General features: G+C 72.4%; 52 protein-coding genes (2 of these 52 cut by a window edge). 11 read left to right on the top strand and 41 right to left on the bottom strand.

The annotated features are described in order from the left end of the window. The 12 genes from ACH5AO_RS22350 to infC form a co-directional block, all read right to left on the bottom strand. Positions 1-925, bottom strand: partial view of a DUF6571 family protein gene (locus tag ACH5AO_RS22350; protein ID WP_398927239.1) — the start only. It extends 1,388 nt beyond the left edge of the window; the window shows 925 of its 2,313 coding nt (coding positions 1-925); it begins with the start codon at positions 923-925; its stop codon lies off the left edge, out of view. A 22-nt stretch (positions 926-947) separates the two neighbouring features. Next, positions 948-1,460: a hypothetical protein gene (locus ACH5AO_RS22345; RefSeq protein ID WP_398927315.1), complete on the bottom strand. Its 513-nt coding sequence runs from the start codon at positions 1,458-1,460 to the stop codon at positions 948-950. A gap of 505 nt (positions 1,461-1,965) precedes the next feature. Continuing rightward, the gene (locus ACH5AO_RS22340) at positions 1,966-2,511 is read right to left on the bottom strand and encodes an NUDIX hydrolase (RefSeq protein WP_398927237.1); all 546 of its coding nucleotides are present in this window, start codon (positions 2,509-2,511) and stop codon (positions 1,966-1,968) included. A 145-nt stretch (positions 2,512-2,656) separates the two neighbouring features. After that, the gene (locus ACH5AO_RS22335) at positions 2,657-3,997 is read right to left on the bottom strand and encodes a transcriptional regulator (protein ID WP_398927235.1); all 1,341 of its coding nucleotides are present in this window, start codon (positions 3,995-3,997) and stop codon (positions 2,657-2,659) included. A 254-nt stretch (positions 3,998-4,251) separates the two neighbouring features. Then, positions 4,252-5,352 (bottom strand): PP2C family protein-serine/threonine phosphatase, encoded by a 1,101-nt coding sequence (locus tag ACH5AO_RS22330; protein WP_398927233.1) that lies wholly within the window; start codon positions 5,350-5,352, stop codon positions 4,252-4,254. 388 nt (positions 5,353-5,740) lie between these two features. Beyond that, positions 5,741-8,254, bottom strand: a complete 2,514-nt coding sequence (gene pheT, locus ACH5AO_RS22325) for a phenylalanine--tRNA ligase subunit beta (protein ID WP_398927231.1) — start codon at positions 8,252-8,254, stop codon at positions 5,741-5,743. Continuing rightward, entirely contained in the window at positions 8,254-9,375 is a 1,122-nt protein-coding gene (gene pheS / locus ACH5AO_RS22320; protein ID WP_398927229.1) for a phenylalanine--tRNA ligase subunit alpha, read from the bottom strand. The genes pheT and pheS overlap by 1 nt, the downstream gene beginning before the upstream one ends. A 146-nt stretch (positions 9,376-9,521) precedes the next feature. Next, entirely contained in the window at positions 9,522-10,658 is a 1,137-nt protein-coding gene (locus ACH5AO_RS22315) for an ATP-binding protein (protein ID WP_398927227.1), read from the bottom strand. 92 nt (positions 10,659-10,750) lie between these two features. Continuing rightward, positions 10,751-11,611 carry a TrmH family RNA methyltransferase gene (locus tag ACH5AO_RS22310; RefSeq protein WP_398927225.1) on the bottom strand — a complete coding sequence of 287 codons (861 nt, stop codon included), beginning with the start codon at positions 11,609-11,611 and terminating at the stop codon, positions 10,751-10,753. 282 nt (positions 11,612-11,893) lie between these two features. Further along, positions 11,894-12,277, bottom strand: coding sequence for a 50S ribosomal protein L20 (gene rplT / locus ACH5AO_RS22305; protein ID WP_398927223.1), 384 nt, complete (start codon positions 12,275-12,277; stop codon positions 11,894-11,896). A 97-nt stretch (positions 12,278-12,374) separates the two neighbouring features. Beyond that, complete coding sequence (gene rpmI / locus ACH5AO_RS22300; protein ID WP_004933563.1) at positions 12,375-12,569, bottom strand: 50S ribosomal protein L35; 195 nt, start codon at positions 12,567-12,569, stop codon at positions 12,375-12,377. 111 nt (positions 12,570-12,680) lie between these two features. Continuing rightward, entirely contained in the window at positions 12,681-13,322 is a 642-nt protein-coding gene (gene infC / locus ACH5AO_RS22295; protein WP_073933682.1) for a translation initiation factor IF-3, read from the bottom strand. A 394-nt stretch (positions 13,323-13,716) separates the two neighbouring features. Here infC and ACH5AO_RS22290 point away from each other — a divergent pair, with 394 nt between their 5' ends. After that, entirely contained in the window at positions 13,717-14,094 is a 378-nt protein-coding gene (locus tag ACH5AO_RS22290; RefSeq protein WP_398927221.1) for a DUF1844 domain-containing protein, read from the top strand. A 4-nt stretch (positions 14,095-14,098) separates the two neighbouring features. Here ACH5AO_RS22290 and ACH5AO_RS22285 read toward each other — a convergent pair whose 3' ends face one another. Beyond that, positions 14,099-14,830, bottom strand: coding sequence for an SseB family protein (locus ACH5AO_RS22285; RefSeq protein WP_398927219.1), 732 nt, complete (start codon positions 14,828-14,830; stop codon positions 14,099-14,101). A gap of 118 nt (positions 14,831-14,948) precedes the next feature. Between ACH5AO_RS22285 and ACH5AO_RS22280 the strand changes: the two genes are divergently transcribed. Then, complete coding sequence (locus ACH5AO_RS22280) at positions 14,949-15,971, top strand: serine hydrolase (protein WP_398927217.1); 1,023 nt, start codon at positions 14,949-14,951, stop codon at positions 15,969-15,971. Here ACH5AO_RS22280 and mycP read toward each other — a convergent pair. After that, positions 15,956-17,140 (bottom strand): type VII secretion-associated serine protease mycosin, encoded by a 1,185-nt coding sequence (gene mycP, locus ACH5AO_RS22275; RefSeq protein ID WP_398927215.1) that lies wholly within the window; start codon positions 17,138-17,140, stop codon positions 15,956-15,958. The genes ACH5AO_RS22280 and mycP overlap by 16 nt on opposite strands. Beyond that, a complete protein-coding gene (locus ACH5AO_RS22270) occupies positions 17,137-18,732 on the bottom strand; it encodes a hypothetical protein (protein WP_398927213.1) in 1,596 nt (531 codons plus the stop codon). The genes mycP and ACH5AO_RS22270 overlap by 4 nt, the downstream gene beginning before the upstream one ends. A 226-nt stretch (positions 18,733-18,958) precedes the next feature. Here ACH5AO_RS22270 and ACH5AO_RS22265 point away from each other — a divergent pair, with 226 nt between their 5' ends. After that, a complete protein-coding gene (locus ACH5AO_RS22265; protein WP_398927211.1) occupies positions 18,959-20,161 on the top strand; it encodes an amino acid deaminase/aldolase in 1,203 nt (400 codons plus the stop codon). A gap of 23 nt (positions 20,162-20,184) precedes the next feature. Here the strand turns inward: ACH5AO_RS22265 and ACH5AO_RS22260 are convergent, their stop codons facing one another. The 4 genes from ACH5AO_RS22260 to ACH5AO_RS22245 are packed head-to-tail and all read right to left on the bottom strand — an operon-like array spanning position 20,185 to position 24,635. Continuing rightward, entirely contained in the window at positions 20,185-21,066 is an 882-nt protein-coding gene (locus ACH5AO_RS22260; protein WP_398927313.1) for a DUF2510 domain-containing protein, read from the bottom strand. A gap of 27 nt (positions 21,067-21,093) precedes the next feature. Further along, a complete protein-coding gene (locus tag ACH5AO_RS22255; protein WP_398927209.1) occupies positions 21,094-21,876 on the bottom strand; it encodes a 3-oxoacyl-ACP reductase in 783 nt (260 codons plus the stop codon). A 6-nt stretch (positions 21,877-21,882) separates the two neighbouring features. Next, positions 21,883-23,256: an aldehyde dehydrogenase family protein gene (locus ACH5AO_RS22250; protein WP_398927207.1), complete on the bottom strand. Its 1,374-nt coding sequence runs from the start codon at positions 23,254-23,256 to the stop codon at positions 21,883-21,885. An 8-nt stretch (positions 23,257-23,264) separates the two neighbouring features. Beyond that, positions 23,265-24,635, bottom strand: a complete 1,371-nt coding sequence (locus tag ACH5AO_RS22245) for a glutamine synthetase family protein (RefSeq protein ID WP_398927205.1) — start codon at positions 24,633-24,635, stop codon at positions 23,265-23,267. Between the two features lie 95 nt (positions 24,636-24,730). Here ACH5AO_RS22245 and ACH5AO_RS22240 point away from each other — a divergent pair, with 95 nt between their 5' ends. The 3 genes from ACH5AO_RS22240 to ACH5AO_RS22230 all read left to right on the top strand — a co-directional run bounded on the left by ACH5AO_RS22240 (position 24,731) and on the right by ACH5AO_RS22230 (position 27,779). Beyond that, complete coding sequence (locus ACH5AO_RS22240) at positions 24,731-25,474, top strand: FadR/GntR family transcriptional regulator (protein WP_398927203.1); 744 nt, start codon at positions 24,731-24,733, stop codon at positions 25,472-25,474. Positions 25,475-25,619: 145 nt separating this feature from the next. After that, entirely contained in the window at positions 25,620-27,065 is a 1,446-nt protein-coding gene (eat, locus tag ACH5AO_RS22235) for an ethanolamine permease (protein WP_398927201.1), read from the top strand. A gap of 21 nt (positions 27,066-27,086) precedes the next feature. Further along, entirely contained in the window at positions 27,087-27,779 is a 693-nt protein-coding gene (locus ACH5AO_RS22230) for a gamma-glutamyl-gamma-aminobutyrate hydrolase family protein (protein WP_398927199.1), read from the top strand. Positions 27,780-27,961: 182 nt separating this feature from the next. Here the strand turns inward: ACH5AO_RS22230 and ACH5AO_RS22225 are convergent, their stop codons facing one another. Further along, positions 27,962-28,903 carry a LysR family transcriptional regulator gene (locus tag ACH5AO_RS22225; protein ID WP_398927197.1) on the bottom strand — a complete coding sequence of 314 codons (942 nt, stop codon included), beginning with the start codon at positions 28,901-28,903 and terminating at the stop codon, positions 27,962-27,964. 70 nt (positions 28,904-28,973) lie between these two features. Here ACH5AO_RS22225 and ACH5AO_RS22220 point away from each other — a divergent pair, with 70 nt between their 5' ends. Beyond that, positions 28,974-30,140 carry a TDT family transporter gene (locus ACH5AO_RS22220; protein WP_398927195.1) on the top strand — a complete coding sequence of 389 codons (1,167 nt, stop codon included), beginning with the start codon at positions 28,974-28,976 and terminating at the stop codon, positions 30,138-30,140. Here ACH5AO_RS22220 and ACH5AO_RS22215 read toward each other — a convergent pair. The 4 genes from ACH5AO_RS22215 to ACH5AO_RS22200 form a co-directional block, all read right to left on the bottom strand. Next, on the bottom strand, positions 30,067-30,795 hold the full coding sequence (locus ACH5AO_RS22215) for a helical backbone metal receptor (RefSeq protein ID WP_398927193.1): 729 nt from the start codon (positions 30,793-30,795) through the stop codon (positions 30,067-30,069). The genes ACH5AO_RS22220 and ACH5AO_RS22215 overlap by 74 nt on opposite strands. Then, positions 30,792-31,361 carry a helix-turn-helix domain-containing protein gene (locus tag ACH5AO_RS22210; RefSeq protein ID WP_398927190.1) on the bottom strand — a complete coding sequence of 190 codons (570 nt, stop codon included), beginning with the start codon at positions 31,359-31,361 and terminating at the stop codon, positions 30,792-30,794. Before ACH5AO_RS22210 ends, ACH5AO_RS22215 begins: the two co-directional genes overlap by 4 nt. Before the next feature lie 428 nt (positions 31,362-31,789). Continuing rightward, positions 31,790-34,405: an ABC transporter permease/substrate binding protein gene (locus ACH5AO_RS22205; RefSeq protein WP_398927188.1), complete on the bottom strand. Its 2,616-nt coding sequence runs from the start codon at positions 34,403-34,405 to the stop codon at positions 31,790-31,792. Next, positions 34,398-35,489, bottom strand: coding sequence for a glycine betaine/L-proline ABC transporter ATP-binding protein (locus tag ACH5AO_RS22200; protein ID WP_398927186.1), 1,092 nt, complete (start codon positions 35,487-35,489; stop codon positions 34,398-34,400). Before ACH5AO_RS22200 ends, ACH5AO_RS22205 begins: the two co-directional genes overlap by 8 nt. A 253-nt stretch (positions 35,490-35,742) precedes the next feature. Between ACH5AO_RS22200 and ACH5AO_RS22195 the strand changes: the two genes are divergently transcribed. The 4 genes from ACH5AO_RS22195 (at position 35,743) to ACH5AO_RS22180 (ending at position 39,124) form a co-directional block, all read left to right on the top strand. Next, the gene (locus ACH5AO_RS22195; protein ID WP_398927310.1) at positions 35,743-36,648 is read left to right on the top strand and encodes a 5'-3' exonuclease H3TH domain-containing protein; all 906 of its coding nucleotides are present in this window, start codon (positions 35,743-35,745) and stop codon (positions 36,646-36,648) included. A 105-nt stretch (positions 36,649-36,753) separates the two neighbouring features. After that, entirely contained in the window at positions 36,754-37,599 is an 846-nt protein-coding gene (locus ACH5AO_RS22190) for a siderophore-interacting protein (RefSeq protein ID WP_398927184.1), read from the top strand. 278 nt (positions 37,600-37,877) lie between these two features. After that, entirely contained in the window at positions 37,878-38,147 is a 270-nt protein-coding gene (locus ACH5AO_RS22185) for a hypothetical protein (RefSeq protein WP_398927182.1), read from the top strand. Positions 38,148-38,170: 23 nt separating this feature from the next. Further along, positions 38,171-39,124 carry an RluA family pseudouridine synthase gene (locus ACH5AO_RS22180; protein ID WP_398927180.1) on the top strand — a complete coding sequence of 318 codons (954 nt, stop codon included), beginning with the start codon at positions 38,171-38,173 and terminating at the stop codon, positions 39,122-39,124. Here ACH5AO_RS22180 and ACH5AO_RS22175 read toward each other — a convergent pair. The 17 genes from ACH5AO_RS22175 to ACH5AO_RS22095 all read right to left on the bottom strand — a co-directional run. Then, complete coding sequence (locus ACH5AO_RS22175; protein ID WP_398927178.1) at positions 39,118-40,629, bottom strand: cytochrome P450; 1,512 nt, start codon at positions 40,627-40,629, stop codon at positions 39,118-39,120. The genes ACH5AO_RS22180 and ACH5AO_RS22175 overlap by 7 nt on opposite strands. Positions 40,630-40,678: 49 nt before the next feature. Then, positions 40,679-41,299, bottom strand: a complete 621-nt coding sequence (locus tag ACH5AO_RS22170) for a GTP-binding protein (RefSeq protein WP_398789439.1) — start codon at positions 41,297-41,299, stop codon at positions 40,679-40,681. Continuing rightward, on the bottom strand, positions 41,280-41,690 hold the full coding sequence (locus ACH5AO_RS22165) for a DUF742 domain-containing protein (protein WP_398927175.1): 411 nt from the start codon (positions 41,688-41,690) through the stop codon (positions 41,280-41,282). The genes ACH5AO_RS22170 and ACH5AO_RS22165 overlap by 20 nt, the downstream gene beginning before the upstream one ends. Beyond that, positions 41,687-42,094 carry a roadblock/LC7 domain-containing protein gene (locus tag ACH5AO_RS22160; RefSeq protein ID WP_398927173.1) on the bottom strand — a complete coding sequence of 136 codons (408 nt, stop codon included), beginning with the start codon at positions 42,092-42,094 and terminating at the stop codon, positions 41,687-41,689. The genes ACH5AO_RS22165 and ACH5AO_RS22160 overlap by 4 nt, the downstream gene beginning before the upstream one ends. Beyond that, complete coding sequence (locus ACH5AO_RS22155) at positions 42,091-43,647, bottom strand: sensor histidine kinase (protein ID WP_398927308.1); 1,557 nt, start codon at positions 43,645-43,647, stop codon at positions 42,091-42,093. Before ACH5AO_RS22155 ends, ACH5AO_RS22160 begins: the two co-directional genes overlap by 4 nt. A gap of 439 nt (positions 43,648-44,086) precedes the next feature. Beyond that, the gene (locus tag ACH5AO_RS22150; RefSeq protein ID WP_398927171.1) at positions 44,087-46,945 is read right to left on the bottom strand and encodes a DEAD/DEAH box helicase; all 2,859 of its coding nucleotides are present in this window, start codon (positions 46,943-46,945) and stop codon (positions 44,087-44,089) included. 7 nt (positions 46,946-46,952) lie between these two features. Next, a complete protein-coding gene (locus tag ACH5AO_RS22145) occupies positions 46,953-47,843 on the bottom strand; it encodes a diacylglycerol kinase (RefSeq protein ID WP_398927169.1) in 891 nt (296 codons plus the stop codon). A 31-nt stretch (positions 47,844-47,874) separates the two neighbouring features. Beyond that, a complete protein-coding gene (gene tatC, locus ACH5AO_RS22140) occupies positions 47,875-48,816 on the bottom strand; it encodes a twin-arginine translocase subunit TatC (protein WP_398927167.1) in 942 nt (313 codons plus the stop codon). Positions 48,817-48,863: 47 nt separating this feature from the next. Then, positions 48,864-49,148 carry a Sec-independent protein translocase subunit TatA gene (gene tatA, locus ACH5AO_RS22135; protein WP_398927165.1) on the bottom strand — a complete coding sequence of 95 codons (285 nt, stop codon included), beginning with the start codon at positions 49,146-49,148 and terminating at the stop codon, positions 48,864-48,866. A 448-nt stretch (positions 49,149-49,596) separates the two neighbouring features. Next, positions 49,597-49,791: a hypothetical protein gene (locus ACH5AO_RS22130; RefSeq protein WP_361748125.1), complete on the bottom strand. Its 195-nt coding sequence runs from the start codon at positions 49,789-49,791 to the stop codon at positions 49,597-49,599. 10 nt (positions 49,792-49,801) lie between these two features. Continuing rightward, positions 49,802-50,062, bottom strand: a complete 261-nt coding sequence (locus tag ACH5AO_RS22125) for a hypothetical protein (protein ID WP_398927306.1) — start codon at positions 50,060-50,062, stop codon at positions 49,802-49,804. 29 nt (positions 50,063-50,091) lie between these two features. Beyond that, the gene (locus ACH5AO_RS22120) at positions 50,092-51,132 is read right to left on the bottom strand and encodes a helix-turn-helix transcriptional regulator (protein ID WP_398927163.1); all 1,041 of its coding nucleotides are present in this window, start codon (positions 51,130-51,132) and stop codon (positions 50,092-50,094) included. Positions 51,133-51,150: 18 nt separating this feature from the next. Then, positions 51,151-52,104 (bottom strand): YafY family protein, encoded by a 954-nt coding sequence (locus tag ACH5AO_RS22115; RefSeq protein ID WP_217130291.1) that lies wholly within the window; start codon positions 52,102-52,104, stop codon positions 51,151-51,153. A 123-nt stretch (positions 52,105-52,227) separates the two neighbouring features. Beyond that, a complete protein-coding gene (locus ACH5AO_RS22110; protein WP_193456733.1) occupies positions 52,228-52,599 on the bottom strand; it encodes an FKBP-type peptidyl-prolyl cis-trans isomerase in 372 nt (123 codons plus the stop codon). Between the two features lie 61 nt (positions 52,600-52,660). Beyond that, positions 52,661-53,662, bottom strand: coding sequence for an FKBP-type peptidyl-prolyl cis-trans isomerase (locus ACH5AO_RS22105; RefSeq protein WP_398927160.1), 1,002 nt, complete (start codon positions 53,660-53,662; stop codon positions 52,661-52,663). Positions 53,663-53,799: 137 nt separating this feature from the next. Continuing rightward, on the bottom strand, positions 53,800-55,161 hold the full coding sequence (pafA, locus tag ACH5AO_RS22100) for a Pup--protein ligase (RefSeq protein WP_142196373.1): 1,362 nt from the start codon (positions 55,159-55,161) through the stop codon (positions 53,800-53,802). A 9-nt stretch (positions 55,162-55,170) separates the two neighbouring features. Then, positions 55,171-56,336, bottom strand: the 3' portion of a protein-coding gene (locus ACH5AO_RS22095) for an MFS transporter (RefSeq protein ID WP_398927158.1). Its footprint extends 94 nt past the window's final position; 1,166 of the gene's 1,260 nt are visible here — the last part of the coding sequence; its start codon lies off the right edge, out of view; its stop codon occupies positions 55,171-55,173.

The following is a 56,336-nucleotide window of genomic DNA, read 5'->3' as shown; positions in this document are numbered from 1 at the left end:
CGCCGGGGCCCACGGGCTGGTCGACCAGGGCCACCATGTTGCCCTTCCAGGAGGTCATCGCGGCGCTGTCGCTCTGGGTGGCGGTGGCGAGGGTGAGGCTCAGGTGCTTCTGGAGGTCGTCGAACTGCTCCCCGCGGTCATGGCGCAGCTCCCACCCCCCGTTCTGGCCGGTGAGGCCGGCCCAGAAGTCCAGTGTCTTCCGCGGTCCGAGCGTGGTGGCGAAGCGTTCGGCGAACAGCGGGTCGGCGGAGTACTTCTTCAGCCCCGCGTTGAGCCGGTCGAATTCGGCGGTGGAGAGCTTGTCCGGGTCCTTCTTGACGAGTGCCGCCAGCTCGTCGGCCGTCTTGAGCGCTTCGGCGGCCTTGTCCCGGTCCTGGTAACTGGCTTCACCGAAACCGTAGTTGGTCTGGTCGGCCAGCGCCTTGAGGACTTTGCTGGCGGAGTTGTCGCTCTCGGTGGCCTTGCCGAGGATGCCCTGGATCTCGTCACGCAGGGCGTTGACGTCGCTCTGGGTGTGGGAGGGCGGGGTGTAGCCCTCCGCCGCGCGGTCCGGGTGGACGTTCATGGTGACGGTGAAACCGCCGTCACCGGTGTCCATCACGGTGAGGTTCTTCTTCAGGCCGCGGTCGATGGCGTCCTTCAGCTGGGTGCGGTAGCCCTTCAACTCCCCCGCGGTGTCCTTGAGGACGTCGTGGATGGACTTGGCCTGGGTGTGGGCGTCCCTGATCTCGCCGGCCGTCTTGCCGATGAACTCCTTGGTGACCCGTGAGTTCTCACCGGCCCAGTTCGCCTTGTTGGCCGCCTGGCGCAGGCCCTTCTCGGCGTCCTCGGCGAGGGTGTTCAGGTTGCGGGCGATGATCGACCAGTCCTCGACGGCGTCGTCGAGGAGCTTGAGGTTGGCGTGGCGCAGAGTGTCGAGATCCATGAGTGGTGCCCCCGTTGTGCGGTTACTTCTTCTTCTCGCCGTAGATCGGGTTCTTCTCCCCGGCCGGTCCCACCCGCTCGTCGAAACCGGCGTCGAGGGTGGCGATGCTGCTCATCTGGCGTTGGATGTAGGCCTCGTCACCGCTGTGGATCTTCTTGGTGACCTGCATGTGGTTGGAGATGTGCGCGCAGGCGTCGAGGACGGTGTTCAGCTGCGTGGACCAGCGGTTCGACACGTGCTGGAGTCCGGAGCCGAGCGCGAACCCCTGTGAGGTCAGGTCGCTCGCCGCCTCGTCGACGCTCGTGTTGTCCAGGCGGGCCTGGTCCCAGAGCCGGTCGTAGAGCTCGTGCGCGTGGCTGCCGATCTTGGAGAGATCCTGCTGGTCGACGCTGAGGTCACCCGTCTTGTCGGGCGTCGTCGGGGCCGAGCCCGGGCCGGAGTCGCCGGGGTACTGGTTGAGCTGCATCTGTGTCGCGCCGCCCTGCCGGCGTTCCAGCGCCTCGGCCTTCAGTTGGTCCCACTCGTCCCACGCCACCGACCTGCTCCTCCACCCCTCGAAGTCCCTCGCCGGCAGCCCGCTGAACGGCCCCGGGGCGGCCAGCGTAGTCAATTCGTCCTGGAGTTCGGGACTGCGGCCCCGAGTCTCCACAGAACGTGCTCCGGAGACGGTGTCGTCGGTCAGGCGGATGTGCGCCCGCAGGGGCTGGGCGGAGCCTTCTTCCACCCGGACCCGGATGATCATCGCGCCGGTGCCCGATGCGGCCACGCCCCTCATCGTCCGGGCGGCCGTCACCGTGGCATGACCGGGCGAGGCCGGCGACCGGCCGGCGCAGTCGCCCGGTCGGCTCCAGCCCGAGTTCGTCGTGCAGGCGCCGCGCATGGCGGACATGGACGTGAATACCTCGGGAGGAACGTTCCGTCCGGCGCCCCGGGCACCGGCGTACGTGACAGGTGGTCGCGGGCCCGGAACCGGCCGACCGTGTCCGGGCAGCGGTTCCGGGCCCGCGGTGGTCGTCCGTCGTGCGGGCGCCGGGGCCGGCTCAGGGCGTGGTGTCCTGGCCGAGCCGGAGGTGGTGCAGCAGGAGTAACGCCGCCGCCATGCCGGCGGCCGGGACCTCGCCGGCGGCGATCAGGTCGGGGACCACTTTCAGGGGCACCCACTCCCGGCGGTCCGACTCGAAGTCGTCCACGGGGTGTCCGACGTACTCGCCCTCGTCGGACCAGTAGACGTGGTGCCGGGCGTCGGTGAGGCCGTTGGACGGCTCCACGGTCATCAGGTGGTGCAGCGGCCCCGGCCGCCAGCCGGTCTCCTCCTCCAGTTCCCGTGCGGCGGCCCCGGCGACGTCCTCGCCGTCCTCGACCACGCCGGCCGCGAGCTCCCACCCCCAGCTGTCGGTGATGAAGCGGTGGCGCCACAGCAGGAGGACCTCGTTGGCCTCGTTCACCACCGTGGCCACGGCGACGGGCCGCAGCCGGATGAGGAAGTGGTCGAGATGCCGGCCGTCCGGCAGTTCGACATCCGCGAGATTGACACTGAACCAGCGATTTGAGTACACGGTCTGTTCGTTCCGCTTCGCCCACTGCATGGTTCTGCCACCTTCCGACGAGTAAGGGGCAATATCGCAGCAGCGGTGGTCCGGCGGGCAGGCGCACGGGAGGCCGCCCGCGGTGCAGCGACAGGCGCGGCGGAGGCGCACGGCCGGGCACGGGTGTCCCCGGCCCGCGCCCGCGCTACAGCGGTACGCGCAGTGCCCCGTCGATGAGTTCGGCCGCCTCGGCGGTGCCCGCGCAGCCGCTGCGGACGAGGTGTTCGCGCACCTCGCGCAGTCTGTCCCGCAGCCGCCGCGACTCCATCCCCCGGGCCTGCTCGGCCATCCGCACCGCGACGGCCACCGCCTTGTCGGCGTTGCCCTGGCGCAGTTCGATGGTGCTCAGCATGGCCAGCCGGTGCACCCGGCCCCGGTCGTGGGCGGGGGTGTCCACGGCCGCCGCCGCGTGTTCCCCGGCCGCCGCCAGCTCGCCGAGGCTGAGCAGCGCCTCCGCCACCTGGACGTTGACCAGGCCGGGCTGGACGTAGCCGGTCTCGTCGGGTTCGGTTCCGCGCCGGATCCGCTCGGCGGCCCGCTCGGCCCGCCGGATGCCGGACAGCGCGGCGGTGCCGTCGCCGAGGTGCGCGTACGCCTTGGCCTGCATCGCGTACAGGTCGGAGGCGAGGGCGGGGGTGATATGGGTGCCGGCGGCGCGCAGCGCCGCCTCCGCGAAGGCGACGGCCTGCCGGTACTCCCGCAGGTACAGCGACTGGTTGACGAGCAGCGCGATCACATAGGCGCCGAGTCCCCGGTCCCCGCTGGCCTTCGCCAGCCGCAGCGCCTGGTGGAAGTAGCGCTGGGCGAGGCCGTGCGCGTCGGAGTCGTACGCGCAGATACCGGCGACCGCCACCAGGCCGCCGGTGGCCCGGTGCAGTTGGCGGCCGGTGGCGTCGGTGTAGCCGCCGCGCAGCAGCGGGGCGGCCTCGGCGTTGAGGAAGCCGACGATCCGGGCGCGGGTCGCGATGCCGCCCGCCTTGCGGTACATCTGCTCGTAGTGGGTGCGGGCGGCGCGCAGCATGTCGAGGTCGCCGGGTGTGACCCGGTGCCGGCCGCCGCGGGAGACGTCCACGTCCTCGGGCGGGTTCTCCCACTCCCACACGGGCATGACGGCGGGCGTGCCGGTGACGGCGGGGGCGCCGAGTATGTGCGGGCGCCGCTGCTGGTCGGAGCGCCACAGCGCGGTGGCCCGCTCGACGAACCCGCGGAGCGAGCCGGTGTGCGGGACGGGCGGCCCGCCGGGCACGCCGAGGCCGATGTCGTCGAGGGTGACCTGGCGGTGCAGGCGGGTGGCGAGCACCTCGCAGATCAGGTCGGGCACCTGGCCCCGGGGCCGCTGTCCCTTCAGCCAGCGCGCCACGGCGGTGTGTTCGTAGCGGAGCGACAGACCGCGCGCCCGGCCGGCCTGGTTGACGTGCGCGGCCAGGCCCGCGTGCGAGATCCCGGCCTCGTCCAGGATCGCGTCGAGCAGGGTGTTGGGCTGCATTCCAGGCCCCCCGGGTGGTTCGGTGCCGGACAGAGTAGTGGCCGCGCGTTCACACGGGGTGTGAACGGAGTGCCCGAATCCGCAGTGTGCGCGCGCTGTCGCCGAACGTGTCCGGCCGGTTGACTGAAATACCTCGAAAGAGGCCGGCCGGGCCGCCGGCTCCCCCTCGTACAGTGCGGCGGCCCGTTCCCACGCCGTCCGCCCTGCTGCCTGCCCGACATTCCGTGGCGGGACGGACGGCGTGGCACCGCCGGTCATGCCGGGGACCGGAGGTGACCTGTCGGGGGCTGGTGCGGGTGCGCGGTGGCGCGCACCCCGGTGGGGGTGCTCCCCACGTGCCGCTCGTTCCTCAGGATCAGCAGGGCCACGTCGTCCTTGGGCGGGCCGACGGTGTGCCGCAGCAGTGCCGTGCGGACCGTGTGCAGCACGGACCGGGCGGTGACCGGGTGCTCGCGCGCCGCCCCGGTGAGGACGTCCCGCAGGGGGAAGAACCGGCCCTCGGCGTCCCGTGCCTCCTCGGCCCCGTCCGTGTGCAGGACGAGTGCGTCACCGGGCAGCAGAGCTCCGCAGGGGACGGCGGGGAGTTCGGGCGGCAGGGGGAACGGGCCGAGCGGCGGGAGCGGATCGGCGCGGGCGAGCGGTTCGGCCCGTGCGCCGGTCAGCAGGTACGGCCAGGGGTGGCCGCAGTTCAGGGCCCGTACTCCCCCGTCCGGGAGGATCTCCAGCAGCACGACGGTGACGAACTCCTCGCCGGGCGGGCCGTCCTGGGCGGCGCCCGCCGGGTCGTGCCCGCCGTGGGCCCGCTCCCTCAGGTGCCGGGCCATCGCCCGCTCCAGCCGGCGCAGCACACCGGCGAGTTCGGCCTCGTCGTGGGCGGCCTCGCGGAAGCTGCCGAGGACGGCGGCGGCGGTCCGTGCGGCTCCGATTCCGTGCCCGCGCACGTCGCCGATGACGGCCCGTACGCCGTGCTCGGTGGCGACCACCTCGTACAGGTCGCCGCCGATCCGGGCCTCCGGGTCGGCGGAGAAGTGGACCGCGGCGGCGGCCAGGCCGTCGATCCACGGGGGCGGGGGCCGCAGCAGCGCGCTCTGCGCCTCCTCCGCGATCCGGCGGGCCCGCCGCAGTTCGCGCAGCAGCCGGCGCCGCACGTGCATCACCAGGCCGGTGGCGATCGCGCACATCACGGCACTGCTGACGAGGCGTGCGCCGAGGGCGGCGTCGTGGGCGAGCGGGCAGGTCAGCCGGTAGGCGACCGCGGTGGCGCCCAGGACCGTGGGTACCGCGAAGGTGGGTACCCGTGAGGACAGGAACCGGGGTGGCACCCTGTGGGGAGCCCCGGACTTGAAGCGGATCATGCCGATGGCCCCCCATATAGGCCCGGACAGCGCAGACCGGCCTCGAGAGGCCGGTCTGAATTCTGTCGGCCGCATGGCTTGATCCGGACGTATCACTTCGAATAGTCACCCGAACGAGTGAGGTGACCGGCAGGATGAGGGGAACGGGGGGCGTGGGAGGCGCATGTCACGCCCCCCGCACCCCGGAAGCCGTCGATTACCGGCCTCCGCGGACCGGCTTCGGTGCGCTTGGCGCGCGGGCGAAGGCGGGGGTGGGGCAGGGGGTTTCGCCCCCGCCGCCCCTTCCCGTCCCGTCCCCGGGGGCTGCGCCCCCAGACCCCCTTTGTCCTCAAACGCCGGACGGGCTGATCGTGCTGGACGGGAAGTGGCGGACCGGCTGGGACGGGCGCTAGCCCCTCAGGACCGCCCCGGTGCGGTCGCCCGCGAGGGTGACCGCCGATTCACGGGCCGCCGAGGCCTCGTCGACGGTCAGCGTGCGGTCGGTCGCGCGGAACCGCAGCGCGTACGCCAGGGACTTGCGGCCCTCGCCCAGCTGCTCGGCGTTCTCGTACACGTCGAACAGGCGGATGGACTCCAGCAGTTCACCGGCGCCCTCGCGCAGCGCCGCCTCGACGTCCGCGGCGGGCACGAACGCGTCGACGACCAGCGCGACGTCCTGCGTGGCGACCGGGAAGGTGGAGATGCCCGGCGCCTGCGGGACGCCGTCGCCGGCCTGCTCCAGGGCGTCCAGGTCCAGCTCCATCGCGCAGGCGCGCGCGGGCAGGCCCAGGGCCTTCAGGACGCGCGGGTGCAGCTCACCGGCGTGGCCGATGACGCGCTCGGCGCCGTCGACGGTGACGGTCAGCTCGGCGCAGCGACCCGGGTGCCACGGCCCGTACTGGCCCTTGCGGACGCCCAGTTCGGCACCGGCCTCACGGGCGACGGTCCGGGCGGCCTCGACCGCGTCGGCCCAGTCGGCGGGGCGACCCCTGCCCCACCAGCCGGCCTGCTCGCGGGCGCCCGCCAGGACGACGGCGACGTGCCGCGGCTGGTGGGGCAGCGCGGCGTTCAGCGCGGCGATGTCGTCCTCGCTGGGGCGCCGGTCGACGGACAGGTTCGCGGCGACCCGCTGCTCCTCGCGCGGCCGGAAGACCAGGCCGGTCTCGAACAGCGCGAGGTCGTGCGAGCCCCGGCCGTCGTTGCGGCGCAGCGCGCCGAGCAGGCCCGGCAGCAGCGAGGTGCGCAGCGCGGGCTCCTCGTCGCTGAGCGGGTTGACCAGCTTGACGACACGGCGGGCCGGGTCATCGGCGTCCAGGCCGAGCTGGTCGAAGACCTGCTCGCTGACGAACGGGTAGTTCGGCGCCTCGACGTAACCGGCCCCGGCCAGGGCGCGGCCGACCCGGCGGTGCAGGCGCTGGCGGGCGGTCAGACCGCGGCCGGCCGGCGGCCGGGGCAGCGTGGAGGGCAGGTTCTCGTAGCCCTCCAGCCGGATGACCTCCTCCGCCAGGTCGTTGGCGTCGGTGAGGTCGGGCCGCCAGGACGGCACCGTGACGATCAGCTCGTCCTGCCCGTACACGTCGCAGCCGACCTCCTGAAGGCGGCGTACGACGGTCTCCCGGCCGTACGTCACACCGGCGACCTTGTCCGGGTGGTCGGCGGGGACGGTGATGGTGTGCGGCGCGGTCGGGGCGATGACCTCGGTGACACCGGCCTCGGCGGTGCCGCCCGCGAGCAGCACCAGCAGGTCGACGGTGCGCTGCGCGGCAGCGGCGGCGGCCTGCGGGTCGACTCCGCGCTCGAAGCGGCGGGACGCCTCGGAGGACAGCTTGTGGCGGCGGGCGGTGCGCGCGATGGACACCTGGTCGAAGTGGGCGGCCTCGATCACCACGTCGCCGGTCGCGTTCTCGGTGTCGTCGTGGTCGGCGATCTCGGTGTCGGCGCCGCCCATGACACCGGCGAGCCCGATGGGGCCGCGGTCGTCGGTGATGACGAGGTCCTCGGCGTGCAGCTTCCGCTCGACGCCGTCGAGGGTGACGATCTTCTCGCCCTCCTCGGCCCGGCGCACGCCGATGGTGCCCCGGACCCGGGAGCGGTCGTAGGCGTGCAGCGGCTGGCCGAGCTCCATCATCACGTAGTTGGTGACGTCGACGGCGAGCGAGATCGGGCGCATGCCGACCTTCTGCAGCCGGCGCTTCAGCCAGATCGGGGAGCGCGCCTCGGGGCTGAGGCCGGTCACCGTGCGGGCGGTGAAGCGGTCGCAGCCGATCGGGTCGGAGACCTTCACCGGGTAGCCGAAGGCGTTCGGTCCCGGCACGTCGAGGAGGGCCGGGTCGCGCAGCGGCAGGCCGTAGGCGATGGCGGTCTCGCGGGCGACGCCGCGGATGGACAGGCAGTCGCCGCGGTTGGCGGTGACGGCGATGTCCAGGACCTCGTCGACCAGTTCCAGGAGCTCGATGGCGTCCTTGCCGACCTCGGTCTCCGGCGGCAGCACGATGATGCCGTGCGTGCCGTCGTCGCCCATGCCCAGCTCGTCGCTGGAGCAGATCATGCCGTGGGAGGTCTTGCCGTAGGTCTTGCGGGCGCTGATCGAGAAGCCGCCGGGCAGGGTGGCGCCGGGCAGGACGACGACGACCTTGTCGCCGACGGCGAAGTTGCGGGCGCCGCAGACGATCTCCTGGGGCTCGCCGGTGCCGTTGGCCCGGCCGACGTCGACGGTGCAGAAGCGGATCGGCTTCTTGAAGCCCTCCAGCTCCTCGATGGTCAGCACCTGGCCGACGACGAGGGGGCCCTTGAGGTCGGCGCCGAGGTGCTCGACGGTCTCGACCTCGAGCCCGGCCGAAATGAGCTTGGCCTGTACGTCACGGCCGGTCTCCGTCGCCGGCAGGTCGACGTACTCCCGCAGCCAAGAAAGCGGGATCCGCATCAGATCTCCATCCCGAACGGCCGGGTGAACCGGACGTCACCCTCGACCATGTCTCGCATGTCCTCGACGTTGTGGCGGAACATCAGCATCCGCTCGATGCCGAACCCGAAGGCGAAGCCGCTGTACTTCTCGGGGTCGACGCCGCAGGCGGTGAGCACCCGCGGGTTGACCATGCCGCAGCCGCCCAGCTCGATCCAGCCCTCGGACGAGCAGGTGCGGCAGGGGCGGTCGGGGTTGCCGACGGACGCGCCCTTGCAGACGTAGCAGAGCATGTCCATCTCGGCGCTCGGCTCGGTGAAGGGGAAGAAGTTCGGCCGCAGCCGGGTCTTCATCTCCGCGCCGAACAGCGACTGGACCATGTGGTCCAGGGTGCCCTTGAGGTCCGCCATGGTCAGGCCCTCGTCGATCGCGAGCAGCTCGACCTGGTGGAAGACGGGGGTGTGCGTGGCGTCCAGCTCGTCGGTGCGGTACACGCGGCCGGGGCAGATCACGTAGACCGGCGGCTCGCGGTCGAGCGCGGAGCGGATCTGCACGGGCGAGGTGTGGGTGCGCAGCACCACGCCGGACTCGCCGCCGCCCTCCGGGCCCCGCACGAAGAAGGTGTCGGCCTCGCCGCGGGCCGGGTGGTCCGGGCCGATGTTCAGGGCGTCGAAGTTGAACCACTCGGCCTCGGCCTCGGGGCCCTCGGCGACCTCGTAGCCCATGGCCACGAAGATGTCCTCGATGCGCTCCGACAGCGTGGTGAGCGGGTGGCGGGCGCCGGCCCGGACACGGTCGTAGGGCAGCGTGACGTCCACCGCCTCCTCGACCAGGACGCGCGCGTCGCGCTCGGCCTCGAGTTCGGCCTGGCGAGCGGCGAGGCCCTTGTTCACGGCACCGCGCGCCTGTCCCACCCGCTTGCCGGCCTCGGCCTTGGCGTGCGGAGGCAGGGCGCCGATCTCGCGGTTGGCGAGCGCCAGCGGGGAGGTGCCGCCGGTGTGGGCGACCTTGGCCTCCTGGAGGGCGTCGAGGGAGTCCGCGGCGGCGAAGGCGGCGAGCGCCTCGTCCCGCATGCGCTCGATCTCTTCCGGTTTCAACGTCTCGACCTCTACAGGGTCGTACGACTTATTGGGTGCCGACATCTCTTCCCGTGCTTCCGATTGGCTGGCTGACGGTCCCCGTACCGACTCGTGGACGGTGCGTCCAGGTTTTTGGGACACAAAGGTGCCAAAGGCCGAGTCTAACGGGGTGGGGGAACGCGAATGCGCCCGTGGGGCCTTCGGACGTCTCAGGTGAGATACGCCGGTGCCGCCACGGGCAACGTAAATCGGAACTCGGCGCCGCCTCCGGGGGCGCGTCCGACCGTGATGGTGCCGCCGTGGGCCTCGACGATGCCCTTGACGATGTACAGCCCGAGGCCCGTCCCGCCGCGCTTGCTGCCCCGCCAGAAGCGGGTGAAGACGCGGTTCATGGACTCCTCCGGGATGCCGGGCCCCTCGTCGCTCACCGTGACCGACGTACCGGCGTCCTCCCGTTCGCGGGGGGACGCCGAGGGCGTGATGTCAATCGTGACGGTTCCCTCGCCGTGCCGCACCGCGTTTTCCAGCAGGTTGCCCAGCACCTGGTCGATCTTGTCGGGGTCGGCCCACAGGTCGGGCAGCGGGCGCTGCACCCGCAGCAGGAAGCGGTCGGCCTGCTGCCCGGCGGCGACGTGGGCCTGGATGTGCCGTCCGACGGCGGCCCCGATGTCGACGGGCTGGCGGCGCACCTCCAGGCGCCCGGAGTCGATGCGGGATATGTCGAGCAGCTCGGCGATGAGCCGGGTGACCCGGTCGGCGTCGGCGTCGACGGTCTCCAGCATCAGCCGTTTCTGGTCGTCGGTGAACCGTTCCCACTTGGCGAGCAGGGTGGCGGTGAAGCCCTTGACGGAGGTGAGCGGGGAGCGCAGTTCGTGGGCGACGGTGGCGATCAGCTCGGCGTGGTTGCGCTCGGTGCGGCGCCGGGCCTCGGTGTCGCGCAGGGTGACGACGACGCGGCGGACGGGGCCGGTGGGTGCGGCGCGGACGTAGCGGGCGGAGACGAGGACCTCCCGGCCCCCGGGGAGCAGCAGGTTGCGTTCGGGCTGGCGGACGCGGATGTCGAGGCCGCCGTAGGGGTCGGTGAGCTGCCACCAGCGGCGGCCCTCCAGGTCCTCTAACGGCAGGGCGGTCTCCAGCGGCAGGCCGAGGGCCCGCTCGGCGGGGACGGCCGTGATGCGGACGGCTGCCGCGTTGAAGCAGATCACCCGTCCGTGTTCGTCGGCGACGACCAGTCCGTCGGGCAGCTGGTCGGGGTCGATGCCGAGTTCGGCGAGGTCACCGGGCCGGGGCGCGGGCGGGCGCGCCGCCCGTTCTGTTCCCGGTGCGCTGCTCGTGCCGACGCTCATCCCCGTACCCCACCTCTCGGAACGTCCTCGGGGCGCCCCGTGCTCGAGCCCTGCCGAGAGCTTGGGGGAGGGTCCCCGGGCTGGTCACCCTACTAGTTCCCGGTGACGGAGCGGCACCCTCCGGCGGCGCGCTGTGCACGCGCCGACGCATAGAGACATACGGCGGCGGCGGTGGCGAGGTTCAAGCTCTCCGCCTTTCCGTGGATGGGGACGCGGACGACGGCGTCGGTGAGGGCGCGGGTCTCCTCGGGCAGGCCCCAGGCCTCGTTGCCGAAGACCCAGGCGGTGGGCCCGCCCATGGTGCCCTTGTCGAGTTCGTCGTCGAGGTCGCGGTCCCCGGCGCCGTCGGCGGCGAGGAGGCGCACGCCCGCGTCCCGCAGCCCGGTCACGGCCTGTCCGACGGGGACGCCGACGGCGACCGGAAGGTGGAACAGGGAGCCGACGGAGGCACGCACGGCCTTGGGGTTGTACAGGTCGACGGAGGCGTCGGTGAGGACGACGGCCTCGGCTCCGGCGGCGTCGGCGCACCGCAGCACGGTGCCGGCGTTCCCGGGGTCGCGCACGTGGGCGAGGACGGCGACCAGCCGGGGCCGGGCGGCGAGGATCTCCTCGAACGGCGTGTCCAGGAACCGGCAGACGCCGACCAGCCCCTGCGGGGTGACGGTGGTGGAGATGTCGGCGATGACGTCCTCGGAGGCGAGGTGCACCCGGGCCCCGGCGTCCCGCGCCGCCCCGACGATGTCGGCGTACCGCTCGGCGGCCTCGACGGTGGCGAACAGTTCGACGAGCGTGCCGGTGTTCCCGGCGCGGTGCCCGGCCGCCTCCCGCACGGCCTGCGGCCCCTCGGCGAGGAACAGCCGCTCCTTCCCCCGGAAGTTCCGCTTGCCGAGCCGCCGGGCGGCGGACACACGGGGCGAGCGGGGGGAGATCAGCTCGGGGCTGACGGTGGGCATCTTCTTCACCTTCGGGAGAATCACGACGTGCGGCGCTTCGTGGGACTGGGGCGACGGTGCCGCCCTCTGGCATCGGCGTGACGCGGCCGCCGGGGAAGCGGGCGTCGCCGCGGCTCCCCGGGGCGCGGGGCCGTATCGCCGTGCGGCTCCGCCGCGTGGGCGCGACCGGCCGCAACGGACCCGCGGCCGGACGGCCGCGACCGACGACCATGACGACAGGACCCGCAAGCAATGAAGCCTGCGGGTCCTCACACTCACGTCCGGCTCAGAGCCGACGCGGCGTCACGCGGCCTTGGGCGCGTTCACGTCCGCCGGCAGCGCCTTCTGCGCGACCTCGACGAGCGCGGCGAACGCCGGCGCGTCGTTGACGGCCAGCTCCGCCAGGATCTTGCGATCGACCTCGACGTTCGCGGCCTTCAGACCCTGGATGAAGCGGTTGTACGTGATGCCGTTGGCGCGGGCGGCGGCGTTGATGCGCTGGATCCACAGCTGGCGGAAGTCACCCTTGCGCTTCTTGCGGTCGTTGTAGTTGTAGACCAGCGAGTGGGTGACCTGCTCCTTGGCCTTGCGGTACAGGCGCGAGCGCTGACCGCGGTAGCCGGAGGCCTGCTCGAGGATCGCCCGGCGCTTCTTGTGGGCGTTGACTGCCCGCTTGACGCGTGCCACTTTTTAACTCCTTGTAGCGGGGCCGCGGTTGTCCTCACACGGCCCGGTGTCGATGGGGTCCCGGTCCTGCCGTACGGCGCTCAGTGGCGCCCGTACGTCACTTGCCGAGAAGCTTCTTGATCTTCGCGGCGTCGCCCGGGGCCATCTCGGCGTTGCCGGTGAGGCGACGCGTCACGCGGGACGACTTGTGCTCGAGCAGGTGGCGCTTGCCGGCGCGCTCACGGAGCACCTTGCCGGAGCCGGTGACCTTGAAGCGCTTGCTGGCACCGCTGTGCGACTTGTTCTTCGGCATAGCGCCGTTCTCTCCTCGTCGGTGGCGCTCCGGTGCCCGGCCATGAGAACCGGGCACGGTGGAGCGTCGTACTTGTGTCGGTTTGCTTCCTGGGGCTCGCGCCCCCGGGAGTCACGCCTCGGCAGGCTCCTCGGCCGGCTGGGCCTCGGCGTCCGCGGCGTTCTGCGACTTGCCGGGGTTGGCCTTCGCCTCCGCCTTGCGGGCTTCCTGCGCCTGGCGAGCCTCGGCCATCGCCTCGGTCTTCTTCTTGTGCGGACCGAGGACCATGATCATGTTGCGGCCGTCCTGCTTCGGGTTCGACTCCACGAAGCCGAGGTCCTGGACGTCCTCCGCGAGACGCTGCAGCAGTCGGTAGCCGAGCTCCGGCCGGGACTGCTCGCGACCACGGAACATGATCGTGATCTTGACCTTGTCGCCCTGCTTGAGGAACCGGACGACGTGACCCTTCTTGGTGTCATAGTCGTGCGGGTCGATCTTCGGCCGGAGCTTCATCTCCTTGATGACCGTGTGCGCCTGGTTCTTGCGCGCCTCACGGGCCTTCATGGCCGACTCGTACTTGAACTTCCCGTAGTCCATGAGCTTGCACACGGGCGGACGGGCGTTCGCCGCGACCTCGACGAGGTCGAGGTCGTACTCCTGCGCAAGCTCCAGGGCCTTGGCAAGCGGGACAATCCCGACCTGCTCGCCGCTGGGACCGACAAGTCGCACCTCGGGAACGCGAATCCGGTCGTTGATGCGGGGCTCGGCGCTGATGGATCCTCCTCGGTAGCACCACGCGACGGTCTGGCGGACAGCCGCGTAACGTCTGTGTTCGTGAGACCTAACCGCGCCGGGGCAAAGAAAATGCCCCGGACGATCACAGGCGGGGTTCCTCGAACTACCGGAACACCGCCGCGGTGACCACGGGGCGCGCTTTCGGGCGGATCGCCGCCTCGGGACGGGACCGCCTGACCGGTGACCCGCCGCCCTGAGGGCGGCCAGGTGGGAGTTCGAAGCCTCCACTTGTGGGCCGGGCTCGTGCGCCGCGAGGCATACGGGTCCGACCGGTCGTTACACAAGGTTAGCAGCTCCCGGCGGGGCGCACCAACCGGCCGTCTCCCGCCTCCTGCTGTCAAGGGGGCGTACCGCTGCGCCTATCGTGTGGGGCATGAGTGACACCTCCCCCTCGGACACCCCCGAGACCCCCGGCAGCCCCGACTTCGACGCCATGGCCCGCGACATCGCCGAGGTCCCGGCCGTCGAGGTGATCGTGACGGTCGCCGTCAACCTGATGAGCGCCGCCGCCGTGAAGCTCGGTCTGTCCGAGGAGGGCGACACCTTCAAGGACCTGGACGAGGCCCGCAAGCTGGTGCACGCGCTGGCCGGTCTGCTGGACGCCTCCGCCACGGAGATCAGCTCGTTCCACGCGGCGCCGCTGCGCGACGGCCTGAAGTCGCTCCAGCTGGCGTTCCGCGAGGCCTCCCTGGTCCCGGACGAGCCCGGCCAGGGCCCGGGCGAGAAGTACACCGGGCCGCTCTACGGCTAGGACGTCAGGGACGCACGTACAGGGGCTCGCCCGGGGGCGTGGTCCCGGCCGGCAGGACTGCCAGGTCGAGGCCGCGCACCAGGCGGGCCCTCAGCGTTTCGTCGGCGGCGAGCCGCCGGGCCACGGCGCGGGCGGTCTCGGCGACGGAGGCGTCCGGGCCGAGGACCAGGGCGAGGGTGCCGTCGGCCTGCCCGGGCCCGAGGTGGGCGCGCAGCACGGCGGGCTCCGCGGCGACGGCGGCCCGTACGGCTTCGACGACGGCCGGGTCGGTGAGCGGGTCGGTGCTGGTGCGGCCCTCGGCGAGCGCGAGCAGTGCGGGACCGGTCAGTTCGAAGGGCACGGGGCCGGACACGTCCAGGACGACCGTGTCCGCCTTCTCGTGCGCGGCGGCCCGCAGGGCCTGGTGCAGCGGTACGGCGACGGGGCGGGCCGCCGGGTCCCAGCGGGCGAGCGACTCGGTGGACGTGAAGGCGGGCAGGGCGGTGCGCCCGCCGGCCTTCAGGGTCGGTACGGCCATGTCGCTGGTCTTCTCGCGACGCAGCCCGTTCTCGTCCTCCTCGACCTCCCCGAGGACGGCCACGACGGGGACGAGCAGCCGGGTGCCCTTGAGCGCCTCCAGGACGGGGCCGACGGCGGCGCCGTCCTCGGCCCAGGCGGCGAGCGCGGCGCTCAGCCGGGGGTCGGCGGAGCCGTCGTCGTCGCGGAACGGGGAGTCGGGAATGTTCTTGTTCGCCACGGTCACCGACCCTATCGGGGAGGGACGGAGCGTTCCTCGGACGCCTTCCCTTCACTTTTAAGCCAGGTCTCACTCCAGTACTACAATCCGCACAGCTGATGTACCGATCATTGCGGGCATGCCCTCCCACAGCGGACCACCGCGGCACCGTCGTGCCCGACGGTCGAAGCACCGCGGCCGTCGTGCCCGACGGCCGCGGCGTCGCGCCCTGCTGCCCATCGCGCTCGCCCTGATCGTCGTCGGGGGCGGTGCGACGGCCGGTGTGATGTACATGGGCGCGTGGACGCGTCCGCGGGCGGAGGCCGTGTCTCCGTCGCCGTCCTCGTCGGTCCTGCGGGCGGCGGACGAGGAGGAAGCGGTGGAGAGCGCGACGAACGCGGCGGTGGACCGGGACGCACTGCTGGCGACGGCCATGAAGTCGGTGGCCGTGGCGGACGGCACCGAGGTGTCGGTGGTGGTGCTCGACCAGGACTCCGGGGAGTCGGCCTCGTACGGGACGGGTGCCTTCGACACGGCGAGCATCGTCAAGGTCGACATCCTGGCGGCGCTGCTGCTCCAGGCGCAGGACGCGGGGCGGACCCTGACCGCCGAGGAGAAGACGTACGCCGCCGACATGATCGTGAACAGTGACAACGACTCCACGTCGGCGCTGTGGCGGGTGATCGGGACGGCGGACGGGCTCGACGCCGCGAACGAGCGGTTCGGGCTGACGGAGACGGTGGGCGGGGACGGCCCCGTGTGGGGGGTGACGCAGACCACGGCCGCCGACCAGATCGCGCTGCTGCGACAGGTGTTCGACACGGAGGGTTCAGAGCTGAGCGAGGCCTCACGGGCGTATGTGCGGGAGCTGATGGAGCGGATCGCCGTGGGGCAGCGGTGGGGTGTGTCGGCGGCGGCCGACGGTGCGGCGTGGGCGTTGAAGAACGGCTGGCTGCGGCGCAGCGCCACCGGGCTGTGGGTGGTCAACAGCATCGGACGGGTGACGGCAGGAGGCCACGACTACCTGGTGGCGGCGCTGTCGCAGGGCAACGCGACCCAGGAGAGGGGGATCGCGCTGACCGAGGCCATGGCGCGGGCGGCGGTGTCCGTGTTCACCGGGGACGGCGCGGGCGGCGCGGCGGGAGGTCAGACCTCGTCGTAGCGGGTGCGGCGGCCGCGCCAGAGGACCACCGCGGCGACCAGCAGCACGCCGCCGGCACCGCCCGCCAGGGGGGCCGCCCAGTCGGCGGTGTCGTCGTCGGAGCCGGCGGTGTCCGGGCCGGGGCCGAAGTACTTCTCGCCGTACGCCGCCGGCTTCAGGCCCTCCGGCTCCAGCCGGGACGCGGCCTCGATCGCGGCGGCCGGGTCGACGAAGCCGAAGCCGCGGGAGTCGTCGCGGCCGTCGGTGGGGGCGTTGCGGGCGGTGTCCTCCAGGAGCCGCTTGATCTGGGCCGGGGTCAGGTCCGGGTGGGCCGCCCTGACCAGGGCGACGGCGCCGGAGACGAACGCGGCGGCGGCGCTGGTGCCCCAGCCCTCGTAGTACTTGTGGTCGGGCGCGGCGATGATCACGTCGACGCCGGGGGCGCTGACCGTGGCGTACCAGCGGCGGGTGGAGAACGGGGCGCGGGTGCCGTAGCGGTCGACGGCGGTGGCGGCTATGACGCCCGGGTAGGCGGCCGGGTAGGAGATGTGGTCGCCCTTCTCGCCGCCGTTGCCGGCGGAGGCGACGACGGTCACGCCCTTGCCCAGGGCGTACTGGATGGCCTGGTCCTCGCCGGGTTCGGGATGCGCGGAGGCGGAGTCGTCGCCGAGAGAGAGGTTGATGACGTCGGCGCCGTGGTCGGCGGCCCAGCGGATGCCCTCGGCGAGGGCGTTGCCGCGGGTCTTGCGGGCCTCGGCGCGGGAGGGGTCGTCGTCCTCCAGGATCACCCGGACGGGGAGGACCTTCGCCTCGGGCGCGACGCCCATGACGCCGTCGGCGTTGCCGGGGCCGTGTCCGTGACCGGCGATGATGCCGGCCATGGAGGTGCCGTGGAGGGCCCAGGCGCGGTCGCCCTCGCTCGCGCCGAAGCCGACGAGGTCCTTGCCGGTGAGGACGTTGCCGTCGAGGTCGGGGTGGTCGGCCTCGACGCCGGTGTCCAGGACGGCGACGGTGACGCCCGCGCCCTTCGTGGTCCGCCACGCCTCCTCGGTGTGCATGGCCTCCAGGGCCCACTGCCGGGCGCGGATGCCGTCGGCGTGCGCGGCGGTGGCGGGGAGGAGCACGAGGACGGTGGCGAGGAGGCCGCCGAGTGCCGCCGTGGCGGGACGCCGGCCGGTGGCGGGTCTCATGACGGCTGCTCCGTGGGGGTGCCGGCCTTCTTGCGCAGGCCGCGTTCGACACGGTCGGCGAGGCCCTGGGCCTCGTGGCCGAGGCCCGCCTGGGCGGGGGCGGTGGTGGCTGTGGACTCCATGGCGTCCTCGGCGGGTTGCGGGGTGTCGACGACGCGTCCGTCGGCCCACCCGGAGACGGCGTAGAGGACGACGGGGGCGTCCGTGAGGACGGAGATCGTCCAGGAGGCGCGCTGCCCGGCGCCGAAGCCGGCGGCGGCGGTGCCCTTCGCCGCGTACGGCAGGGGCATCATGTCGGTACGGCGGTCCAGGCGCTCGGCGTCGAAACGGCGGGCGAGGGAGGCCGTGCCGGCGGCGTCGGCCTCGGTGAACAGCAGGCCGACGGTGGTGACGTGGCTCTGGGTGGCGTCGGTGTAGGTGGCGCGCAGCAGGCGCTCGCAGCCGACGGGGGCGAGGACCTTGCGCAGCAGGGCGTCGAAGGCGTCCTCGCAGCCGCTGTCGGGGGCCACGGCGATACGGGTCCAGGACCGGTCGGCACCGCCGGGGCCCGCGCCCTCGCCCTGCAGGGTGGGCGGGAACAGCTGGTCGACCGGGACGTCGTGCCACATGTCCCGGGCGGCGGCGAAGCCCTGCCGGGCGCCCGGCGCGTCGGAGTCCCCGGCGAGCCAGCTCCCGGTGACCGCACCGCCGATGAGTCCCGCCCCGAGGACGAGGCAGGCGGCTGCCGCGACGGCCTGTGTCCGTCCCCGCCGCCCGAGGGGGTGCGGCCGCGCCCCCTCGTCGTACCCCTCCGGCTCCCCGAACGACACGACGGGCCGCCCCGCTCCGGGCGTACCGCCCGGCGCCGGGGGGGAGCTCCAGGAGAGTGCGGGATCGGGCGCGGGCGCCGGGTCCGCCTGGGAGCGGCCGGCGCCGCTGTCCGGGCGCGTGCCGGACGTCGGGGCCGTGCCCGGGCGGCGCGCTCCGTCCGTGCCCGGCCGTGCGGGCGGTACGACGCGCAGGCGGGTGGTGGTCTCCGACGGGGTTTCGGGAGGAGGAGGGGCCGTGCCGCGTGCGGTGGGCTGCGGCGGTACGGAAGGTGCGCCGTCCGGGAACCGCCTGCCGCGCCCGGCGGCCGGGGGCGCGTCGGGGAAGCGGGCGGAGGCTCGCGGAGGCGGGGGCGCCACCGGGCCCGTACCGGCGGGCGCGCCGTCGCCGAAGTCCGGAAAGCGCGGCCGTGGCGCCGGGCTGCCGGCGCCACCGGCGCCCGTACCGTCCCGGCCGGTGTCCCCGGCCGGCGGGCGCGGGGCCTCACGGATCTCGAACGCGCCGGATCCGCCGGAGGTCCGCCCGCGGGGCACGCCCGGGCCGCCGGCCGGCGGGTGGGGCGGCGCGGGCGGGACGTCGGAGGCGGGTTCGCCGGGCGTGCCGGCCGGGGGGCGGGACGGTTCGCGGGGGTCGAAGGGGCCGGAGCCACCCGAGGTGCGGCCCCGGGGGCCGGCGGGGTCCTCCGGTCGCTCCGTGCCGGTCCGCGCCGGCTCCGGCGGATGCGCGGGGCGCGGGGGGACGGTGGGGCGCGGAGGGTGGGAGGCGCGGCGCGCTTCCGTGCTCATGCACCCCCCGTTCGTCGTGCCCGCCCGGCACGGACTCGTCCCGGGCACAGATACCCGCACGGACGGCGCGTCATCCCGGTACGGCTCTCCGGCCGGCCCCGTTCCGCCGTGCGTGCGCGTCACTCTACGGCGTGGTCCGCGTCGGACGGGAACCAGTCCGCACGGCCGCGGCATCTGCCCGGAACATCCCCTACCGTGCGGTAATCCCTTCTGGCAGGCTGCGCCCATGACTGCGCTCGCCGCCGACCGGGCCCGTTACGACCGGGCCACCGCCCACCTCGACGCCCCCTTCGCCATCGTGGACCTGGACGCCTTCGACGCCAACGCGGACGATCTGCTCCGCAGGGCCGGCGGGAAGCCGGTCCGGGTCGCGAGCAAGTCCGTACGCTGCCGTGCGCTGCTGGAACGGGTCCTCGCCCGAGACGGTTTCGCGGGTGTCATGTCGTTCACGCTCGCCGAGTCCCTGTGGCTGGCCCGTTCCGGTTTCGACGACGTCCTGCTGGCCTACCCCTCCGCCGACCGCGCCGGCTACGCCGAGCTCGCCGCCGATCCCAAGCTCGCCGCCGCGGTCACGGTCATGGTGGACGATCCGGCGCAGCTGGACCTGATCGACGCCTCGCGCGGGGGCGGCGGTGAAGTGGTGCGCGTCTGCCTGGAGCTGGACACGTCCCTGAGGCTGTTCGGCGGACGGGTGCGGATCGGCGCCCGGCGTTCCCCGCTGCACTCCCCCGCCCAGGTCGCCGAGTTCGCGCGGGCGGTGGCCCGGCGGCCCGGGTTCGAGGTCGTCGGGATCATGGCGTACGAGGGTCATGTGGCCGGTGTCGGCGACGCGGTGGCCGGGCGGCCGCTGCGGTCGCGTGCGGTACGGCTGATGCAGGCCGCCGCGCGCCGTGAACTCGCCGAGCGGCGGGCCGCGGTGGTGCGGGCGGTGCGGGAGGTCGTCCCCGGTCTGGAGTTCGTCAACGGCGGGGGCACGGGCAGTGTGCAGCACACCGCCGCGGAGGACGCGGTCACCGAGATCGCGGCCGGTTCGGGACTGTACGTGCCGCGCCTGTTCGACAACTACACGTCGTTCAGCGGGCGTCCGGCGGCCCTGTTCGCCCTGCCCGTCGTACGGCGGCCGGGTGTCGGCGTGGTGACGGTGCTGGGCGGGGGCTATCCGGCGTCGGGCGCGGCCGGCGCGGACCGGCTGCCGGTGCCGTATCTGCCCGAGGGACTGCGGTACGACGCCCAGGAGGGGCCGGGCGAGGTGCAGACGCCGCTGCTGGGCTCGCCCGCCGACGACCTGCTGATCGGCGACACGGTGTGGTTCCGGCACGCCAAGGCGGGCGAGCTGTGCGAGCGGTTCGACGCGTTGCGCCTGGTGGAGGGCGACACGGTGACGGCGACCGTGCCGACGTACCGGGGCGAGGGGCACACGTTCCTGTAGGGGCCGCGCGCTCCCCGGGCGGTTCAGTCCGCCGGGCCGATGCTGCTGCCGACACCGCCGCCGGAGGCGGGGTCGGTGACCGAGCGGATGCCCTCGGTGATGCGGTCCATGTCGGCCGGGGGCGGGCCGTCCTCGCCGGCGTCGAAGACGTAGCGGACGAGGACCGGGGACCCGGTGCCGACGCTGGAGGGGAACACCAGCGACTGCACGTAGCCGCCGGGTCCCTCGGCGGTGGTGACGCGCCAGCGCACGAAGTACCCGGCGCGGCCCGCCACCGCGACCGGACCGGACTTCACGACCTCGTGGGACTCCAGGCCGCCGTAGGGACGTCGGCCGAGGGCGTCCTTGTCGAAGGCGTCCTCGGCCGCGTCGGAGATGTCCTCCTCGGCGAGCGCCCGGGGCGAGGTCTCGTCGTTCTCGGTGACGGTGCGGGAGACGACGAGACCGTGCCGGCACAGGGTGCCGTCGCCGGGGCAGTCGTAGGTGCCGTCGGTGGTCATGACGACGTCGTCCCGGGACACGTTCTCGGGGCGGACCCAGCCGTCGAGGAGCGGGAAGGTGATCCCGTTGAGCTGGTCCTCGACGACGTCCGGGTCCTCGGCGGGCGACGCGGACGGCGACGGGGACCCGGGGACGGACGTGCCGGCCGTCGGACCGGTGCGCGTCTCCGGGTCGCCGTCGTCCCCGCCGAGGAGCACCACGCCGGTGACGATCGCCGCGGCCAGCACGGCGCCGGCGGCGGTGAGCGCCACCGCCTTCGTACGGCCGGTGCCGTCGGCGGGCGGGGCCGGCGGCGCGGCGGGGGCGCCGGGCGTGCGCCGGTGCCCGGTCCAGGCCGTGCCGCCCCACCAGCGCTCCAGGTGCGGGGTGTGCGGGTCGCGGTACCAGCCGGGCGGGGGCGTCATGCTCATCCGGGCACTGTAGGGCGGACGCTAGAGCGGTGTGACGTACGCCCCCGAGATCCCGCCGTCCACCAGGAAGTCGGTGGCGTTGACGAAGGAGGAGTCGTCACTGGCCAGGAAGGCGACGGCGGCGGCGATCTCCTCGGCCTCGGCGAACCGGCCGAGCGGGATGTGCACCAGGCGGCGGGCGGCGCGCTCGGGGTCCTTGGCGAACAGCTCCTGGAGGAGCGGGGTGTTGACCGGGCCGGGGCACAGGGCGTTGACGCGGATGCCCTCGCGGGCGAACTGCACGCCGAGTTCCCGGGACATGGCGAGGACGCCGCCCTTGGAGGCGGTGTACGAGATCTGCGAGGTCGCCGCGCCCATCCGGGCCACGAAGGAGGCGGTGTTGATGATGGAGCCCTTGCCCTGGCGCCGCATGTAGGGGATGGCGGCCTTGCAGCACAGGTAGACGGAGGTGAGGTTGACCTCCTGGACCCGTTTCCAGGCGTCGAGGCCGGTCTCCAGGATGGAGTCGTCGTCGGGCGGGGAGATCCCCGCGTTGTTGAAGGCGACGTCGACGCTGCCGTAGGTGTCGTACGCGGCCTTGAACAGGGCCTCGACCTGCTCGGGGTCGGTGACGTCGACGCCGACGAAGAGGCCGCCGGTCTCCTCGGCCGCGGCCTTGCCGCGTGTCTCGTCCACGTCCCCGCAGACGACGTGGGCGCCCTCGGAGGCGAGCCGGCGGGCGGTGGCGAGGCCGATGCCGCTGCCGGCTCCGGTGACGACGGCGGTGCGGCCGGCCAGTCGGCGGCAGATGGTCTCTTCGCTCATGTGCGGTCAGGCCTCCGTGCTGATGAAGACGTTCTTGGTTTCGGTGAAGGCGCTCAGCGCGTCCGGGCCGAGCTCGCGGCCGACGCCGGACTGCTTGAACCCGCCGAAGGGGGTCCAGTAGCGGACGCTGGAGTGGGAGTTGACGGACAGGTTCCCGGCGCGGACGGCCCGGGAGACGCGCAGGGCGCGGCCGACGTCCCGGGTCCAGATCGAGCCCGAGAGTCCGTAGTCGGTGGCGTTCGCCAGGCGTACGGCGTCGGCCTCGTCGTCGAAGGGGAGGACGACGGCGACGGGGCCGAAGACCTCCTCGACGGCGACGCGCGCGCGGGGGTCGACGCCGGTGAGGACGGTGGGCGGGAACCAGTGACCGGGGCCCTCGGGGGCCTTGCCGCGGATGCCGTCGAGGCCGTCGGTGACGTAGGAGCGGACGCGGTCCAGCTGGGCGGCGGAGATCAGCGGGCCCATGTCCACGGTCTCGTCCGCCGGGTCGCCCACCCGGACCGCCTCGATCGCCGGGGCGAGCAGTTCCAGGAACCGGTCGTGCGCGGAGCGCTGGACGAGGATGCGGGTACGGGCGCAGCAGTCCTGTCCGGCGTTGTCGAGGAAGGACATGGGGGCGGCGGCCGCGGCGGCCTCCAGGTCGGCGTCGGCGAAGACGATGTTGGGGCTCTTGCCGCCGAGTTCGAGGGTGACGCGCTTGAGACGGTCCGCGCCCTTGGTCCACACCTGCTTGCCGACGGCGGTCGACCCGGTGAACACGATCTTGGCGACGCCGGGGTGTTCGACGAGGGCGTTCCCGGCGACGGGGCCGTGTCCGGGGAGCACCTGGAACAGGCCGTCGGGCAGGCCCGCCTCCAGGGCGAGCCCGGCGAGGCGCAGGGCGGTGAGGGGGGTGGCCTCGGCGGGTTTGAGGAGCACCGCGTTGCCGGCGGCGAGGGCGGGCGCGGTGCCCCAGGCCGCGATGGGCATCGGGAAGTTCCAGGGGGCGATCACGCCGACGACGCCGAGCGGTTCGAGGAAGGTGACGTCCACGCCGCCGGGGACCGGGATCTGGCGGCCGGTGAGGCGTTCCACTCCCCCGGCCGCGTAGTCGAGCAGGTCGCGGACGTTGTCGGCCTCCCAGCGGGCGTTGCCGAGGGTGTGGCCGGCCTCGCGGACCTCCAGGCGGGCCAGTTCCTCGATGTGCGCGTCGACGGTGGCGGCGAACCGGCGCAGCAGCCGGGCCCGGTCGGCGGGGGCGAGGGCGGCCCAGGCGGTCTGCGCGCGGGCGGCGCGTACGACGGCGGCGTCGACGTCGGCGGCGGTCGCGGCCGGAACGGTGGCGATGACCTCCTCGGTCGCGGGGTTGTGTACCTGGAGTTCGGAGGGCTGGTCGGACACGGAGGGCCTCACATGCGTTCGAAGGAGCGGCGCAGTTCCCAGTCGGTGACCGCGGCGTCGAAGGCGTCGGTCTCGACGCGCGCCATGTTGCGGTAGTGCGCGACGACCTCGTCGCCGAAGGCCGCCTCGGCGATCGCGCTGTGCTCCCACAGCTCGGCGGCCTCGCGCAGGGTGGTGGGGACGTGCGCGAAGCCGGCCGTGTAGGCGTTGCCGTGGCAGGGTTCGGGCAGTTCCAGTTTCCGCTCGATGCCGTACAGGCCGGCCGCGACCATGCCGGCCACGGCGAGGTACGGGTTGACGTCGCCGCCGGGCAGCCGGTTCTCGAACCGCAGGGAGCGGCCGTGGCCGACCACGCGCAGCGCGCAGGTGCGGTTGTCGTGGCCCCAGGCGACGGCGGTCGGGGCGAAGGAACCCGGCTGGAACCGCTTGTACGAGTTGATGTGCGGGGCGTACAGCAGGGAGAACTCGCGGAGCGCGGCGAGCTGCCCGGCGAGGAAGTGCCGCATCACCTCGGACATGGCGTCCGGTACCGCGGCGGAGTCCGGCATGGCGGTCGCCCCGCCGAGATCGGCGAGGGAGAGGTGGATGTGGCAGGAGTTGCCCTCGCGCTCGTTGTACTTGGCCATGAAGGTGAGCGAGACGCCCTCCTGGGCGGCGATCTCCTTGGCGCCGGTCTTGTAGATCGCGTGCTGGTCGCAGGTGACGAGGGCCTCGTCGTAGCGGAAGGCGATCTCGTGCTGGCCGGGGTTGCACTCGCCCTTGGCTGACTCGACGGTGAGCCCGGCGCCGGCCATCTCGTTGCGGATGCGGCGCAGCAGGGGCTCGACGCGGCCGGTGCCGAGCACCGAGTAGTCGACGTTGTACCGGTTGGCGGGGGTGAGCCCGCGGTAGCCGGCGTCCCAGGCCTGTTCGTAGGTGTCCTTGAAGACGATGAACTCCAGCTCGGTGCCGACCTGGGCGGTGTAGCCGAGGGCGGCGAGGCGGTCCAGCTGGCGGCGCAGTATCTGCCGGGGGGCGGCGGCGACCGGGGTGCCGTCGGCCCAGGCGAGGTCGGCGACGACCAGGGCGGTGCCCTCGTTCCACGGCACCCGGCGCAGGGTGTCGAGGTCGGGGTACATGGCGAAGTCGCCGTAGCCGGTCTCCCAGGAGGACATGGCGTAACCGTCGACGGTGTTCATGTCGGCGTCGACGGCGAGCAGGTAGTTGCAGCCCTCGGCGCCGTGCCGGAGCACCTCGTCGAGGAAGAAGCGGGCGGCGAACCGCTTGCCCTGGAGGCGTCCCTGCATGTCGGGGAAGGCCAGGACGACGGTGTCGATCTCACCGCCGGCGACGAGGGCGTGCAGCTCCTCGACGGTGAGCGGGGGCGTGCGGTCTGCCACGGGAGGGCCTCCTCGGCTTCTTCGGGCTTCTTCGGTCGAGCCGGGAGCCATAAGGTATTGCCGGGAACCATTGCTTGGGAAGGGGGCACGGCCGCATGCCGAAGGACGCGGCGGGCGCGGCGGGCGCGGTCGGGGACCGTCTGGCGCCGGTGCTGCGGCAGGTCCGCGCGGGCAACGGCTTCGAGGAGGCGCTGGAGCAGATCCTCCAGGTGGTGCGGCTGGGTCTGGTGGCGGGCGGGGAGCGGCTGCCGGCCGAGCGGGAGCTGGCGGAGCGGCTGGGGATCAGCCGGGTGACGCTGCGCGAGGTGCTGAAGGTGCTCCAGGACCAGGGCCTGGTGGAGTCGCGGCGCGGCCGGTACGGCGGAACGTTCGTGCTGCCCCGTCCGACGGACACCGGGGAGGAGGAGCTGCGGCGGCGGATCGCCGGGGTCGACATCGAGGACGTGCTGCGCTTCCGTGAGGTGCTGGAGGTGGGCGCGGCGGGCCTGTGCGCGGCGCACGGGCTGACGGAGCGGCAGGCGGCGCGGCTGCGCGAGGCCCTGTCCGGCACGCGGGAGGCGCCGTTGACGGAGTACCGGCGCCTGGACACGCTGTTCCACCTCACCCTGGCGGAGCTGTGCGGCTCGCCGACGCTGACCGCGCAGTACGCGGCGGTACGGGCGACGGTGAACGACCTGCTGGACTGCATCCCGCTGCTGGTGCGCAACCTGGAGCACTCCCAGCGGCAGCACGCGGCGCTGGTCGAGGCCGTACTGGAGGGGGACGCGGACGGGGCGCGGGAGATGATGCGCGAGCACTGCGCGGGAACGGCGGCGCTGTTGCGGGGGTTCCTGGCGTGAGGGCGTGACGCCACGCGGATGGTTTACCGCGGTTTAACGCACGGGGCTTGCGCTCGCGGTACACACACCACGAAGGTATGGGCCCACAAAGGTCTGGATCCGTTCCATTGCCCCCTGCCGTCGCCGCCCCCTGGGGAGTCGCCTTGTGAGCCTTCCGTCCGCGTCCCGTGAACCCGCCGATGAGCCGGACGACTACCTCGAACGCAGGAAGCTGCGCCGCGGCAGCGCCGGCTGGCTGCTGCTGACCGGCCTCGGCGTCGCCTACGTCGTGTCCGGCGACTACTCGGGCTGGAACTTCGGCCTGGCCGAGGGTGGCTTCGGCGGCCTGGCGATCGCCATGGTGCTGATGGGAGCCATGTACACCTGCATGGTCTTCGCCCTCGCCGAGCTGTCCTCGATCCTGCCCACGGCCGGCGGCGGCTACGGCTTCGCCCGCCGGGCGCTGGGCCCGTGGGGCGGGTTCCTCACCGGAACCGCGATCCTCATCGAGTACGTCCTCGCGCCCGCCGCGATCTCCCTCTTCATCGGGGACTACGTCGAGTCGCTGGGCCTGTTCGGGCTGGAGTCCGGCTGGCCGGTGTACCTGGCCTGCTTCGTGATCTTCATCGGCATCCACCTGTGGGGCGTGGGCGAGGCGCTGCGCTTCAGCTTCGTCGTCACGGGCATCGCGGTGGCGGCGCTGGTGGTGTTCGCGCTCGGCGCGCTGCCCGAGTTCGACGCCTCCTCGCTGGACGACATCCCGGTGGACCCCTCCGCGTTCGGCGCGAACTCCTGGCTGCCGATGGGGCTGCTGGGCATCTGGGCGGCGTTCCCGTTCGGCATGTGGTTCTTCCTGGGTGTGGAGGGCGTACCGCTGGCCGCCGAGGAGACCAGGGAACCGGCCCGTACGCTGCCGAGGGCGATCCGCTGGTCCATGGGCGTCCTGGTGGTGCTGGCCGTGGTGACCTTCTTCGCGGCGGCCGGGGCGCGCGGCTCGGCGGCGGTGCAGGAGGCGGGCAACCCGCTGGTGGAGGCGCTCCAGCCGGACGGCGAGGCGACGGCGCTCAGCCGGGTCGTGAACTACGCGGGCCTCGCGGGACTGGTCGCCTCGTTCTTCTCGCTGATCTACGCCGGTTCACGGCAGCTCTTCGCGCTGTCCCGCGCGGGCTACCTGCCGAGGTTCCTCTCCCTCACCAGCCGCCGCCGGGCGCCCTACCTCGGCCTGCTGGTGCCCGGCGCGATCGGCTTCGCGCTGGCCGCCGGGTCCGGCGACGGCGCGCGCATGCTGAACATCGCCGTCTTCGGCGCGACGATCTCGTACGCGCTGATGTCCCTCTCGCACATCGTGCTGCGCCGCCGCGAGCCGGAGCTGCCGCGGCCGTACCGCACGCCGGGCGGGGTGCTCACCTCGTCGGTGGCGCTGGTGCTGGCCTGTGCCGCGCTGGTGGCGACGTTCCTGGTGGACGTGACGGCGGCGTTCATCGCGCTGGCGGTGTACATCGTGGCGGTGGCGTACTTCGGGCTGTACAGCCGCAGGCACCTGGTGGCGAAGGCGCCGGAGGAGGAGTTCGCGGCGCTGGCGGCGGCCGAGGCGGAGTTGTCACGGGACTGAGGCAGGGGAAAGGCGATCGGCATGACGGCCAGACCACTCATCGGCATCAGCACGTACGCGGAGTCCGGTGTGCGCTGGGGAGTGTGGCGACTGGACGCCGCGCTGCTGCCGGCCGGCTATCCGCGGCTGGTGCAGCGGGCGGGCGGACTGGCCGCGATGCTCCCGCCGGACGCGCCGGAGCACGCGGCGGCGGCCGTGGCCCGGCTCGACGGCCTGGTCGTCGCGGGCGGCCCGGACGTGGAACCCGTCCACTACGGCGCCGAGCCCGACCCGCGCACGGGACCGCCCGCCCGGACACGGGACGCCTGGGAACTCGCCCTGATCGAGGCGGCCCTGGACCGCCGGATCCCGCTGCTGGGGATCTGCCGGGGCATGCAGCTGCTGAACGTCGCCCTGGGCGGCACCCTGGTCCAGCACATCGACGGCCACGCGGAGGCGCCGGGCGTCTTCGGCCGCCACCCGGTCAAGCCGGTCCCCGGCACCCTCTACGCCGGCATCGCCCCGGAACAGACCTCCGTCCCCACCTACCACCACCAGGCGGTGGACCGCCTGGGCACGAACCTGATCCCGTCGGCGTACGCGGAGGACGGCACGGTGGAGGCGATCGAACTCGTGACATCCCCGTGGACCCTGGGCGTCCAGTGGCACCCGGAAATGGGCCACGACCTACGCATCATGCAAGCCCTGACCAACACCGCCGCGAACCGCGGGTAGCCACCACCGCCGTACCCGCGGGCAGTCGTGCCTCCCCCAGTGCCTCAAGGGCCTGGGAGGTACCCCCAGGGCGGCACGGGTGGGCGGTGGGGGTACCTCCCGCTCGAGCGGAGCCGAGAGTGGGGGAGGCACCCCGCAAACGCCGGGCTGCGCAACCCACCCCCGCCCAGCCCCAACAAGGCTCACCCCCGCGTCAGCGACAACAGATCCCGCGCCGGCCCCGTGGGCCGATGCCCCGTCGGCCACACCGCACGCAGGTCACGAGCCAGGGCGACCCCGTCGACGGGAACACGCACCAGCCGCCGCATCGCCAACTCCTCCCCCACCGCGAGTTCGCTGAGCACCGCCGGCCCGGCGCCACCGACGGCAGCCGCCTTGACCGCGGTCGTGGAGGAAAGCTCGATCAACGGCCGGGCCAGTCCCCCGAGCGCCGCGTCCAGCACCTGCCGCGTCCCCGACCCCTTCTCCCGCAGGATCAACGGCGTGCTCGCCAGCTCCTCCGCCGCGAGCGGCCGCCGCCGACGGGCCCACGCGTGCGACGGCGCCGCGACCACGATCAGCCGGTCATGGGCGATCACCGCGGAATCCAGCCCCGCCGGCACCGTGAGCCCTTCCACGAACCCCACGTCCGCCTCCCCCGACAGCAGCCGCTCCGCCACCGCCGCCGAGTTCCCGGCCAGCAGCGACACGGCCGTGTCCGGCCGGTCCGCGCGCAGCGCGAGCAGCCAGCCCGGCAGCAGGTACTCGGCGATCGTCATGCTCGCCGCCACCCGCAGCCGCGAGTCCCTGCGGTCCCGCAGCGCCTGCGCGCCCACGTCGAAGGCCTCCGCCGCCTCCACGATCCGCCGCGCCCAGTCGGTGACCAGCGCCCCCGCGTCCGTCAGCCGCGACCCGCGCGGCGACCGGTCCACCAGGGCCACGCCGAGCTGCCGTTCCATCGACCGGATCCGGCTGCTGGCGGCGGGCTGGGTGATGCCCAGCTCCCGCGCCGCCCCGCCCAGACTCCCCAGCCGCGCCACCGCCAGCAGCAGCTCCAGCGCCCCGAGGTCCGGCACCCGGTGCGCCAGGGCCCCCGGGCTCGCGGAGCGGTGCCCGGGATGGTCGTGGTCGTCCGTTCTGCTCATAAGCCCAGCTTATGCCGCCATAGAGGAGGGCTCCCTGGCGGCGGCGCCCCACCGGTCCGACCGTATGACCATGGTCACCGCACCCCGGCCCCTGCCGTCCCTTCCCCGTGCCACCGCACGGCCCCCGCGTGCCACCGCCGTCCGTCACCTCGGACCCAACTGGTACGCCTGCGTGATGGGCACCGCCATCGTCGCCGGAGCGGGCACCGCGCTCCCCGCGCACGCGACCGTCCCGCGTCCCGTGCTCACCACCGTCTGGGCGTCGTCCCTCGCCCTCCTGGCGGTCCTGCTCACCGCCCGCGCCCTGCACTGGGCCCGCCACCGCGACCAGGCCCGCGCCCACCTCCGCGACCCCGCCGTGGTCCCCTTCTACGGCTGCCTCTCCATGGCCCTGCTGGCCGTCGGCGGCAGCGCCTTGACCCTCGGACGGGACTGGACCGGGCCGCGCGCGGCCGTCGTCCTCGACGCCGTGCTGTTCACCGCCGGTACGGCCGTCGGGCTGGCCGCTGCTGTGGCCGTCCCGTACCTCATGGCCGTACGCCACCGGGTGACGGCGCGGGAGGTGACGCCCGTCTGGCTGCTGCCGCTGGTCGCGCCCATGGTGTCCGCCGCGCTCGGGCCCCGCCTGGTGCCGTACCTCCCCCAGGGCCAGCCCCGGGCGACCCTGTTGCTGGCCTGCGTCGCGATGTTCGGGCTCAGCCTCCTCGCGACCCTGATGACGCTGCCGCTGGTCTTCGGCCGGCTGCTCACCGGTGGTCCGCCGCCCCTCGCGCTCACCCCGACGCTGTTCCTGGTGCTCGGACCGCTGGGCCAGTCCACGACCGCCGTCGGCGCCTTCGCGGACGTCGCCCCGGGGGTCGTACCGGCACCGTACGACGAGGGATTCCGCGTGCTCGCCGTCCTGTACGGGGTGCCCGTCATGGGGTTCGCGCTGCTGTGGCTCTGCCTCGCCTGCGCGCACGTCCTGCGGGCGTGGCGGCGGGGGATGCGCTTCACGATGACGTGGTGGTCGTTCACCTTCCCGGTGGGCACCTGCGTCACCGGTGCCGGTGCCCTCGCCTCGCACACCGGGCTGGTCGTCTACGACGTACTGGCGCTCGCCCTGTACGCCCTGCTGGCCGTCGCCTGGGCCGTCGCCGTCCGGTGCACGGCGCGCGGCCTGTTCAGCGGCGCGCTGCTCGCAGGGCCCGCCCCAGCGCCGTCGGGGCCTCGGCCAGCGACGGACCGTACCAGGTGAGGTGCCGGCCGTCGACGAGTGCGCAGGGCAGTCCGGGGAAGGCCTCCGGGCCGTCGTCGGCGGTGAAGCGGTAGGGCTCGTCGGGGAGCACGACGAGGTCCGGGTCCGCCGCGCGCAGCGCGTCGAGCGGGACGCGCGGATAGCGCTCCGGGTGGTGCGCGTACAGGTGGTCGACGCCGAGGTGGGAGAGCAGGTCGCCCGCGAAGGTGTCCCGGCCCAGCACCATCCAGGGCCGCCGCCAGACGGGCACCACCGCCGTCCGGCGCTCCGCGGGCGCCGGCAGCGCCGCCCAGGCCGCCTCGGCCTCGTCCAGCCAGCGGGGGCGGGCGGGCACCCCGCACGCCGTGAGCACGCGGTCCAATTCGCGGAAGGCCTGGGGCAGCGTCCGCACCTCGGTCACCAGGACGTCGACTCCCGCGGCGCGCAGGGCCGCCAGGTCGCTCGGGCGGTTCTCCTCCTCGTTGGCGACCACCAGTTCGGGGCCGAGGGCGACGATCCGGTCCACCTCCGGGTTCTTGGTGCCGCCGAGGCGTACGACGTCCAGCCCGGCCGGGCGCGTGCACCAGTCGGTGGCGCCGGCCAGGGAGCCGGGGGCGGAGAGCGCCACGGCCTCCGTCAGCGACGGGACGAGGGAGACGACCCTGACGGGGCTCACCGGCGCGGCTTGTCCCGCAGCGCCTCGATGTGGTCGGCGACGGCGACGACCAGCAGCCGTGTCTCCGGGACCGTGGCCCGCCAGCGGTGCCGGACGCCTCCGGTGAGGTACAGGGTGTCGCCGCGGCCGAGACGGTACGCGCGGCCCTCCGCCTCGATCTCCACGGCGCCGTCCGCCACGTACATCAACTGGTCGTTGCGGAACTGGAGTTCACGGCCGGCGTCATGGTCTCCGGTGTATTCGGAGGCGTGCATCTGGTGGTGACCGCGCACCAGGGAGCGCACCTGCGGTTCCGCCCACGGCTCGGCGCCCTCGGCGCGGACGACGTCCACGCTGCACGCCGGGTCGGCGGCGGCGAGGAGCTCCACGGCGGTGGTGCGCAGGGCGTCGGCGACCTTCTCCAGGGAGCTCTGGCTGGGACGCGCCCTCTCGTTCTCGATCTGGCTGAGGAACGGGACCGACAGGCCGCTGCGCTCGGCCACGACGGCGAGGGTGAGGTCCAGCGCGCGGCGTCGCCGCCGCACGGCCGCGCCCACCCGCAGGGGCTGTTCCTTGTGGTCGCCCATCGCTCCGGCTCCCTCCTCCGCCGATCGTCCCGCACCCCGCGCGCCGCCGGTCCGGCGCGCTCCTTTCGTGAGTTGTCTGCACCCTACGCATGTTCGGCAAACCGTTTCAGGCGCCTGTCACGTCGCCGTCACACGCGACCGGCGCCGACCCGCCAGTTCGCGCCAGTCGCCCCACGGACCCCTTGCTCCTCCCGCGTGCGCGACAAAGGGTGTTCCCGCCATTGTTCCCCTCACCCGGCGGAAGGTCACGGCGAGGCTCGAGGAGGTTCGGGGAGAACATCACGCCGCGTGGTTGTCCGGATTCCTACGGTGCTCCCGCCCGGCTCCGGACAGGCCCGAGGGGTGTTCCGGACATGCCCGAGGGGCGGGCCCGGCCGCGCCGTCAGGTGCGGGTCCGGGCCCGCCCCTCGGGGCGGCCGGTACGGCGGTTACCGCGGGGTCATCCGCTCCACCATGTCCGGGTGCTCCTCCAGCCAGGCGGCGACGGCCTCCTCCTCGTGACCCTGGCCGCGGTCCTTGATCTCGGCCTCCAGGGTGCCGAGCTCGTCCTCGCTCATCCGGAAGCCCTTGATCCACTCGGTGAGCCGCGGATACCGCTCCGGGAACTTCTTGCTGGCGATGGTGCGGATCGTGTTGCCCTCGCCGAAGGCCTTCTTGGGATCCTTCAGCTTGGTCAGCTCGTAGTCGCTGTACGCCCAGTGCGGCGACCACAGGGTGACCGCGACGGGCTCCTTCGCGGCGAGGGCGCGCTTGAGCTCGGCCAGCATCGCCGGCGTGGAGCCGTCGACGACCTCGTACTCGTCCTCCAGGCCGTAGCCCGGCATGACCTCGTTCTTGAGCAGCTGCATCTCACCGGTGCCGGGCTCGATGCCGATGATCCGCCCGTCGAAGAGGTCGGCCTTGCCCTTGAGGTCCTCCAGGGACTCGACGTCCTCGACGTAGGAGGGGACGGCGATCTCCAGCGAGGTGGGCTCGTACCAGGTGCCCAGGTCGGTGAGCTTGTCCTTGCTCCTGTCCCAGTAGTTCTTCTGCGCGTACGGCAGCCAGGCGTCGAAGTTGAGGTCGAGGTCCCCGGAGGCGAGGCCGGTGTAGACCGGACCGACGTCCATCTGCTTGAGGTTCATCGTGTAGCCGCGCCGCTCGAGGACGTTCTTCCACAGGTAGGTGACGGCGACGTCCTCCTCCCAGGGGAACCAGGCCACGTCCAACGGGCGCTTCGCCTCGGCGGGCGTACCACCGGAGCCGGACTGGACGGGCGCCAGCTCGTCGACGACGCCCGGGTTGTCCTTCAGCCAGGCGCGGACGGCGTCCTGCTGCCTGCCCTTGCCGGCCTTGTTGATCTCGGCTTCCAGGCTCGTGAGCTGCTCCTCGGTCATCGAGAAGTCCTTCAGCCACTTCCCGACGAGCGGGTTGTCGCCGGCGAAGCCCTTGCGGGACAGCGTGTGCACGCCGTCGCCCTTGCCCCAGCTGCCCTTGGGGTCCTCCAGCTTCTTCAGGTCGTAGTCGCTGTACGCCCAGTGCGGCGACCACAGGGTGACGACGACCGGTTCCTTCTTGCTGTAGGCCCGCTTGAGCTCGGCCAGCATCGCCGGCGTGGAGCTGTCGACGACCTCGTACTCCTTCTCCAGGCCGTACTCCTTGAGGATCTTGCTCTTGAGCAGGCCCATCATGCCGGCGCTGGATTCGATACCGGTGATCTCCCCGCCGAAGAGGTCGGCCTTGCCCTTGAGGTCCTCCAGGCTGTCGACGTCCTCCATGTACGCCGGGACAGTCAGCTCCAGTGACGTCTCGCCGTACCAGGAGCCGAGGTCGTCGAGCCGGTCGCCGTACTTCTTCCAGTACGCCTCGTGGGTGGTGGGCAGCCAGGCGTCCGTCTGGAAGTCGACGTTGCCCTGCGCGAGGGCGGTGTAGAGCGGGCCGGCCTCGAACTGCTCGGCCTCGACCTCGAAACCGCGCCGCTCCAGGATCTCCTTCCACAGGAAGGTGGAGGCGACGCCCTCGTCCCAGGGGATGTAGCCGATGGTGATCTTCTTGCCGTCGCCGACGTTCTCGCCGCCGGCGGTGGTGGGCTTGGAGCCGCTGCCGCCGAAGATCCCCATGCCGCCCGCGACCAGGGCGAGGACGACGACACCGATCACGGCGACCTGCGGGCGGGGCCGGTAGGACCAGATCCTCAGCCCCTGCGCGGCGCGCGCCCTGGCGGCGGCGCGCCGGCCGAGCGGGGAGACCTGGGTGCCCAGGGCGCTGGTCATCCGGTCCAGGTAGATCGCCAGGATGACGATGGCGATGCCGGACTCGGCGCCGAGACCGATGTTGAGCTGTCCGATGGCCTCGATGACCGCGCCGCCGAGTCCGCCGGTGCCGACCATGCCGGCGATCGCGGCCATGGACAGACCCAGCATGATCACCTGGTTGACGCCCGCCATCACCGTGGGCAGCGCCAGCGGCAGCTGCACGCGCAGCAGGGTGTTGCGGGGCGTGGTGCCGAAGGCCTCGGCCGCCTCGACCAGTTCCTTGTCGACCTGGCGGATGCCCAGCTCGGTCATGCGCACGCCCGGGGCGAGCGCGAAGATCAGGGTGGCGACGATGCCCGGGGCGGAGCCGGTCCCGAAGAACAGGATCGCCGGGATGAGGTAGATCATCGCGGGCAGCGTCTGCATGAAGTCCAGGACCGGCCGGATCACGGCGCTGACCCGGTCGGAGCGGGCCGCCCAGATGCCCAGCGGCACCGATACGACCAGCGCGATCACCGTGGCGACGATGACCAGCGACAGCGTCACCATCGAGTCCTCCCACAGTTCGAGGGAGTCCAGGAAGGCGAAGCCGGCGAAGGTGAGGACACCGGCGAAGGTGCCGCGCAGCCAGAAGGCGATCACCGCGAAGATGCCGCAGAGGACCAGCGGTTCGGGGGCCTGGAGGACGGCGTTCACGCCGTCGTAGGCGCCGGTGAAGACGGTCTTGAAGAAGTCGAACAGCCAGGTGACGTGGGCGAGCAGCCAGTCGACGACGCTGTTGACCCAGTCGCCGAGCGGGATCCTAGGCACGGGCCATCACCTTCTCGCCGCCCTTGTCCCGGGGGGTGTCGCAGGTCCCGGGGGCGGACTCCTCGTCGCCGAGGAAGCCGACCAGGCGCTGCCGGGGCACGACCCCGACGAGCGCGTCCTCCTGGTCCAGCACCGCCACGGGGTGCGGTACGCGGGCACTGATCGCGCACAGGTCGGTGAACGGCGTGTCGGGCGTCGCGGTCTCGCAGCCGCAGTCGGCCTCGTCGCCGCGGACCTCGCGCTCCATCACGGCGCCGGCGGTGAGCACGCGGGAGCGGTCGACGTCCTGGGTGAAGGAGGCGACGTAGTCGTTGGCGGGACGGATCAGGATGTCCTGCGCGGTGCCGATCTGCACGATGCGGCCGTCGCGCATCACCGCGATCCGGTCGCCCAGGCGCATGGCCTCGTTGAGGTCGTGGGTGATGAAGACGATCGTCTTCTTCAGGGTCTTCTGCAGTTCGAGCAGCTGGTCCTGCATGTCGCGGCGGATCAGCGGGTCGAGGGCGCTGAAGGACTCGTCCATCAGCAGCAGGTCGGCGTCGGTGGCGAGCGCGCGGGCGAGCCCCACGCGCTGCTGCATGCCGCCCGACAGCTCGTCGGGCCACGACTTCTCCCAGCCGGCCAGGCCGCACAGGGCGAGCGCCTCGTCGGCGCGGCGTTCGCGCTCGGCGCGGGGCACGCCCTGCACTTCAAGACCGTAGGCGGCGTTGTCGCGGACGCTGCGGTGCGGGAAGAGCGCGAAGTGCTGGAAGACCATGCTGATCTTCTCGGAGCGGACCTTGCGCAGTTCCCGGCCGGGCAGCGCGGTCAGGTCCTGGCCGTCGAAGCGCACGTGTCCGGCGGTGGGCTCCAGCAGGCCGTTCAGCATCCGCAGCAGGGTGGACTTGCCGGAGCCCGACAGGCCCATGACGACGAAGATCTCACCCGGGTCCACCGTGAACGAGGCGTCGATGACGGCGGCGGTGGTGCCGTCGGCGCGCAGCTCCTCCCGGTCGGTCTTCTTCTGGCGCAGTCGTTCGACCGCCTGGTCCGGTCGTCTGCCGAACACCTTGAACAGATGCTCGGCCTCAAGCCTGGATGACACGCGTACCTCTTGTCTCGACGGCAATGGCAGGAGCGATGCCCGGCGGACGGCTCACGCGGTCCATAACAGTTGAATCTGTAACCGGTATCGCTCCGGGGCCGCGCCTCCCCGGTTTTGCACAGGGCAAACTTTTTGGTGTGACGCCTCACACAGATGGCGCAGGACGCAACGTGTTGCGCAGCACGCACTCGCGCGCTTCTGCGGAGCGCTGTCAGCGGTGTGCGGCATGATGCGGGACGTGACCGGACGACTGATGCTTCTCGACACCGCCTCCCTGTACTTCCGCGCCTACTTCGGCGTCCCGGAGTCCGTCAGGGCCCCGGACGGCACGCCGGTGAACGCCGTGCGCGGGCTGCTCGACTTCATCGACCGCCTGGTGAAGGACCACCGGCCGGACCACCTGGTGGCCTGCATGGACGCCGACTGGCGCCCGAAGTGGCGGGTGGAGCTGATCCCCTCCTACAAGGCGCACCGCGTCGCCGAGGAGCACGCGGCGGGACCGGACGAGGAGGAGGTGCCGGACACGCTGTCCCCGCAGGTACCGGTCATCGAGAGCGTGCTCGACGCGGTCGGCATCGCGCGGACGGGGGTGGCCGGGTACGAGGCGGACGACGTGATCGGCACGTTCACCGCCCGCGCGGACGGGCCGGTCGACATCGTCACCGGCGACCGCGATCTGTACCAGCTGGTGGACGACGCGCGCGGGGTGCGCGTGCTGTATCCGCTGAAGGGCGTCGGCACGCTCCAGGTCACCGACGAGGCCGTGCTGCGCGAGAAGTATGGGGTGGACGGCGGGGGGTACGCGGATCTGGCGCTGCTGCGCGGCGATCCGAGCGACGGTCTGCCGGGCGTGCCGGGCATCGGGGAGAAGACTGCGGCCAAGCTCCTGGCCGAGTTCGGCGACCTGGCCGGGATCCTGGCGGCCGTGGACGACCCGCGGGCCGGGCTCACGCCGTCGCAGCGCAAGCGTCTGGACGAGGCGCGGCCGTATCTCGCGGTCGCCCCGAAGGTCGTCCGGGTCGCGGACGACGTCCCGCTCCCGGACGTCGACACGGCGCTGCCGCGCGGGCCGCGCGACCCGGCCGGGGTGGAGTCCCTGGCCGCCCGCTGGGGTCTGGGCGGCTCGCTGCAGCGCCTGCTGACGACCCTCTCGGCGTGAGCCGCGGACGTCGCCGAACCGGGCGGGGTGGCCGTCGACGAGGTGTCGACCGGGACCGAGGTGCTAACTTAGGTAACCCTAACCGTGACAGCTGGGAGGCTCCTCATGGCAGAGCGACCGGTACGTGCCCCGCGCGCGCCGCACACCGCCGAGGTCGTCCGCACCGAGCGGCTGACCCCGCACATGCAGCGCGTGGTGCTCGGCGGCGAGGGGCTCTCCGATTTCTCGGCGGACACCTGCACCGATCACTACGTCAAGCTGCTGTTCCCGGCCGCGGGCGCGGTGTATCCGGAGCCCTTCGACCTCCAGCGCGTCCGTGAGGAGTTCCCGCGCGAGCAGTGGCCGGTGACCCGGACGTACACGGTGCGGCAGTGGGACGCCGAGCACCGTGAGCTGACCCTGGACTTCGTGGTCCACGGTGACGAGGGTCTGGCGGGGCCCTGGGCTGCGAACGCCCGGCCGGGTGAGGTCGTCCGGTTCCTGGGTCCCGGCGGCGCCTACGCGCCCGACCCGGCCGCCGACTGGCACCTGCTCGTCGGCGACGAGAGCGCGCTGCCCGCGATCGCCCGCTCGCTGGAGGCCCTGCCGCACGGTGCCAGGGCGTTCGCCTTCGTGGAGGTCTCCGGCCCCGACGAGGAGCAGAAGATCGACTCCGATGTGGAGGTCCGCTGGCTGCACCGCGGCGCCCGGCCCGTCGGCGAGGCCCTGGTGGAGGCCGTCCGTAACCTCGACTTCCCGGAGGGCCGGGTGCACGCCTTCGTGCACGGCGAGGCCCACTTCGTGAAGGAGCTGCGCCGTCTGCTGCGGGTCGAGCGCGGCATCCCGCGCGAGGACCTGTCGATCTCCGGTTACTGGCGGCTCGGCCACAACGAGGACGGCTGGCAGGCCTCCAAGCGCGAGTGGAACGCCCGCATCGAAGCCGAGCAGGAAGGCACGAAGCCCTCCGCCTGACGCACTCCCCCCAGCACCCACGGCCGATAAACAAACCAAAGCCACCCGCCCCCGCCCCCACGGGCAGGCACATGCCGTCGTTCCCGCGGGCAGTCGTGCCGCTGAGGCGGCACGGGTGGGCGCGACGGCACCCTGTAAGCGCCGGGCCGCGCGAGCACCCCCGCCCGGCTCCAGCACGGTGCACATGTCCGCCGGACGGGGGAACCACGCCCCGTCACCCCGTGCACGGCGGCGTGGCGGCCCCACGAGAACGTGCCCCTGCCGCAGGATCCGGCCGCGTGGCACACACCTTCGACGAGCTCGTGGCCAAGCAGCGCGCGGCGGACGAGGCACACTCCCGGGTCCGGCAACTGCGGGACGCCTACGGCCCACCCGCCCGGACCAAGTGGAGCGAACGCCAGACCGCCACCTGGGAGACCGCCTGGCGGGCCTGGCGCGACCTCGCCCGCGACGTCCGCCTCGCGGTGACCGAGTACGCCCGGGACGAGGGCCGGCCGCTCCACGAGATCGAGGCGGAGCTGAGACGGGCGACCGGGAACCACGGCTGAGCGGCCCCGTACGCTTGCCCGGTGTGAGACGCAGACGGCCGCCCCCGCCCTCCCCCCTGCCGCAGCGCGACGGTGTGGACCCGGTACGGGTCCGGCTGCCCGCCGGGGAACAGTGGGCCACGGTACGGGAGCACCTGGCGCAGCGGCTCTCGGCCGCCGGCCCCGGGGTCGTGGACGGGATGTTCGCCGCCGGGCTGGTCGTCGGGGCGGACGGGCGGGCCGTACCGGCGGACGCCCCGTACGCGCCCGGCATGTGCGTGTGGTTCCACCGGGACCTGCCCGCCGAGGTGCCGGTGCCGTTCCCGCTGGAGGTCGTCCACCGGGACGAGCACATCGTCGTCGTCGACAAGCCCCACTTCCTGGCCACCACCCCGCGCGGCGGCCACGTCGCCCAGACCGCGCTCGCCCGGCTCCGCCGTGAGCTGGGCGTCCCGCAGTTGAGCGCCGCGCACCGCCTGGACCGGCTCACCGCGGGCCTGGTGCTGTTCACGGTGCGGCCCGAGGAGCGCGGCGCGTACCAGACGCTGTTCCGCGACCGGCTGGTGCGCAAGGAGTACGAGGCCGTCGCCCCGTACGATCCGTCCCTGGACCTGCCCCGGACCGTACGCAGCCGGATCGTGAAGGAGCGGGGGGTGCTGACCGCCGAGGAGGTCGGGGGCGAGCCGAACGCGGTGACCCGCGTCGAGCTCGCCGCCCACCGGGCCGACGGTCTCGGCCGGTACCGGCTGGTGCCCGGCACCGGGCAGACCCATCAGCTGCGGGTGCACATGAACGCCCTGGGCGTGCCGATCCTCGGCGATCCGCTGTACCCCGAGGTGGCCGCCCCCGTCCCGGCCGGTGACTTCCGGCGGCCGCTGCAACTGCTGGCGCGGACGCTGGAGTTCACCGACCCGGTGACGGGGGTGGAGCACCGGTTCAGCAGTGGCCGGGTGCTCGCGGCCTGGTCCTCGTACGAGGACTGGGCGGCCGGTCAGTAGCCGCGCCACCAGCGCAGGAAGCGCTGCCACGCGGTCCGCGGCGGGGCGGGTTCCGTCACCGGCGGGGGTGACGGCGCCGGCACGGGCGGCTCGACGTGCGGCTCGGGCGGCACCGGGGCCGCGGCGGCCGGCCCGGTCCCCGGCCGGGCGTGGCCGATGTGCCAGTCCTGCTGCGGGGGCGCGTCGTTCTCGTGGCTGGGCCGCTGCGTCACGTCCTGCTGCGGCCGGGGTGTGAAGTGGACCGGCAGTTCCACGAGGTGGCGTGAGGCGATCGACTCGGTGAAGGACAGCTCCTCCTCGTCGATGCTGAGCTCCACGTCGGGCAACCGCATGAGCAGGGCGTCGACGCCGACCTCGGCGATGGTGCGGCCGATGTCCTGGCCGGGGCACTCGTGCGGACCGCCGCCGAAGGCGAGGTGCGAGCGGTTGCCCTTCATGTCGGCGGTCGGGTCGGGGCGCACGCGTGGGTCGACGTTGGCCGGCGCGGGCGCGAACAGCAGGCCGTCGCCCTTGCGGATGCGCTGGCCGCCGAGCTCCGTGTCCTGTTTGGCGAAGTAGGCGAAGATGGTGCTGAACGGCGGCTCGTCCCAGAGCAGTTGCTCCACCGCCTGGGGCACGGTCATCTGGCCGCCGTTGAGCTGGGAACGGAAGCGCGGGTCGATCAGCACCTGGCGCAGCACGTTGGCCAGGAGGTTGGCGGTGGCCTCGTAGGCGGCGATCAGCACCACTCTGAGGTGCTGGCTGACCTCGTCGTCGGTCAGTCCGGCCGGGTGGGTGATGAGGCGGCCGGCGAAGTCGTTCAGCGGCTCGGCGCGGCGGCGGGCGGTGAGGCGCTCCAGGGCCCCCATGACGTAGGCGTTGCTGGCGATCGCGGTCTCGGTGCCCCGGATCATGTCACGGGCGGCCTCGACCATCCGGTCGTTGTACTCGTCGGGCATGCCGAGGACGTGGCACATCACGGCCATCGGCAGGTGCTCGGCGTACTGGCTGACCAGCTCGGCCTCGCCCGCCTCGCAGAACTGGTTGACGACGCGCTGGACGCTGCGGTTGACGTGCCGGCGCAGCCCGCGGAAGTCGGTGGCCGCCACGGCGGCGTCGATCGCGCCGCGCAGCCGCTTGTGCTCGTCGCCCTCGGCGTGCGCGCACATCGGCTGCCAGGCGATGTGCGGCATCAGCGGGTGGTCGGGCTTGACCAGGCCGGCCGTGAGCGGGGACCAGATGCGGCTGTCCTTGCAGTACTGCGCGGGGGTGCGGACCAGTTGCTGGCTCTCGGCGTGGCCGAGGACCACCCACATCGGCAGGTCGTCGTGGATGAGCACCGGTGCCACCGGACCGTGTTCGGCGCGCAGCGTCTCGTACAGCTTCCTCAAGTCATCCGACTCGTGCAGCCGGTGCAGCCCGCCGGGGCCCAGGCCGTGCGCGGGGCAGCCGGGGGGCGGGCCGGGCCGGGGTGCGTCCGTGCCGGTCGGGGAGTCTCCCGTCAGGGAGTTCGGTTCAGGCGTCACAGTGGTCGCTCCGGGGGAAAGCGGGGTGTGGGCGGGGACGGGTCCGGGTTCAGGTGAGCGAGCCCGTCATGGCGAGGGAGTGCAGGAACCGCATCAGGGTCATCAGGACGTCGCGGCTGGAGGCGCGGCGCCGCACGTCGCACTCCAGGATGGGGATCTGCTCGGACAGGTCGAGGGCGGACCGCAGGTCCTCGATGGGGTAGCGCGGGCCGTCGGGGAAGGAGTTGACCGCGACGACGAACGGCACGCCGCGCTCCTCCAGCCGTCCCATGACGTCGAAGCTGACCTCGAGGCGACGGGTGTCGACGAGGACGACCGCGCCGAGCGCCCCCTCGAACAGCCCGTTCCACAGGAACCAGAAGCGTTCCTGGCCCGGGGTGCCGAAGAGGTACAGCACCAGCTGATCCGTGATCTTGATGCGGCCGAAGTCCATGGCGACGGTGGTGGCCGTCTTGGACGCGGAACCGAAGTTGTCGTCGACCCCGATGCCGGCCTGCGTCATGGTCTCCTCGGTGGTCAGCGGTTTGATCTCGCTGACCGAGCCGACCATGGTCGTCTTGCCGACTCCGAATCCACCGACGATGACGATTTTCACCGCGGCCTGTGCCGTGTGCGGCAGCTGATCCTCGACCCGGGGGCCCGGGATGGTCTCAGAGCCTTTGAAGTCCATGCATCACCGCTTCGAGAAGGGAACGGTCGGGGAGCGCCTTGCGGACGATGGGCGAGCGCGCCTGGACCAGTTCCGCCGCCAGCATCTCGGTGAGCAGCACGGTCACCACGCTGAACGGCAGGCTGAGGTAGGCCGACAGTTCGGCCACGGACAGGGGTGCGACGCAGAGCCGGAGCAGCGCCGCCTGCTCGGGGGTGGCGGAGGGCGGGGGGTCCGGGGAGCGGGCCACGATCAGCGTCACGAGGTCGATGTCCGCCCGTTCGCCGTCCGGGCCCGCGACGACGTACAGCCGCTCGGGGTTGCCGCCCTCGCCCTCCTTCTTGGCCGGTCCGGCCGGCTGCGGCGGGGGGCCGTCCTGGGGGGAGCGCCTCTGGCGTTGCGGAGGAGTCATACGGGCTGCCCCTTCCGTCGGGGCGGACTGGTCAGATGGGCGCCGATGCGGACGACGAGGTCGCGCATCATGCCGCCCATGCGGCCGGGTTCGCAGGTCATGTCGGAGAGCACCGCGAGATAGGCGTTGGCTCCGGCCGCCATCAGGTAGAAGTAGCCCTCGTCGATCTCGATGAGCACCATCTTCATCTCCCCGTCGCCGTGCGGGAGTTCCTGGGCGACGGCCCCGGCGAGGCTCTGCACGCCCGCGCACGCGGCGGCGACCCGGTCGGCGGCGTCCGGCTCACCGCCGTAGCGGGCGATGCGCAGACCGTCGGCGGAGAGCACCACGATCATCTCGACGCCGGGTACGCCGTCGGCGAGCTCCTTGAGCATCCAGTCGAAGTTGGCTCGTTGCTGGATCACTTGAGGTCCCCCTCGTCATCGGCCTCGGTGCGGGCCGGTTCGTTGATGAGATGCAGGTAGGCGGTGGGGTTGCGGGTGAAGTCGGTGGGGTGGACGCCCGGGTCGAGGTCCTTCTTCATCCCCTCCCAGAAGGCGTCGACCCACAGGCCGGGTTCGCGGTCGTTGCGCTTCTTCTTCTCGGGTTCGGGCGTGGCCCAGATGTCGTGGTACTCCTCGCCCCGTTCCCTGGCCTCCCGCTCGGCCCGTTCGGCGGCGGCCTGCTCGGCGTACCGCTGGGCCAGCGGGGTCTTCACCCGGCTGCGGCGCTGCGGCAGGCCGCCCGCGGTCCATTCGGTGACCTCGGGGACGTCGTCCTCCATGGGGACCGTGTCGGGGATGCGGGGGCTGGTGGGGCGGCGCTTCTTGGGTGTGCGCTCGGGGCCCGGGAGGGCGTCGACGGGGCGGGGCACGGCGGTCGCCCCGATGCCGTGGGCGAGGCCCACGCCGGGTTCGTCGGTGATCATCTCGCTCGGTACGACGAGGACGGCGCGGACCCCGCCGTAGGCGGAGGCGCGCAGCGAGACCTGCATGTTGAACGCGGTGCAGAGCCGGCCGACGACGGCGAGGCCGAGGCGCGGGTTGGCCCCGATCTCCTGGAGGTCGACGCCCCGCTGGGCCTGCTCGAGCATTCCTTCGATACGGGCCCGGGCCTGCTCGTCGAGGCTGACTCCGGCGTCCTCGATCTCGATGGCGACGCCGGTCTGCACCTCGGTGGCGGTGACGCTGACCTTGCTGGTCGGCGGCGAGTAGCGGGTGGCGTTGTCGAGGAGTTCGGCGGCGGCGTGGATGACCGGTTCGACGTAGATGCCCTTGATGTTGATCTTGGCGATCGACTTCAGGTCGATGCGGCGGTACTCGAGGATGCGGGACATGGCGCCGCGCAGCACGCTGTAGAGGGCGACGGGCTTGGGCCACTGGCGTCCGGGACGGCCGCCGCCGAGAACGGAGATGGAGTCGGCGAGGCGGCCGATCAGCGCGGTGCCGTGGTCGATGCGCAGCAGGTCGTCGAAGACCTCGGGGTTGCGGCCGTGGTCCTCCTCCATCTCCCGGAGCTCCTTGGCCTGCTGGTGGACGATCGCCTGGACGCGGCGGGCGATGCTGACGAAGGAGCGCTGGGAGGAGTCGCGCAGGTTCTCCTCGTCGTCGATGATCTTCAGCATCGTCCTGAGCAGGTGGATCTGGTACTTCGGCAGGTCGCGCCAGGCCGGGTTGAGCCGGGGCAGGCCGCGGATCACCTCTTCGGGGTCATTGCCGCTGTGCAGGTAGTCGAGGGTCGCGGGGATGACCTGCTGGGTGAAGTACTGCGTCTCCGTGTCATGGGCGGCGATCCGGGACTCCAGATACGCACGGTGACGGTCATGTTCGGCCTGCGCCTCCCGCAGTACACGGCCGCGGCGCACCGCCTCGGTCGCGGCGGCGGTCACCAGCAGGGTCGCGACGGCGCCGCACACGCCGACGGCGATCCGGGCGGGCTCCGCCACCAGGGCGACGGCGGCTCCGGTCGCCGCGGCCATCACTATGGCCGGCAACAACAGCACGCGTGTGTAGGGAAGTTGGACACTCGCCATGTGAGCCCTCTGAAACGAATCGGCTGACGGTCGGGGAACACGCACATAGGGGAACAAGCGCACGAATTCATCTCAACCCGGTGCGCTGCGGGCGAGCTTAGTCCGACCGGATCATCGCGATGTCATATTCAGCAAGTGCCGGAAATGGCCCCTGAGGCAGGAGTACGCTCAGGTCGTTTATACACTGCGCGATTGTTCGAACACAGCACGTCACCACGATCGGGCGTGCGAAAACCACTCACCGTAACGGGTGAGGAAGGCCCCGGGCTCCGTCATCCTGCCCAGGAAACCGGGCGGTGACGCCCTCGATGAGAGCGCACGGAAGGCAGAAGCCCGGCGCGCACGGGGCGCACCGGGCTTCTCCCGGGGTTCGGGGCCGGGCGGTTCAGCCCACGGACGAATAGGCGACCACGCCGCGCAGCAGTCCGTCGACCGCCCTGCGGGCGTTCCTGGCGACCGTCGACCCTTCGGCGGACGGCGCCGCGGCCGAGATCTGCCCCAGCACGTCGATGACCTGCTTGCACCAGCGCACGAAGTCACCGGCCGGCATCTCCGCCTCGCGCAGCACCTCGTCCAGGCCCTTGCCCGAGGCCCACATGTAGGCGGCCCAGGCGAAGCCGAGGTCGGGCTCGCGCTGGCCCACGCCCTCGGTCTGGCTGATCCGGAAGTCCTCCTCCAGGGCGTCCAGCCGGCCCCAGATGCGGACCATCTCGCCGAGCGCCGCCTTCGCCCGGCCCGAGGGCAGCTTGGGCGCCATCGCGTCGTCGGCGGTCCGGGCCTCGTACACCAACGCCGACACGCACGCGGCGAGTTCGGCGGGGGCGAGCCCTTCCCAGACGCCCTCGCGCAGGCATTCGCTGGCCAGCAGGTCCAGTTCGCCGTACAGCCGGGCCAGCCGCTTGCCGTGTTCGGTGACCTCGTCGCCGCGCAGGTAGTCCATCTCGGTCAACAGCCCGACGATCCGGTCGAAGGTGCGGGCGATGGTGTTCGTCCGGCCCTCGATACGGCGCTCCAGCTGCGAGGTGTCACGCAGCAGCCGGTGGTAGCGCTCGGCCCAGCGGGCGTGGTCCTCGCGGTCCTGGCAGCCGTGGCACGGATGCGCCCTCAGCGCCTTGCGCAGCCTCGCGATCTCCCGGTCGTCGACCGCCTGGGAACCCTTCTTGCGGTGCCGGTCCGGGACGATGTGCCCGGCCTTGGTGCGCAGCGCGGAGGCGAGGTCCCGGCGGGACTGCGGGGAACGCGCGTTGAAGGACTTCGGGATCCGCATCCGCTCCAGCGCCTCCACCGGCACCGGGAAGTCGATCAACGCCAGCCGCTTGACCTGCCGCTCGGCGGTCAGCACCAGCGGGCGCGGGCCGTCGGCGTACTCATAGCCGCGGTGGCCGTTGGAACGGCCCGCCGCCAGCCCCGGGTCGAGCACCAGCGCCAGCCCCGCGTACTTTCCGGTGGGCACGTGGATGACGTCACCGGGCTTCAGCTTCTCCAGCGCGGCGGCGGCCTCCGCGCGCCGCTGCACCGCGCCCTGCCGGGCCAGCTCGTTCTCCCGGTCCTTCAGCTCCCGGCGCAGCCGCGCGTACTCCTCGAAGTCGCCGAGGTGACAGGTCATGGACTCCTTGTAGCCCTCGAGACCCTCCTCGTTGCGCTGCACCTGACGCGAGATGCCCACGACCGACTTGTCCGCCTGGAACTGCGCGAAGGACGTCTCGAGGAGCTCGCGCGAGCGGTGCCGGCCGAACTGCTCGACCAGGTTGACCGCCATGTTGTACGACGGTTTGAAGCTGGACCGCAGCGGATAGGTGCGCGTGCCGGCCAGCCCCGCCAGGTGCTCGGGGTTCATGGCGCGCTGCCACAGCACGACCGCGTGCCCCTCGACGTCGATGCCGCGCCGGCCGGCCCGGCCGGTCAGCTGGGTGTACTCGCCGGGGGTGATGTCGGCGTGCTGCTCGCCGTTCCACTTGACGAGCTTCTCCAGCACCACCGAGCGGGCGGGCATGTTGATGCCGAGCGCGAGGGTCTCGGTCGCGAACACGGCCTTCACCAGCCCGCGCACGAACAGCTCCTCGACGACCTCCTTGAACGTCGGCAGCATGCCCGCGTGATGGGCCGCGATGCCGCGCTCCAGTCCCTCCAGCCACTCGTAGTAGCCCAGGACGTGCAGGTCCTCGGCCGGGATGGAGGCGGTGCGCTCCTCGACCAGGGCGCGGACCTGGGCCCGCGCCTCCTCGTCGTTGAGCCGGAAACCCGCGTACAGGCACTGCTGGACGGCGGCCTCGCAGGCGGCGCGGCTGAAGATGAAGGTGATGGCGGGCAGCAGGCCCTCGGCGTCGAGCCGCTCGATGACCTCCGGCCGGCTCGGCGTCCACACCCGCGAACGCTGCCGGCGCTCCCGCTCCCGGTCGGCCTCGCGCACATTGCCCCGCCCGCGCTTGCGGTCGCCCCAGGACGGGCGGCTCGCCTCCAGGCGGGCCATGCGCGTGAGGTCCGGGTTGACGGCCTTCTTGCCGCCCTCCCCCTCCTCGAACAGGTCGTATATCCGGCGCCCGGCGAGCACGTGCTGGAACAGCGGCACGGGCCGGTGCTCGGAGACGATCACCTGGGTGTCGCCGCGGACGGTGTCCAGCCAGTCGCCGAACTCCTCCGCGTTCGACACCGTCGCCGAGAGCGACACCAGGGTCACCGACTCGGGGAGGTGGATGATCACTTCCTCCCAGACGGCGCCGCGGAAGCGGTCGGAGAGGTAGTGCACCTCGTCCATCACCACGTAACCGAGGCCGAGGAGGGTCCGCGACCCGGCGTACAGCATGTTCCGCAGCACCTCGGTGGTCATCACGACCACCGGGGCGTCGGAGTTGACGCTGTTGTCGCCGGTGAGCAGGCCCACCTTCTCCGTGCCGTAGCGGCGGCACAGGTCGGCGTACTTCTGGTTCGACAGCGCCTTGATGGGGGTCGTGTAGAAGCACTTCTTGCCCTGCTGCAGGGCGAGGTGGACGGCGAACTCGCCGACGATCGTCTTGCCGGAGCCGGTGGGCGCGGCGACCAGTACGCCCTTCCCCGCCTCGAGCGCCTGACAGGCCTCGATCTGGAAGGGGTCGAGGCCGAAGTCGTACATCTCGCGGAAGGAGGCGAGCGCGGTGGCCTGCTCGGCAGCGCGCCTGCGCGCCGCCGCGTACCGCTCGGCCGGTGAGAGGTCCTCTGTCATCGTGCTTTCGAGCGTACCGGGCCGCACCGACAACGGGACGATCATTATCCGTTCAGGGGCCTACGACCCGTAGCGCGCCCGGCACGCAGCGCGCGGTCAGCGGCAGCGGGCCCACCGGCTCCCCGTCCGCGTACCCGGTGACCTCCTCGGCGGCCAGTTCCACGCTCGCCGCCCGCAGCACGGTGATCGCGGGATGACCGACGTGCGTCCCCCGGTACACCCTGGGGAAGACCCGCAGCAGCGTGGCCCGGCTGCACTCGCCGACCACCGTGACGTCGAACAGCCCGTCGGTGAGGTCCGCGCCGGGGCAGATCCGCATGCCGCCGCCGTACGACGGCCCGTTCCCGACGGCCACCAGCATCGCCTCGACCTCGCGGACCTCGCCGCCGTCGAGGGTGATCCGATAGGGCAGCGGACGGAAGGCGGCCAGCTCGGCGACCATCGCGACGTCGTACTTCAGGCGCCCGAGAGGCAGCCGCATCCGGTTGCCGCGGTCGTTGACCCGGGAGTCGAAGCCGGAGGCGAGCACGGCGCCGAACCAGCGGTCGCCGACCCGGCCGAGGTCGATGTCGCGGACCCGGCCGCACTTGAGGGCGTCGGCGATCATCCGGCCGGCCGCGGCCGGTTCCCGCAGGGGCATGCCGAGGGCGCGGGCGAAGTCGTTGCCGGTGCCCGCGGCGACCAGGCCGAAGGGGGTGCCGGTGCCGACGACGGCCTGCAGGGCGAGGTTCGCCATGCCGTCGCCGCCGACGGCGATCAGGGCGCCGGTGCCCTCCTCGACGGCGGCGCGCGCCCGGTCCAGGGCGTCCCGCGGGTCGTCGCCGAGCACGGTCCGCACCGAGAAGCCGGCGTCCCGCAACGCGGAAGCGGCCGGCCGCGCCGCGCGGGCGCCCCGGCCGCGGCCCGCGGTGGGGTTGACGAAGAGGGTGATCTCGCTGGTCACGGGGATGACCCTACGAGTTGCGGTCCGGTCTTCAGGTCACGTCGTCATAACCGTTGACCCGGTCCTTGGTCGCCTGCTCGGGCAGGGCGGCCACGGGTTCCACCGGGTCGATGGACTCGGGGGTGAGGTCCAGCTCGGACGCCTCGTCGTCGGCGGGGCCCATGGCCTCGAGACGGCGCTTGCGGCGGTCGTTGAGCAGGGACACGACGACCGCGCCGAAGTACAGGACCCAGATCGGTCCGGCGAGCGCCAGCATGGTCAGCGGGTCGGTGCTCGGCGTGGCGATGGCCGCGAACAGCGTGATGCCCATGATCATGCCGCGCCACCAGCCGAGCATCCGCCTGCCCGTGATGGCACCGGTGAAGTTGAGCATCACCAGCAGCAGCGGCAGCTCGAAGGAGAGGCCGAAGACGACCACCATGCGCGTGACGAGGTCGAGCAGGTCGTCCAGCGGCAGCAGGTTGTCGACACCGAACGGCGTGAACGTGATGAGCACCTCGGCGGTGGTCGGCAGCACCGCGTACGCGAAGTAGGCGCCGGCGAGGAAGAGCGGGAAGCCCGTCGCGACGAACGCGTAGGCGTACTTCCTCTCGTGCCGGTGCAGACCCGGGGCGACGAAGGCCCACAGCTGGTACAGCCAGACCGGCGAGGCCAGTACGACGCCGGCCATCAGGGAGACCTTCAGCGCCAGCGTGAACGGTGTGAGCAGACCGTTGATCGTGATCTGGGCGCACGGCTCCGCGTCGTTCGTGGCGCGGGCGAGTTCCGCGAAGGACTTCTCGCACCCGACCGACTCGAGAACCGGCTCGGTGAAGAAGTTGATGATGTCGTTGTAGAAGAAGGCCGCGGCGACCGTCACCAGGACGATGGCCAGCAGTGCCTTCGCGAGCCGGTTGCGGAGCTCACGAAGGTGCTCCGCGAGGGGCATCCGCCCCTCGGGATCCTTCTCCTGCTTGCGGGCAGACTTGAGCAACCCACGTTCCCATCTCGTGCGGCGGGCCGGAGTTCACCGGCCCTGCGTCAGCGCTTGGTCGTGTCCGTCGGCTCCGTGACCGGGCGGGAGCTGGTCACGTCGCCGGGGGCGGCCTGGATGGTGCGCTGCGCCGGAGGCTGCTGGTCGCCGGTGGTCGGCGGGTCGGCCGGGGCGGAGGACTTGTCCTCCTTCATCGCCTTCGCCTCGCTCTTGAGGATGCGGGCGGACTTGCCGAGCGACCGTGCCATGTCCGGAAGCTTCTTCGCGCCGAACAGCAGGATGATGACGACGAGGATGAGAATGATCTCGGGGGCTCCGAGCCTTCCGAACATAAGTCTTTACCTTCTCACCGAGGCTGCTGGGGGTGGGCTGCTGTCCGACCAGCCGGACACACGTCCGAACGATCGTGCTGTCAGCGATCGTAACGCTCGGGGGTGAACGTGAGGCAATCCCCGTGCGTACTCCCGTCCGCGGTCCGAGCCTCGTTCTCCGGGCCGCGATCAGCAGCGTACCTGTCGCGCCCCGCGGCGTGACAGGGCGAAGCACCCACGGGCAGCACCATGCCCCTCGTGCGGCACGGTCCGGATCCGCACGCCCGGCAGCGCACCGCTTCACCGTCCGCGGGCAGTAGCGCATCCTCCGGTGCCCCGATGTCCTGGGAGGCGTCCTCTGAAAGACACGGGTGAGTTGTGGGGAACCTCCCGCTCGGGGGAAGCACCGCGCAGGCGCCGGACGGCGCGAACCGTCCCGGTCCGTCGAAGGGCGCGGTACCCGGACCGCTCAGAGCGCCTCGGCGGACCGCGCCGTACTCGCCGCCGCCCGCTCCAGGTCCTCCGCCGCCCGACTGATCCGGCGCGCCGAGTCCGTGACCTGTCTCCCCAGCCGCTCCGCCTCGACGAAGACCCGGACGGCGAGCACCCCGAGCACCAGCAGACCCAGGAACCCCACGGCAACCGCGAACATCGGCCAGAACATGAGGGCGAGCCTAGACGGTCGAGTGCAGCCGCAGCGTCCGGACCCCGCCGCCGGTCAGCAGCTCCACGATCCGCTCCCCCGCCGGCTTGCGGACGGCCGCCCCGCACGCGGGGCAGGTGAAGGAGTAGAACGTGGTGCGGCTGCTGGCGCCGATGGCCAGACGCAGCGCGCCGGCGGCCAGTTCGAAGCGCTCCCGGCAGTCCGGGCAGCCCGCCCGGAACATCACCGGGGCCACGCTCCTCATCCCCGCGAACGCGGACGCCGCCGTCATGGTCCGCGCTCCGGACGCCGTCGACTCGCTCAAAGCCCTCGCTCCTGCCTGTCGTCCTGTCCGTGCGGCCCCGATCGTCCGGCCGCCTCGATCCCGTCGTACGCCGCGAGCGCCTCGCGGGCCGCCTGCCGGGCGCTGTCGGCCAGCGCGCGCGGCTCCACGATGCGGCCGTCGCGGCCGAGCCGCAGGGCCAGCCGTCTGAGCGAGGCCGGGTCGGGCGTGCGCAAGGTGATACGCAGCCCGCCGTCGGGAAGCTCGTCCGCGCTGTCGTGCGGGTAGTACTCGGCGACCCAGCGGCCGCCCGGTCCGACCTCGACCACGACCTCGGGGTCCTCGGCCGCGGGCTGCACCAGCGCTTCCGACAGGTCCCGCAGCTCGACCTCGGGCGGTGCGGACGGCTCGTCGAGGATCCTGATCTCGGCGACCCGGTCGAGCCGGAAGGTGCGGCGCGCCTCGGAGCGCCGGCACCACGCCTCGACGTACGTGTGCCCGACGCTGACCAGGCGGATGGGGTCGATCTCCCGCTCGGTGACCTCGTCGCGCGCGGGCGAGTAGTAGCGGATCCAGAGTCTGCGGCGCTCGGCGATGGCCCGGTCGACGTCCGCGAAGACGCCGCCCTCGGACTCGAAGGTCACCGAGAGCCGGGAGCTGGCGCCGGCCGCCTCGCCGGCCGCGGTCTCCACCTTCGCGGTGGCCCGCAGCAGCGCCTGCCGGTCGCCCTCGCGCAGCCCCGGCAGGGTGGCCACGGCGCGGGCGGCGACCAGCAGCGCGGTGGCCTCGTCGGCGGCGAGCCGCAGCGGCTCGGCCGCCTCCGCGCCGAGGGCGGCCGGGTTGTGCCACCAGATGCGCTCGCCGTCGGTGTCGATGTCCAGCAGATCGCCGCCGCGGAAGCTGGTGCCGCACATGGGCAGTACGTCGAGGTCGGAGACCAGCTCGTCCTCGGTGACGCCGAAGGCGCGCGCCACGTCCTCGATCCGGGCGCCGGGGCGCTCCCGCAGATACGTCACCAGGGAGAGCATCCGCCGGGTCTGGTCGATGGCGCTCACGGGCCTGACCGGTTTGCCTGCCACGTCCTTCTCCGCTCCCCCTCAGCCCTTGGCCACGGCACGCAGCCGGTCCATCACGTCGGCCCGCAGCTCGGCGGGCTCCAGGACCACCACGTCCGGTCCGAACTCCACCAGCCAGGCGTCCAGGCCGTGCCCGTACGGAATCTCCAACTCGTCCCAGCCGTCACCGAGTTCCCGCACCGCGGTGGCCTTCGCCCGAAGGGGGTAACCGGCGTCGGAGCGCAGCCGGATCCGCGCCGAACGGTCGGCGGTCTCCCCCGCCCAGCTCGCCACGGTCTCCCGCACGGTGACGACGTCCGGCACCGGGACGGTGAACCGGCCGCTGCGCGAACGCACCTTCCCGGTGATCCGGGAGAGCCGGAAGACCCGCTCGGCACCCCGGTCGCGGTCCCAGCCGGCCAGGTACCAGTGGCCGCGCCAGCACTCCAGCGCCCACGGCTCGACGTGCCGCTGTCCGGGCTGGGCGGCGTTGGCCTTGCGGTAGTCGAAGACGACAGGACGGCGGTCGCGGCAGGCCAGCATCAGCGGCTCGAACGCGGCCTCGTGCACCGGGATGCGCGGCTCTAGCGCACCGTGGGCGCCGTACGGGTCGACGTCCTCGGGGAGGCCGGCCGCGCGCAGCTTCTGCAGGGCGCCGCTGGCCGCGCCGGCGAGCCGGGCCTGCTGCCACACCTTGGCGGCGAGCCCGAGGGCGGCGGCCTCCTCGGCGTCGAGGGTGATGGGCGGCAGCCGGTTGCTGTCACGGCGGGCCAGATAGCCGACCTCGCCGTCGAGGTTCTCCACGGTCTCGATGACCAGTCCGAGTTCGCGCAGGTCGTCCTTGTCGCGCTCGAACATGCGGTTGAAGGAGTCGTCCGAGCCCGCTTCGAGATAGGCCTCGATGGATTCGCGCAGTTCGCGCTTGCTGAGCGGCCGGCGCGTCCCGAGCAGACACAGCGCCAGGTTCATCAGCCGCTCGGCCTTGGCAATGGCCATCGACCCGCTTCGCCTCCCTATGGTGCTTACGAGCGACGACCGTACCGCTCCGAGGTGGCGCGGTAAAAGCCGGAGGCCCATGCCCTGACAGGCATGGGCCCCGGATGATCGGCTCCGGTCGGATCAGACGCCGAGCAGGTCGACCACGAAGATCAGGGTCTCACCGGGCTTGATCGCCGGGGTGGGGCTCTGGTCACCGTAGGCGAGGTGGGCGGGGATGGTCAGCTGACGACGCCCGCCGACCTTCATGCCCTGCACGCCCTGGTCCCAGCCCTTGATGACCCGGCCGCCGCCCAGCGGGAAGCGGAACGGGGTGCCTCGGTTCCAGCTGGCGTCGAACTCCTCGCCCGTGCTGAAAGCGACACCGACGTAGTGCACGGTGACGGTCTGGCCCGCCTTCGCCACCTCGCCGTCGCCCTCCCAGATGTCCTTGATCTCGAGGTCCGCCGGGGGCTCGCCGCCCGGGAAGTCGATCTCGGGCTTGTCGATGCTCACGTCTAACGCTCCTGCTTGTCTGCGGAAAGGCGAACACGCACAGTCTTACATCCCCACGGCGTCACAGCTTCGCGAGGATGTCGACCGAGAAGACCAGCGTGGAGTCCTTCTCGATCCCGCTGCCTTCCGGCGGGGTGTCGCCGTAGCCCAGCTCCGGCGGGACGACGACGAGGACCCGGCTGCCCACCTTCTTGCCGGCCAGCCCCTGTGCCCAGCCCTTGACGACCTGCTGCAGCGAGAACGAGGTCAGCTGCCCCTTCTGGTACGTCGAGTCGAACTCCTTGCCACCGTCCCACAGCACCCCCTTGTACTGCACCAGGATGCTGTCCTCGGCGCCGACCTCCTCGCCGTCGCCCTCGATGACATAGCTCGCCACCAGCTTCTTCGGGGCGTCCGCGTCGGGCACGTCGATGGCGGGCGCCTTGCCGTCGGTGTTGGTGCCGACCTTGGGCAGGCCCTTGTCGTCCTGGGCCGCCTCGGTGCCCTTGGCGCTGCTGGTGGCCTTGTACGTGTCCTTCACGTCCACGACGAACACCAGCGTGTCGGTGCCCTTGATGCCCGCCTGCGCGTTGCCCTGCTCGCCGTACCCCCAGGTCGGCGGGACGGCCATCTGGACGCGGCTGCCGGTCTTCTTCCCGATCAGGCCGTACCGCCAGCCGTCGATGATGGCGCCCTGGGTGAGCGGGAGCGCCAGGCGGGTGCCGCGGTCGTAGGAGTTGTCGAACACCTTCCCGCTGTCCCAGATCTGGCCAAGGTAGTGGGCCACCACGAAGTCGTTCTCCGCGACCGCCTTCCCGCCGCCCGCGATGACCGTCTTGACCGCGAGCTGGTCCGAGGGGTCCCCGCTGCCCTTGGCGACCGTCGGCTTCTCCTCGAACTTCGTACCCGCCGTGATCGCCGGCAGCGGGCCGTCGACGATCTTCGGCGGCGGCGCCGCGGACGTCCCGGGCGCCGAGGGCGAGGCGCTGTCGCTGGCCTTGCCCGAGTCGGACTTGTCGTCCCCGCACGCGGCGAGGGCGGCCAGTCCAGCGGGAACGGCAATGAGAAGTGAGCGTCGGCGCACGGTGGGGGCCTCGTAATCATCGATCTTGTGGATGGCGTCCGCGCAACTCTACGGCGTGAGAAGGGCGCCGCACGGTGTAACGTACGGCGCCCGTGTGACGTTCCGGGAATTTCCGGTCCCCTGGCGGAACGCGTCCCTCACATTCCCGCGATCAGCTTCTCCACCCGCTCGTCCACCGAACGGAACGGGTCTTTGCACAACACCGTGCGCTGGGCCTGGTCGTTGAGCTTGAGGTGCACCCAGTCGACGGTGAAGTCGCGGCGCTGCTCCTGGGCCCGCCGGATGAAGTCGCCCCGCAGCCGGGCCCGAGTGGTCTGCGGCGGCACGGACTTGCCCTCGAAGATCTTCAAATCGTTGCAGATCCGGGCGGCTTGTCCCTTCTTCTCCAGCAGGTAGTACAGACCCCGCCGACGGTGGATGTCGTGGTAGGCGAGGTCTATCTGCGCGACCCGGGGGTGCGACATGGTCATGTTGTGCTTGGCCCGGTACCGCTCCAGGAGCTTGTACTTCATGACCCAGTCGATCTCGGTGCCGATGCGGTCGAGGTCCTCGGACTCGATCGCGTCCAGCGTACGGCCCCACAGCTCCAGCACCTGCTCGACGGTGCCGGTGCGGATGCCGCGGCGCTCGCAGAAGTCCAGCGCCTTCTCGTAGTACTCGCGCTGCACCTCCAGCGCGGAGGCCTCCCGGCCACTGGCCAGGCGCACCTTGCGCCGCCCGGTGATGTCGTGACTGACCTCGCGGATCGCCCGGATCGGGTTCTCCAGCGTGAGGTCGCGCATCACGGTGCCCGCCTCGATCATGCGCAGCACCAGGTCGGTGGCCCCGACCTTGAGCAGCATGGTCGTCTCGGACATGTTCGAATCGCCCACGATGACGTGCAGCCGGCGGTAGCGCTCGGCGTCCGCGTGCGGCTCGTCCCGCGTGTTGATGATGGGCCTCGAGCGGGTCGTCGCCGAGGAGACGCCCTCCCAGATGTGCTCGGCCCGCTGACTGACGCAGTACACGGCGCCGCGCGGCGTCTGCAGCACCTTGCCCGCACCACAGAGCAGCTGCCTCGTGACCAGGAACGGAATCAGGATGTCCGCGAGCCGCGAGAACTCCCCGTGCCGGGCCACCAGATAATTCTCGTGGCAGCCGTAGGAGTTGCCCGCGGAGTCGGTGTTGTTCTTGAAGAGGTAGACGTCGCCCGCGATTCCCTCCTCGTGCAGGCGTCGTTCGGCGTCCACCAGGAGTCCCTCGAGAATGCGCTCGCCGGCCTTGTCGTGGGTGACCAGTTCGGTCACGTTGTCACATTCCGGCGTTGCGTATTCCGGATGTGATCCCACGTCGAGATAGAGGCGGGCGCCGTTCCGCAGAAAGACATTGCTGCTTCGGCCCCATGACACGACACGGCGGAAGAGGTACCGCGCCACCTCGTCAGGCGACAGGCGGCGCTGTCCCCTGAACGTGCACGTGACACCGTACTCGTTCTCCAGCCCGAAAATGCGGCGGTCCATGAGGGAACATTACGCCCGATCCCCCGACCTGAAACGAGGTTCGACGGCACGATTCGGATCATTTTCCGAACGGGCCGCGACCACCACTCTCCCGGCGGGAACTGCCAATACCCGTCCGGTGGCGATCAAAACCAGCAGCGACACGCCGCCCGCGGCCCCCGGCACGGCGAACCCCCACAGCGCCCCGCCCGCCTCGACGACCGGACCGGTGAGGCCCGTTCCCACCGACGCGCCGACGGTGAAGGTGGTCACCAGCCAGGAGAACGCCTCCGTGACCGTGCCGCGCGGCGCGTGCCGGTCGACCAGCACGAAGGCGCAGGCGATGGCCGGAGCGAGGAAGAGCCCGGCCACCACGGTGAGCAACGTCATGGCCACCACACCCGGCATCAGCATCAGCGGCAGGTAACACACCGCCAGAAGGGCCACCAGCACCCGCAGTCGCCGCGCGGGCTCACCGGCCCACTGCCGCGCCCCGTACACCGCACCGCCGATCAGGGCACCCAGCCCGATCCCCGCCATCAGCCAGCCGTACACCTGGTCACCACCGTGCTCGTCCGCGTACGTCACGGCCGCCACCGTGATGGACCCCAGCGCCATCCCCACGGCCAGGAAGGCACCCAGCAGCGCGAGCAGCCCCGGCGAGCGCAGCGCACCCAGCCAGTGCGCCTCGCGCGGCGCCGACCGCCAGGCGCGCGAGGGCGGCGAGACGACCACGGAGAGGGCGCCCAGCACCCCGACGACGTTCAGCACGAGCAGCGCGACCTGCGCCGACCACAGCGAGGCGCACACCGTCACCAGCAGCGGCCCGACGGTGAACATGACCTCCTGGGCCACGGCGTCCATGGCGTACGCCCGGTGGACATGGTCCTCCTCGGGCAGCACGGAAGCCCACAGCGCCCGCAGCCCGCCCTCCAGGGGCGGGGTGAAGAGCCCCGCGGCGGCGACGGCACCGTAGGCCACCGCCGGCGACCCGGTTCCCACGAAGGCGAACACGGCCATCGCCAGCGCCGACAGCACCGCGGCCGGCAGCTGCACGCGCGGCTGCCCCCGCAGATCCACCAGCCGCCCCAGCACCGGCTGCCCCACGGCGTTGGCGACGCCGTACACCGCCGCCAGCGCGCCGGCCAGGCTGTACGTACCGCCCTCCGCCCGCACGAACAGCACGATCGCGATGG

It is taken from the genome of Streptomyces sp. NPDC018964, assembly GCF_044390325.1.
Taxonomy (GTDB): domain Bacteria; phylum Actinomycetota; class Actinomycetes; order Streptomycetales; family Streptomycetaceae; genus Streptomyces.
This window is presented reverse-complemented; position numbering and strand designations above follow the sequence as displayed.

What these genes read in the sequence shown, in the direction of transcription:
- ACH5AO_RS22340 (WP_398927237.1), bottom strand. Translation starts at nt 2,511, where the DNA reads ATGCAGTGGGCGAAGCGGAACGAACAGACCGTGTACTCAAATCGCTGG.
- ACH5AO_RS22335 (WP_398927235.1), bottom strand. Translation starts at nt 3,997, where the DNA reads ATGCAGCCCAACACCCTGCTCGACGCGATCCTGGACGAGGCCGGGATC.
- ACH5AO_RS22330 (WP_398927233.1), bottom strand. Translation starts at nt 5,352, where the DNA reads ATGATCCGCTTCAAGTCCGGGGCTCCCCACAGGGTGCCACCCCGGTTC.
- pheT (WP_398927231.1), bottom strand. Translation starts at nt 8,254, where the DNA reads ATGCGGATCCCGCTTTCTTGGCTGCGGGAGTACGTCGACCTGCCGGCG.
- pheS (WP_398927229.1), bottom strand. Translation starts at nt 9,375, where the DNA reads ATGTCGGCACCCAATAAGTCGTACGACCCTGTAGAGGTCGAGACGTTG.
- ACH5AO_RS22315 (WP_398927227.1), bottom strand. Translation starts at nt 10,658, where the DNA reads ATGAGCGTCGGCACGAGCAGCGCACCGGGAACAGAACGGGCGGCGCGC.
- ACH5AO_RS22310 (WP_398927225.1), bottom strand. Translation starts at nt 11,611, where the DNA reads ATGCCCACCGTCAGCCCCGAGCTGATCTCCCCCCGCTCGCCCCGTGTG.
- rpmI (WP_004933563.1), bottom strand. Translation starts at nt 12,569, where the DNA reads ATGCCGAAGAACAAGTCGCACAGCGGTGCCAGCAAGCGCTTCAAGGTC.
- ACH5AO_RS22290 (WP_398927221.1), top strand. Translation starts at nt 13,717, where the DNA reads ATGAGTGACACCTCCCCCTCGGACACCCCCGAGACCCCCGGCAGCCCC.
- ACH5AO_RS22280 (WP_398927217.1), top strand. Translation starts at nt 14,949, where the DNA reads ATGCCCTCCCACAGCGGACCACCGCGGCACCGTCGTGCCCGACGGTCG.
- mycP (WP_398927215.1), bottom strand. Translation starts at nt 17,140, where the DNA reads ATGAGACCCGCCACCGGCCGGCGTCCCGCCACGGCGGCACTCGGCGGC.
- ACH5AO_RS22270 (WP_398927213.1), bottom strand. Translation starts at nt 18,732, where the DNA reads ATGAGCACGGAAGCGCGCCGCGCCTCCCACCCTCCGCGCCCCACCGTC.
- ACH5AO_RS22265 (WP_398927211.1), top strand. Translation starts at nt 18,959, where the DNA reads ATGACTGCGCTCGCCGCCGACCGGGCCCGTTACGACCGGGCCACCGCC.
- ACH5AO_RS22260 (WP_398927313.1), bottom strand. Translation starts at nt 21,066, where the DNA reads ATGACGCCCCCGCCCGGCTGGTACCGCGACCCGCACACCCCGCACCTG.
- ACH5AO_RS22255 (WP_398927209.1), bottom strand. Translation starts at nt 21,876, where the DNA reads ATGAGCGAAGAGACCATCTGCCGCCGACTGGCCGGCCGCACCGCCGTC.
- ACH5AO_RS22240 (WP_398927203.1), top strand. Translation starts at nt 24,731, where the DNA reads ATGCCGAAGGACGCGGCGGGCGCGGCGGGCGCGGTCGGGGACCGTCTG.
- ACH5AO_RS22230 (WP_398927199.1), top strand. Translation starts at nt 27,087, where the DNA reads ATGACGGCCAGACCACTCATCGGCATCAGCACGTACGCGGAGTCCGGT.
- ACH5AO_RS22225 (WP_398927197.1), bottom strand. Translation starts at nt 28,903, where the DNA reads ATGAGCAGAACGGACGACCACGACCATCCCGGGCACCGCTCCGCGAGC.
- ACH5AO_RS22220 (WP_398927195.1), top strand. Translation starts at nt 28,974, where the DNA reads ATGGTCACCGCACCCCGGCCCCTGCCGTCCCTTCCCCGTGCCACCGCA.
- ACH5AO_RS22210 (WP_398927190.1), bottom strand. Translation starts at nt 31,361, where the DNA reads ATGGGCGACCACAAGGAACAGCCCCTGCGGGTGGGCGCGGCCGTGCGG.
- ACH5AO_RS22195 (WP_398927310.1), top strand. Translation starts at nt 35,743, where the DNA reads ATGCTTCTCGACACCGCCTCCCTGTACTTCCGCGCCTACTTCGGCGTC.
- ACH5AO_RS22190 (WP_398927184.1), top strand. Translation starts at nt 36,754, where the DNA reads ATGGCAGAGCGACCGGTACGTGCCCCGCGCGCGCCGCACACCGCCGAG.
- ACH5AO_RS22170 (WP_398789439.1), bottom strand. Translation starts at nt 41,299, where the DNA reads ATGGACTTCAAAGGCTCTGAGACCATCCCGGGCCCCCGGGTCGAGGAT.
- ACH5AO_RS22165 (WP_398927175.1), bottom strand. Translation starts at nt 41,690, where the DNA reads ATGACTCCTCCGCAACGCCAGAGGCGCTCCCCCCAGGACGGCCCCCCG.
- ACH5AO_RS22155 (WP_398927308.1), bottom strand. Translation starts at nt 43,647, where the DNA reads ATGGCCGCGGCGACCGGAGCCGCCGTCGCCCTGGTGGCGGAGCCCGCC.
- ACH5AO_RS22150 (WP_398927171.1), bottom strand. Translation starts at nt 46,945, where the DNA reads ATGATCGTCCCGTTGTCGGTGCGGCCCGGTACGCTCGAAAGCACGATG.
- tatA (WP_398927165.1), bottom strand. Translation starts at nt 49,148, where the DNA reads ATGTTCGGAAGGCTCGGAGCCCCCGAGATCATTCTCATCCTCGTCGTC.
- ACH5AO_RS22130 (WP_361748125.1), bottom strand. Translation starts at nt 49,791, where the DNA reads ATGTTCTGGCCGATGTTCGCGGTTGCCGTGGGGTTCCTGGGTCTGCTG.
- ACH5AO_RS22125 (WP_398927306.1), bottom strand. Translation starts at nt 50,062, where the DNA reads ATGACGGCGGCGTCCGCGTTCGCGGGGATGAGGAGCGTGGCCCCGGTG.
- ACH5AO_RS22115 (WP_217130291.1), bottom strand. Translation starts at nt 52,104, where the DNA reads ATGGCCATTGCCAAGGCCGAGCGGCTGATGAACCTGGCGCTGTGTCTG.
- pafA (WP_142196373.1), bottom strand. Translation starts at nt 55,161, where the DNA reads ATGGACCGCCGCATTTTCGGGCTGGAGAACGAGTACGGTGTCACGTGC.